This window comes from Gammaproteobacteria bacterium, from assembly GCA_022450155.1.
Lineage (GTDB): Bacteria > Pseudomonadota > Gammaproteobacteria > Arenicellales > UBA868 > REDSEA-S09-B13.
Genome location: JAKUQR010000020.1, coordinates 1 through 53645, shown reverse-complemented (window position 1 = coordinate 53645; position 53645 = coordinate 1). Strand labels below are relative to the sequence as shown.

Annotated in this window: 46 protein-coding genes; 26 read left to right on the top strand and 20 right to left on the bottom strand. The window is 53.7% G+C overall.

Annotated elements, in window-relative coordinates; all coding sequences use genetic code 11:
• Positions 1-128: 128 nt before the first annotated feature.
• Positions 129-1376 carry a hypothetical protein gene (locus tag MK323_11320; GenBank protein MCH2482743.1) on the bottom strand — a complete coding sequence of 416 codons (1248 nt, stop codon included), beginning with the start codon at positions 1374-1376 and terminating at the stop codon, positions 129-131.
• Between the two features lie 417 nt (positions 1377-1793).
• Between MK323_11320 and MK323_11315 the strand changes: the two genes are divergently transcribed.
• The 5 genes from MK323_11315 to MK323_11295 all read left to right on the top strand — a co-directional run bounded on the left by MK323_11315 (position 1794) and on the right by MK323_11295 (position 7625).
• Positions 1794-3854 carry a hydantoinase/oxoprolinase family protein gene (locus MK323_11315; protein ID MCH2482742.1) on the top strand — a complete coding sequence of 687 codons (2061 nt, stop codon included), beginning with the start codon at positions 1794-1796 and terminating at the stop codon, positions 3852-3854.
• Between the two features lie 10 nt (positions 3855-3864).
• Complete coding sequence (locus tag MK323_11310) at positions 3865-5547, top strand: hydantoinase B/oxoprolinase family protein (protein ID MCH2482741.1); 1683 nt, start codon at positions 3865-3867, stop codon at positions 5545-5547.
• Between the two features lie 83 nt (positions 5548-5630).
• A complete protein-coding gene (locus tag MK323_11305) occupies positions 5631-6551 on the top strand; it encodes an LLM class F420-dependent oxidoreductase (GenBank protein ID MCH2482740.1) in 921 nt (306 codons plus the stop codon).
• Positions 6552-6588: 37 nt separating this feature from the next.
• On the top strand, positions 6589-6855 hold the full coding sequence (locus MK323_11300) for a CoA transferase (protein ID MCH2482739.1): 267 nt from the start codon (positions 6589-6591) through the stop codon (positions 6853-6855).
• A complete protein-coding gene (locus MK323_11295; GenBank protein MCH2482738.1) occupies positions 6822-7625 on the top strand; it encodes a M55 family metallopeptidase in 804 nt (267 codons plus the stop codon). The genes MK323_11300 and MK323_11295 overlap by 34 nt, the downstream gene beginning before the upstream one ends.
• Positions 7626-7630: 5 nt before the next feature.
• Here the strand turns inward: MK323_11295 and MK323_11290 are convergent, their stop codons facing one another.
• From MK323_11290 to MK323_11275, 4 genes are read right to left on the bottom strand one after another with little or no spacing between them, the layout of a single operon-like run.
• Positions 7631-8431, bottom strand: a complete 801-nt coding sequence (locus tag MK323_11290; protein ID MCH2482737.1) for an SDR family oxidoreductase — start codon at positions 8429-8431, stop codon at positions 7631-7633.
• A 43-nt stretch (positions 8432-8474) separates the two neighbouring features.
• Positions 8475-9620: an indoleamine 2,3-dioxygenase gene (locus MK323_11285; GenBank protein MCH2482736.1), complete on the bottom strand. Its 1146-nt coding sequence runs from the start codon at positions 9618-9620 to the stop codon at positions 8475-8477.
• Complete coding sequence (locus MK323_11280) at positions 9620-10732, bottom strand: Ldh family oxidoreductase (protein ID MCH2482735.1); 1113 nt, start codon at positions 10730-10732, stop codon at positions 9620-9622. Before MK323_11280 ends, MK323_11285 begins: the two co-directional genes overlap by 1 nt.
• 40 nt (positions 10733-10772) lie before the next feature.
• Positions 10773-11537 carry an arylmalonate decarboxylase gene (locus MK323_11275; protein MCH2482734.1) on the bottom strand — a complete coding sequence of 255 codons (765 nt, stop codon included), beginning with the start codon at positions 11535-11537 and terminating at the stop codon, positions 10773-10775.
• Between the two features lie 171 nt (positions 11538-11708).
• Here MK323_11275 and MK323_11270 point away from each other — a divergent pair, with 171 nt between their 5' ends.
• Positions 11709-12098 carry a RidA family protein gene (locus MK323_11270; GenBank protein ID MCH2482733.1) on the top strand — a complete coding sequence of 130 codons (390 nt, stop codon included), beginning with the start codon at positions 11709-11711 and terminating at the stop codon, positions 12096-12098.
• Between the two features lie 45 nt (positions 12099-12143).
• Here the strand turns inward: MK323_11270 and MK323_11265 are convergent, their stop codons facing one another.
• The 4 genes from MK323_11265 to MK323_11250 all read right to left on the bottom strand — a co-directional run bounded on the left by MK323_11265 (position 12144) and on the right by MK323_11250 (position 18601).
• Positions 12144-13010: a TauD/TfdA family dioxygenase gene (locus MK323_11265; GenBank protein MCH2482732.1), complete on the bottom strand. Its 867-nt coding sequence runs from the start codon at positions 13008-13010 to the stop codon at positions 12144-12146.
• Positions 13011-13117: 107 nt separating this feature from the next.
• Positions 13118-14770 (bottom strand): AMP-binding protein, encoded by a 1653-nt coding sequence (locus tag MK323_11260; protein MCH2482731.1) that lies wholly within the window; start codon positions 14768-14770, stop codon positions 13118-13120.
• Between the two features lie 70 nt (positions 14771-14840).
• The gene (locus tag MK323_11255; GenBank protein MCH2482730.1) at positions 14841-16502 is read right to left on the bottom strand and encodes a hydantoinase B/oxoprolinase family protein; all 1662 of its coding nucleotides are present in this window, start codon (positions 16500-16502) and stop codon (positions 14841-14843) included.
• Positions 16499-18601 carry a hydantoinase/oxoprolinase family protein gene (locus tag MK323_11250; GenBank protein MCH2482729.1) on the bottom strand — a complete coding sequence of 701 codons (2103 nt, stop codon included), beginning with the start codon at positions 18599-18601 and terminating at the stop codon, positions 16499-16501. The genes MK323_11255 and MK323_11250 overlap by 4 nt, the downstream gene beginning before the upstream one ends.
• A gap of 102 nt (positions 18602-18703) precedes the next feature.
• Here MK323_11250 and MK323_11245 point away from each other — a divergent pair, with 102 nt between their 5' ends.
• The 6 genes from MK323_11245 (at position 18704) to MK323_11220 (ending at position 23373) form a co-directional block, all read left to right on the top strand.
• Entirely contained in the window at positions 18704-19942 is a 1239-nt protein-coding gene (locus MK323_11245) for an aminotransferase class V-fold PLP-dependent enzyme (GenBank protein ID MCH2482728.1), read from the top strand.
• A gap of 9 nt (positions 19943-19951) precedes the next feature.
• The gene (locus MK323_11240; GenBank protein ID MCH2482727.1) at positions 19952-20551 is read left to right on the top strand and encodes an XRE family transcriptional regulator; all 600 of its coding nucleotides are present in this window, start codon (positions 19952-19954) and stop codon (positions 20549-20551) included.
• Complete coding sequence (locus MK323_11235) at positions 20548-21012, top strand: SRPBCC family protein (protein MCH2482726.1); 465 nt, start codon at positions 20548-20550, stop codon at positions 21010-21012. Before MK323_11240 ends, MK323_11235 begins: the two co-directional genes overlap by 4 nt.
• 140 nt (positions 21013-21152) lie before the next feature.
• Positions 21153-21704, top strand: a complete 552-nt coding sequence (locus MK323_11230; protein MCH2482725.1) for a carboxymuconolactone decarboxylase family protein — start codon at positions 21153-21155, stop codon at positions 21702-21704.
• A 29-nt stretch (positions 21705-21733) separates the two neighbouring features.
• Positions 21734-22534, top strand: a complete 801-nt coding sequence (locus MK323_11225; protein ID MCH2482724.1) for an SDR family oxidoreductase — start codon at positions 21734-21736, stop codon at positions 22532-22534.
• A gap of 2 nt (positions 22535-22536) precedes the next feature.
• Positions 22537-23373 (top strand): aldo/keto reductase, encoded by an 837-nt coding sequence (locus MK323_11220; GenBank protein MCH2482723.1) that lies wholly within the window; start codon positions 22537-22539, stop codon positions 23371-23373.
• Positions 23374-23384: 11 nt separating this feature from the next.
• On the opposite strand, the gene MK323_11215 is transcribed toward MK323_11220, so the two are convergent.
• Genes MK323_11215 through MK323_11205 form a run of 3 tightly spaced genes read right to left on the bottom strand, consistent with a single transcriptional unit; the run spans position 23385 to position 26037 of the window.
• The gene (locus MK323_11215; protein ID MCH2482722.1) at positions 23385-24209 is read right to left on the bottom strand and encodes a phytanoyl-CoA dioxygenase family protein; all 825 of its coding nucleotides are present in this window, start codon (positions 24207-24209) and stop codon (positions 23385-23387) included.
• Positions 24210-24228: 19 nt separating this feature from the next.
• Positions 24229-25767: a hypothetical protein gene (locus tag MK323_11210; GenBank protein ID MCH2482721.1), complete on the bottom strand. Its 1539-nt coding sequence runs from the start codon at positions 25765-25767 to the stop codon at positions 24229-24231.
• Between the two features lie 48 nt (positions 25768-25815).
• On the bottom strand, positions 25816-26037 hold the full coding sequence (locus MK323_11205; GenBank protein MCH2482720.1) for an acetyl-CoA carboxylase biotin carboxyl carrier protein subunit: 222 nt from the start codon (positions 26035-26037) through the stop codon (positions 25816-25818).
• A 250-nt stretch (positions 26038-26287) separates the two neighbouring features.
• Between MK323_11205 and def the strand changes: the two genes are divergently transcribed.
• The 5 genes from def (at position 26288) to MK323_11180 (ending at position 30569) form a co-directional block, all read left to right on the top strand.
• Entirely contained in the window at positions 26288-26866 is a 579-nt protein-coding gene (gene def, locus MK323_11200) for a peptide deformylase (protein MCH2482719.1), read from the top strand.
• Entirely contained in the window at positions 26832-27884 is a 1053-nt protein-coding gene (gene nudC / locus MK323_11195) for an NAD(+) diphosphatase (protein MCH2482718.1), read from the top strand. The genes def and nudC overlap by 35 nt, the downstream gene beginning before the upstream one ends.
• Before the next feature lie 117 nt (positions 27885-28001).
• Positions 28002-29048 carry a TIGR03617 family F420-dependent LLM class oxidoreductase gene (locus tag MK323_11190; GenBank protein MCH2482717.1) on the top strand — a complete coding sequence of 349 codons (1047 nt, stop codon included), beginning with the start codon at positions 28002-28004 and terminating at the stop codon, positions 29046-29048.
• Positions 29049-29453: 405 nt separating this feature from the next.
• The gene (locus MK323_11185) at positions 29454-30245 is read left to right on the top strand and encodes an SDR family oxidoreductase (GenBank protein ID MCH2482716.1); all 792 of its coding nucleotides are present in this window, start codon (positions 29454-29456) and stop codon (positions 30243-30245) included.
• Between the two features lie 15 nt (positions 30246-30260).
• Positions 30261-30569, top strand: a complete 309-nt coding sequence (locus MK323_11180) for an MBL fold metallo-hydrolase (protein MCH2482715.1) — start codon at positions 30261-30263, stop codon at positions 30567-30569.
• 80 nt (positions 30570-30649) lie between these two features.
• On the opposite strand, the gene MK323_11175 is transcribed toward MK323_11180, so the two are convergent.
• Positions 30650-34258 (bottom strand): hydantoinase B/oxoprolinase family protein, encoded by a 3609-nt coding sequence (locus MK323_11175; protein MCH2482714.1) that lies wholly within the window; start codon positions 34256-34258, stop codon positions 30650-30652.
• 108 nt (positions 34259-34366) lie between these two features.
• Entirely contained in the window at positions 34367-34543 is a 177-nt protein-coding gene (locus tag MK323_11170) for a DUF1289 domain-containing protein (GenBank protein MCH2482713.1), read from the bottom strand.
• Between the two features lie 149 nt (positions 34544-34692).
• Between MK323_11170 and MK323_11165 the strand changes: the two genes are divergently transcribed.
• From MK323_11165 to MK323_11130, 8 genes are all read left to right on the top strand, one after another.
• Complete coding sequence (locus MK323_11165; GenBank protein MCH2482712.1) at positions 34693-35787, top strand: FAD-binding oxidoreductase; 1095 nt, start codon at positions 34693-34695, stop codon at positions 35785-35787.
• A 193-nt stretch (positions 35788-35980) separates the two neighbouring features.
• Positions 35981-37219, top strand: a complete 1239-nt coding sequence (locus MK323_11160; protein ID MCH2482711.1) for a pyridoxal-dependent decarboxylase — start codon at positions 35981-35983, stop codon at positions 37217-37219.
• Between the two features lie 33 nt (positions 37220-37252).
• A complete protein-coding gene (locus MK323_11155; GenBank protein MCH2482710.1) occupies positions 37253-38656 on the top strand; it encodes an amidase in 1404 nt (467 codons plus the stop codon).
• A 129-nt stretch (positions 38657-38785) separates the two neighbouring features.
• Positions 38786-40264, top strand: coding sequence for a dihydropyrimidinase (hydA, locus tag MK323_11150; GenBank protein MCH2482709.1), 1479 nt, complete (start codon positions 38786-38788; stop codon positions 40262-40264).
• Between the two features lie 61 nt (positions 40265-40325).
• Positions 40326-41573, top strand: coding sequence for an allantoate amidohydrolase (locus MK323_11145; protein ID MCH2482708.1), 1248 nt, complete (start codon positions 40326-40328; stop codon positions 41571-41573).
• A 4-nt stretch (positions 41574-41577) separates the two neighbouring features.
• Positions 41578-42504, top strand: a complete 927-nt coding sequence (locus MK323_11140) for an N-carbamoyl-D-amino-acid hydrolase (protein ID MCH2482707.1) — start codon at positions 41578-41580, stop codon at positions 42502-42504.
• Positions 42505-42706: 202 nt separating this feature from the next.
• The gene (locus tag MK323_11135; protein ID MCH2482706.1) at positions 42707-44785 is read left to right on the top strand and encodes a hydantoinase/oxoprolinase family protein; all 2079 of its coding nucleotides are present in this window, start codon (positions 42707-42709) and stop codon (positions 44783-44785) included.
• Entirely contained in the window at positions 44782-46569 is a 1788-nt protein-coding gene (locus MK323_11130; GenBank protein MCH2482705.1) for a hydantoinase B/oxoprolinase family protein, read from the top strand. Before MK323_11135 ends, MK323_11130 begins: the two co-directional genes overlap by 4 nt.
• 53 nt (positions 46570-46622) lie before the next feature.
• Here the strand turns inward: MK323_11130 and MK323_11125 are convergent, their stop codons facing one another.
• From MK323_11125 to dinB, 3 genes are all read right to left on the bottom strand, one after another.
• Entirely contained in the window at positions 46623-47084 is a 462-nt protein-coding gene (locus MK323_11125) for a RidA family protein (GenBank protein MCH2482704.1), read from the bottom strand.
• Between the two features lie 88 nt (positions 47085-47172).
• Positions 47173-47931 carry a glucose 1-dehydrogenase gene (locus MK323_11120; protein MCH2482703.1) on the bottom strand — a complete coding sequence of 253 codons (759 nt, stop codon included), beginning with the start codon at positions 47929-47931 and terminating at the stop codon, positions 47173-47175.
• A gap of 144 nt (positions 47932-48075) precedes the next feature.
• A complete protein-coding gene (gene dinB, locus MK323_11115; protein ID MCH2482702.1) occupies positions 48076-49317 on the bottom strand; it encodes a DNA polymerase IV in 1242 nt (413 codons plus the stop codon).
• A 291-nt stretch (positions 49318-49608) separates the two neighbouring features.
• Here dinB and MK323_11110 point away from each other — a divergent pair, with 291 nt between their 5' ends.
• The gene (locus tag MK323_11110) at positions 49609-50292 is read left to right on the top strand and encodes a hypothetical protein (GenBank protein MCH2482701.1); all 684 of its coding nucleotides are present in this window, start codon (positions 49609-49611) and stop codon (positions 50290-50292) included.
• 187 nt (positions 50293-50479) lie between these two features.
• On the opposite strand, the gene MK323_11105 is transcribed toward MK323_11110, so the two are convergent.
• From MK323_11105 to MK323_11095, 3 genes are all read right to left on the bottom strand, one after another.
• A complete protein-coding gene (locus MK323_11105) occupies positions 50480-51769 on the bottom strand; it encodes an NAD(P)-binding domain-containing protein (GenBank protein MCH2482700.1) in 1290 nt (429 codons plus the stop codon).
• 76 nt (positions 51770-51845) lie between these two features.
• Positions 51846-52961, bottom strand: coding sequence for an alpha/beta hydrolase (locus MK323_11100; GenBank protein MCH2482699.1), 1116 nt, complete (start codon positions 52959-52961; stop codon positions 51846-51848).
• 33 nt (positions 52962-52994) lie between these two features.
• The coding region (locus MK323_11095) for an enoyl-CoA hydratase/isomerase family protein (protein ID MCH2482698.1) at positions 52995-53645 on the bottom strand (651 nt) is incomplete at its 5' end.

The following is a 53645-nucleotide window of genomic DNA, read 5'->3' as shown; positions in this document are numbered from 1 at the left end:
TGAGCCATTGGCAAGCCGGGGTAGATGATGGTGGGATATTAGTTGTTTATTATCAGACGCGTCAAAGAATAATGAATGCTGTTTACCACTCAACTAAGAGAAGCCACCAGAAATGGTGGTTTTTCTTTTTACATATCAAATATCGTTTTTTTACGGGGTGGCTCAGAAGTACCGCCAGTATCTGGAACTACTTTATTGGGTTTAGTTTTCGGTTTACCAAGTAGTGCATCGGCAAATACACTTTCACATTTATCCCAGTCGTATCCGTCATCACTAAACCCTTTGCTATTTTCTTGTAAGTTTGAGTAGATAGTGTCGGTTAGTTTCCTATCTTCTAGTCGTAAGTCATCAGTAATGTTGGTTTTAGACTTTCCATATTGAGACGTGAGTATTGTTGGGTTTTGAGAAGCTAAACTCGCCCATTTCTTATAAATGTCTATCAGCGACCACATATCTAAAACGATATGACGAAGATAAACAGAATGTCTGTCTTGTATTTCGTATAAAAACTGGCGACATAGAAGAGCTGCGTATGACTGCACCCAAGAAATGAAGTCGTATCTAACTAACTTCACAGAGTTGGAGTCAAATATAACTTCCTCATATATACCAGTTTTTACAAAAATGATGTCTTTCTTGCTGACTTCATATGTGCCGATACACGAGTATGCGTAAGTGAGCATTGTGTCTCCTTGCCAGGTTGGCAACATTCCAAAATATTTCTTCGCTAAAAACTGTTTAGTTTGTTTAGACCCAGCTATGTTTGCATACTTTTTGAGGAAATATGGGTTTTGAGTAGTATTGAGATGCCCTACTGCGAAAACTGGGTTTAGTGTGTGAGACGGACCTTTACCTTCTACTTGTATGTGAGCCTCAGGGTTATCTAATTTCTTTACATTTGTTCTAACTACCTCACCGTGTCTAACTCTAAAACCACGATAAACCCGAAATGGCTCATCGTTTGGTTTTTCAGCAAAATAGTCAGAAAACGTATCTCTATCATCTGTTGTTGGAAACGTTGCGACTTGCCCAACAAGATGACTGTCTATTGGTGTTGGGTTGCACCAACGAAGTCGTTTTGAGAATGAAGTATCAAGACGGTCATATCGTAAGAATGTAGTTTGCCATTTATCGTACCAAGAACCGTGCATGACCCATACAAAAGATGACACCCACCAGAAACAGTCAGTTTTTACTATTAGATGCTCGTGCTCAAAGAAATACGAAAGAGTTTCATCATCTATTAGATATTTTTCATTTAGTGAGAAGGCAGAAAGAAAGTCAGCTACGGTAAGTTGGTCAACAGACTTATCATTTACAAATATGCAATAAAGTCTTATCTTTTCTGAAAAGTTATAAGTTATATTTTTATACATTTATTACTCATCGCCACTAAAAAACAAACAGTCTGTGTAATGGTTTTATGAAAATGGGTACCAACGAGATGTTGTGAAATATAGAGGTTTTAGTTTATTGCTCATAGTAAAAACTTCTCAAATAAAACGCCCAAAAAAATACCGGGCGGATATATTTCATCGTATATCGTTTTTCAGCAAAGAATGAGTTTTAGAGACGGCTGAAGGGGTGTTTAGAGACAAGTTGATATGAGTGTGTGTATTTCGTCAAAAACGACGCTAAGCGACGATACAGAGTATTGTTTCTACTCACGTTTCTACTCAGATATCGCGATGGCGAGATGAAATAAAATAGAAATGAGTAATATAGGCGTAATAAAAACAACTAGTTATGAAACTAAAATATAAAATACAAAGGAATTAGAATCCCTAAAAGTAATGATATCAAAGAGTTATAATCAAGAATGGCAGGTCGGGGTAGACGTTGGCGGCACCAACACCGACCTCCTTTTTCTCAACCGACAGACCGGTGAGTACAAAGTCGCAAAATTGTCGACGACGTCCGACCAGTCTCTGGCCGTGATCCAGGGAATTGAATCAGGCCCTTCCCCTGTTGCCGAGCTGGCTGCAGTTGTGCACGGCACCACGATTGCCACCAACGCCGTACTGGAACGAAAAGGAGCACGTTGTGGACTAATTACAACACGAGGATTCCGCGATATCCTGGAACTGGGTCGCCGTACCCGACCCAACAACTACGGTATGACGGGCTCCTTTGAACCCCTGATCGATCGAGAACTCCGCCTGGAAGTCAGCGAACGACTGGATGCTCGTGGTCGCGTTTTGTTACCACTCGACGAAGACGAAGTCCGTACTGCGCTTAAAACACTGCACGAACTTGGGGCTGAAGCTGTTGTCATTCACTTTCTACACGCCTATGCCAATCCTGTGCATGAACAGCGCGCAGCGGATATCGCCCGGAACAATTGGCCTACCGGATTTATTTCCATCAGCAGCGACATACTGCGAGAAGTGCGTGAGTTTGAACGCGGCAGCACGGCAGCCGTAAACGCATATGTCCAACCTGTGCTTTCCAGCTACCTGAGTCGGATCTCAGACCGTTTGCAAGAGGCCGGATTTGGTCACGATCTCCTGGTCATGCAGGGCAACGGTGGCACCCTGACAGCGTCGGCAGCTGCGCGACAGCCAGTACAGACCGTGATGTCCGGTCCAGCGGCCGGTGCTGTCGCCGCAGCACACATCGGACAACAAAGCGGTTTCGATAATCTCATTGCCTGCGATATGGGAGGAACCAGCTTTGATGTCAGTGTGATCGTGGGGGCGACACCGTCGCTGTCTGCAGAAAAAGACCTCGCCTACGGAATACCGGTGCGTGTGCCAATGGTCGACATCCACACGATTGGTGCAGGTGGCGGTTCGATTGCACGAGTTGATTCTGCCGGCCTGCTTAGAGTAGGCCCTGAAAGCGCCGGCGCACAACCTGGCCCGGTCTGTTACGGGCGTGGGGGCACCAAACCGACTGTCACCGATGCCAACCTCGTGCTTGGTCGTATCGACGTCTCTGGGTTTTCTGGTGTGGTCCAGGCAGAAAATGCCCTTTCCAATGCACAGGCAGCGATCAAAAAAGAGGTCGGCAATCCACTTCAACTTGATACAGTCGATGCGGCGGCGGCAATACTCGCAGTATCATGCAACCAACTTGCATCTGCGATCCGTCTGGTGTCCATAGAAAAGGGGCATGATCCGCGCGACTTCGCATTATTCGCATTCGGCGGCGCAGGCCCCCTGCATGCTGTCACACTGGCGACAGAACTCGCTATCCCACAGGTCCTGGTTCCCCGTTTTCCCGGTATTACCTCGGCGCTGGGCTGCTTGATCTCTGACCTGCGTCATGACTACGTTGAAACATTGTGGCGACCCCTGGCAGACATCGATGAAGACAACGCAGACCGGATTCTCAAAGACCAGGGCGAGACCGGTCAACGCACTATTGTGGATGAAGCAGTACCGGTCGACAAGGTCGAGATCTTTTACGAGGCAGACCTGATGTACCAGGGCCAGAGTCATGTTTTTCGAGTGGCTGTGCAGAGCCCAGGCTTTTCATCTGATGCGGTAGCTGAGTCCTTTGCCGACCGATATCGTGAACGCTTCGACATCGTCCTGGAAGATATGACACCCGTACTGGCCAGCCTGAGAACCACAGTGATTGGCCGCCGCCAGGATCTGACCCATTCCTTGTTCAGTGCAACCCAGTCGCCAGCACCTGGCGAAGCCCCGGCAACCCGAATGGTTTATTTCAACGGCCAATGGCTCGCGTCAACTGTCTACGATCGGGCACTGATCAACAGTGGAACCCTCATAGAAGGGCCAGCCATCATCCAGCAGGTGGATTCGACCTGCGTTATCGATCCCGGCGCCACGGCAAAGATCGATAGTGCCGGTAATCTCGTCATCGATGTTCTGCTGCACAAACAATGAACCCAGAAATATGAGTATCGACCCTGTAACGCTGGCGGTGATTGATAACGGTCTGCGGCAGGTCTGTTCTGAGATGGATCTGGTCCATCAAAAGACCTCATTTTCACCTGTGATTTCGGAAGCATTTGATCGATCGAATGGAATTTACGATTCAACAAGCGGCGACATGATTGCTCAGGGAGAACTCGGGCTGCCGATATTTCTTGGTGTGATGCAGTTTGCTACTCAGGCCGTACTGGAGCGACGTCGGGACCTTGAACCCGGTGATGTGATCATCCAGAACGATCCGTATCTGGGCGGTACCCATCTGATGGATGTCAAGATGATGATGCCGTTCTACTACGACGGCGAACTCTGGTGCATCCTGTCGAATACAGGACACTGGCCGGACACGGGCGGCATGGTGCCGGGCGGATTCAATTCAACAGCAACGGAAATTCAACAAGAGGGATTACGTCTGCCGCCTGTCAAACTCATGCACCGCGGTGAAATTCAGCAGGATGTGGTCGACATCATTCTGAACAATATTCGTGTTCCGGACGAGCGCATCGGCGACATTCGAGCCCAGATTGGCGCACTCAAAACAGGTGAGAAAAGACTCACAGCGTTACTGGATCGGTATGGTGCAGAAACTGTCAGAGCTGCTATCGGGGAACTCAAGCTACGCGCCGAACAACACATGCGTGAAGTAATCACGGCAATCCCCGACGGGGATTACAGTTTCACGGCTTATGTAGACAGCGACGGTGTGATAAACGAACCGCTTGCCATCGTCCTGGATCTAACGATCGATCAGAGCGATGCACATTTTGATTTTTCCCGCTCCAGTCCACCCTGCCGCGGGCCAATGAACTCGGTATGGGCCACAACCCAGTCCGCTGTCTACGTGGCGATGAAGCATATTTTTCCGGAAGTGCCGATAAATGCAGGCTGCTTTGCACCGCTTCATATCAAACCACCCGAAGGTACATTCCTGTATGCAAAATACCCCAGGCCAGTCGCAGGCTGTGCAGCAGAAGTGGCTCAACGAATTATGGAAGCCGTTTTTGGGGCAATGGCACAGCCAGTTCCACAACGATTGTTTGGTGCGCCAGCCGGCACCAGCGGTAACCTGGCACTTGGGGGGCACGACCCAGAAACCGGGCGCGACTACATCATGTATTTCTTTTCAGGCGGGGGTTACGGTGGCTGGACTGACGGTGATGGCCTGACCAACGGCTGCTCAACGGTCGGCATCTCCAAGACGCAACCCATCGAGATCTTGGAGCAGCACTATCCCCTGCTGTTCGAGCGGTATGCACTCCGTGAAGGGTCTGGCGGGCTGGGCAAACAGCGTGGTGGCTTCGGTATCAGTTATCGTGTCCAAATGCTCCGGGGTGAAGGCAAAGCATCATTCCTCATGGATCACGGTCGTACTGGACCACCCGGCATTATGGGCGGTACAGAGGGTGCACCGAACCGAATCAGAATCGGCCAGGGAGACAAGATCACTACACCCGAACACTTATCCAAAGGCGAGGGGTATGTGCTGTCCGAAGGGGACTGGATCGAGGTTCATACCCCCGGGGGCGGTGGTTATGGCCCGGCTGCTGATCGCGATCCGACACTGACCGAGATCGATGTCCGTCGTGGCTACTATCGCCGAACCCACGCGGCATCGCCGACCAACCCTGATGCAATCGACGACAACTAAATCGCACAGTGTTCGTTTGTTGAAGCTAAATTATGAATTGCTAGCGTCGTATCAATAACTGCAATCACACGGAGATATGCTAAATGACCTACGGATTTTCACTGGTCGTCCGTGGTAGTGACGCAACACCTGAGAACTTCACACGAATAGCGGAAACTGCTGAGGCACTTCAGATCGATTCCCTGTGGTGCAGTGCTCACATCATACTGCCGCCACAGACCCGTTCCGGGTATTCCATGCGACCTGGAGTGATGTATCCCGAGCACTGGAAACAGGGCTACTGGGAACCTTTTACGGTGATCAGTTACCTGGCAGCGAAGACCAGTCGACTGAAATTCGGCACCAGTATCGTGGTACTGCCGATGCACAATCCCTTCGAAATCGCTAAACAGGTGGCTGAAGTCGATCAACTGACTCAGGGGCGTTTTATGTTTGGTCTCGGTGTCGGCTGGTTCGAAGAAGAATTCGAAGTTCTGAATCAGGACTTTCATAACCGCGGGGCCCGCACCAACGAAGCACTCGAACTCTTCCAGGCACTGTGGGGGCCTGATCCGGTTACGTTCGAAGGACAGTACTACAACGTGGAAAACGCTTATTTCGGACCCAAGCCCGTCCAGCGACCGGGCCCGCCCATATGGGTTGCCGGCAACAGCGAGCCCGCACTGAAACGTGCAGCACGCTATGCCGATACTTGGCATCCGGTACGTCCGAGTTTTTCTCAACTCGAACAGGCAACTCAGGAGCTGGCGGGCTACCTCGAGGCCGAGTCACGGCACGCACAGAGCATTGAAATTGCAATCAAGATGCCGCTGGTCGTGGAGGACACATCCAGTGATCCGGAATTTCCGACCCGGGGCAGACCAGCAGATATCACATCGGCTATCGAGCGCTATCGAGAACTGGGAGCCCAGCACTTTGTCTTCGACCTGATACCCGAGACCGTCGATTGTGCGTTGACGACTATGGAACGCTTTGCCCAGGACATTCGCCCACAACTGAGTTAGGCAGTCGTTAGAAAATTCAACTAGGCCTGTCACCAACATGAATGCACTACAGGATATCCACGTCGTTGATTTTTCCAAGGTTCTTGCCGGCCCGCTGTGTGCCCAGTGCCTAGGGGACCTCGGTGCAGATGTCATCAAAGTCGAGCCCGTAGAGCACGGCGATGACAGCCGCCGTATGCCACCGTTCAGAAACGGTGAAGACACGATCTACTTGAGTACAAATCGGAGATTGAAAACCCGTAACACACTGACACAGCGAAACACACACCCATGGCGATTAAAGTCTACATCAGCGCAGACATAGAAGGTGTAACGGGTATCGCTCACTGGGACGAAGCCTCACGCGATCATCCGGCTTACCGGGAATTTCAGGAGCGCATGACAGCCGAGACGGCGTCGGCCTGTCAAGCTGCAATTGCAGCAGGCGCCACTGAAATTGTGGTCAAAGATGCCCATGGCAGCGGTCGCAACATCCTTGCTGAACAGTTGCCTGTGCCGGTGCGTCTAATTCGTGGCTGGAGCGGACATCCCTACAGCATGGTGCAAGAACTTGATGCCACGTTCGATGCCCTGGTTCTGGTGGGTTATCACTCGGCTGCGGGGTCTAGCGGGCATCCACTGGCACACACGTTCAGGGGCACAATTCACCACATCGAACTGAACGGTGAGCAACTGAGTGAATTCCGGGTGAACAGCCTGACTGCCAGGCACGAAGGTGTGCCAACAGTGTTTCTCAGCGGCGACGAGAAACTGTGCGCAGGAGCCGCGTTGGTTGAACCGGATATCGTCACCGTTGCCACCCACCGTGGTGTCGGCCATTCGACAGTCGGCCTGCACCCGGCTGATACCCGTCAGCAGATCCGGGATGGCGTGCAGCGGGCATTGGCCGGCGTCGGCAACCAACCCCTGCAGCCCATGCCGGATGCTTTTAGGCTGGCAATCCGTTACCGGAATCAGCTGGATGCCTATTCGTCCTCGTTCTACCCCGGCGTTTCACTGGCTGACGATGTCACCATAGAGTTCGAGACCAAGGACTGGTTCGAGATACTGCGTCTACTCCAGTTCGTCAAATAGGTGGGTCAGTGGTGCGAACTGGCAACGGCGCCACCGTCGCAGGTAATAGTCTCACCGACGGTATAAGCCCCGGCACGTGAACTGAGAAAGATCGCGACACCGGCTATATCCTCTAGAGTGCCGACACGCCTCCGGGGGTTTCGCTGTGCTACTTGATCCCAGTCCACATCAGTCGCGCCGCCAAATCCTACCGCCGTGCTTAGCATCCAGGTTGGAAATGGTCCAGGTGCGATGGCATTGACGGTAATGTGATCCTTAACCAGGTTCGCAGCCAATACGCGGGTCAAGTGATGAACTGCAGCCTTAGAGGGGCCATAAGAAATGTTGTTGAAAGTCGGCGTGACAATACCATCGATAGACCCGATGTTTATAACACGCGCGGGGTCTTCTGGAGTACCCGACGCCTTTAACAATGGCAACAACTGCTGGATCAGGAAAAAGACACCCTTCACGTTGGTATCCATGACCTTGTCCCAGCCGATCTCCGGAAATTCCTCCAACGGCGCACCCCAACCCACACCGGCGTTGTTGACCAGAATATCGAGTTTGTCTTCTCGCTCCGACAGCGTTTCGACCAAGGTACTGATGCCATCGAGTTCGGCAACGTTGCCAGGCACAGAAATGCACTCTCCACCAAACGTCTTCATCAGCCGTTCGGCGGCGGCATCACAAGCCTCTACTTTGCGCGAACTGATATAGACCTTGGCAGCACTTGCCAGAAACCCTCCAGCAATCATCTCCCCGATCCCGCGCGACCCACCGGTCACGAGAGCCGTCTTGCCTTTGATTGAAAACAAATCCTGCATACGCTTCTCCTTAAATTGATCCAGGCGAATCCGGCCCACACAACTAGAGCATCTGCTCGGTTGTTTCCCGAGTCATGTGCTTCAGCCAGCGCATGAAGTCGGTACCCCCGGTGCCGCGGGGATTATCCATACGCGAGGCAATATAGTTTGCAGCCAGGCCAAGATGAAGACGCCGGAACTCAACCACTTTCTCAATACAGCTATTGTAGAGCGTCCGTACCGAGCTCTGACTCACAGTACTGCTGACACAATCTCGCACGACCTGGCCCTCCAGTCCGGCGACAAACTGCCGGTGGGGTTCCGGCATATAGGCCCGTACAGCCTCCAGATAGGTTGTCAGTTCGCTGCGCGCATGACGCAATCCCAGTGATGTACAGATAGCAGGAATCAGGGCACTTTGTGCTCCAGTTTGTCCCAGAAATGTCTGGGGTTTACCACCGAATGCTTCCACACCATCAAATACCACACCATCGGGATGTGCGAACAGAAATGGACGTAAGGTCTCGTAATACACCTCCGGTCGGCAACCCTCCTCCATACGCCCTGCAAGTTCTATGATCGTCTCAAGTCCGGAGCGGATGATCTCGAGTTGCATTTCGATCTGGTCTATATCATTAATTTTTGCTGCCTGCACCAGTCTTGTGCCTGCGATCACCGCTGGTGCGCCACGAGCCTCGATCACAATGTGCAACACCCAAAACCATTCCTCATCAGGAAGAGACTGAAACATCTGCACCGCTTTAATGTTTTCAACTGCAATATCGCCGCTAGGGTCTAGCCGCTGCCAATTGACCAGTTGTGTGTTGGTATAACTCAGCGTCGGTGGCCGTTTGACCCGTGCTGAAAGTTGGACGAAAGGAATAGCGAGGGTGCGCGGCAGCTGCCGAGTCGGTTCCGCACCAGGCTGCCACAAATACCCGTTGCTCAAAAAGGCATAAGCCTGGTGCAGGCGCTCCGCAGCGCGTTCATCGAGAATCACATCGCTGCCTGAAAAATCCGGCATGGGCAACTCCAGACACGCTTCACGACATCGACCGCCCGCGACCAGCTGTGAAAGACTATTGGCTACATCCATAATCTCGGTAACCGCACTGCGCACGGTATTCGACAGAAACGGTAACGGATCGGTTACTGGATTAGGAGCAATCAGAAACCCCTGCTTCTCGGTAACCTGCCAACACGAGGCCATCAGCGCACCTGTGCCCCGTGAAAATCAGAATTCGCTTCGATGTCAGACAGCACGATACCCATCCGATCGGCCCAGTCGATGATCTCCTGCCATATTTCATCGGCAACTGGAATCCCCGACTGTTCCCGCAATTTTCGACAACGCTGTTCGGGTTCGCCCGGAATCATCACTTCGTCAAATCCTTCCGCCGGCGCACGTCCTTTGACCCATTCCAGATAGTCGTCAATTCTACTGACGTAGTCATCATCGCCCAGCAGGTCGAGATCAACAGCCAGCACCAGCCAGTTCAGTGCCCTTGCCTGACCCAGGACCCCATGGGCGAGCAGTTCGCCAATGAGCCCCAGTCCGTAGCCTTTGGGTCCGGCTGCCGGCAGCAGTACGCCCCCCGCATAGTAGTCCCGGGCATCAATACTCGGCCGCCCGTCACGGTCTAGAATGGTTCCCGGCGGCAGAGGCTCTCCTGTTTTAGAGGCTGCCAGCAGCTTGCCTTGAGCGCTGGTGGATGTCGCAAAATCCACCACCACAACGCCTGTCGGACCACCCGGAAGGGCCAACGTGTAAGGATTGGTCCCCATGATTCCTTCTCGACCACCATAGGGTGCCACTTTGGGATTGCCGCGGGTATGTCCACCACCACCAATAATCACGGCAAAACAACCCTGACGCGCAATCGTTTCAGCGTAGGCGCCAATCCGACCCGTGTGACCACAGTTCACCAGAGCACCGGTCGCCATTCCGGCAGTACGCGCTTTCTGAGCTGTGCATTCCGCAAGTTGCACCATAGCGGGAACACCGTGTCCACCACGACCATCAATCCGGATCATTGTTGGTTCATCAATGACTACAAGCGGTGTACCGGCGGGATCGATTGCACCTGATTCGATAAGCGACATGTATTGAGCAAAACGCACCACGCCATGTGAGTCCACGCCCATCAGGCTGTTACCCACCACGTGCTCGGAAACCATGGCTGCGTCATCGTGTGACATGCCTGCTGCTGACAGCAAGCGAACACCCAGAAGCCTCAGTTTATCGGCAGCAATACGACGCCCGCTGAAATCTTTGTCCGCCGGGGTTCCAGCTACAGAGTTCTGGTCAGTGGTGGTTTTCAATGATGGTGAAGCTGTGTTGAACTGCAGTGTTAGGAATCGCCTACAAATCTTTCAGTAACCGGCCAAATCCTGGAATAGCCTCATTGATGCCGTTTTGCCTCAGTGCGTGCCAGTACAGGGCAACGTTGATGGCGATCACTGGTTTTCCCAGTTCTAACTCAAGCTCATCGGCCAGTGCAGCAAGCGCAAGGTTAGTCCCGACCTGGACGATCGTATCGATATCGTCGCCATCAAGACCGAGGATGGCATGGCGTAATGTGTCCCGACTCTGTTCGGCAATATTGAGGGGACTGGTTGCCTTAAGACCCGTCACTCTGACTGCAGTAAAACCGCATTGGTTAAAATACTGCCGCACACGCTCATCGGCGACTGGCCAGTAAGGTGTCAATACGCCTATGCGCTGTGCGGCCACAGCCTCCAGCGCCATCCGTGCAGCATCAGATCCCAGCGTGATCGAGACACCAGTCTTTTCCGCCAATCGGTTCTTAATTACCTCTGCACCATCTGCACCATCCCAGAAAGATTCAGCAGAAACCCCCACGATAATGTGATCAGGCGCGACTGACATCAGGTCGTCGACTGCCCGATCCAGGTTGGCATGAATATCGGCGACCAAACGCTCGAAATCGTCATCGCTGGAGATCTGGACATCCTTGAGCGGGAAACGCCCGGTATGGCAAGTCACGCCAGCAGGGGTCATGCTGTGAAACTCAGGCTCAACAATGGTATTGGTTGCAGGCACAATTACACCCAGCTTCAGACGCCAACCCAACGCGTCGTCATACCGAACCTTCGAATCGACCATTCTAAAATCCCAACCAGTCTCAACAGCAGATTGTCATTGATGCCCCAGACCTCCCATTCTACGCAGGGTTGAGTGATGTTGTTACCTTCAAAACGTGGTCCGCGTTTACACTTACAGATCACCTTACGCGGTAACTTCGGTAACTCAGAATAGACAACAGTGGAGGCAACAATGAATATTTCTTCAAATCCAGCGGCGGTTCACAAGCCCCTGGGTAAATACTGTCATACGACCCTGGTGCCAGCCAATGCACAATGGCTGGTTCTTTCCGGTCAGGTCGGTATAGACAAGAAAGGCAACCTCGCAAACGGCATTCGCAAACAGACGGAACAGACTCTACGCAATATCGTGAGTTGTCTGCGCGATCAGGGCATGCGTAAATCGGATCTGGTCAAAACCACGGTGTACTTAACCGATTCACGCTTTATTGAGGACTACCGTTTGGCAAGATCTAGAGTAATCGGCGATGAAACGATCTTTACATCGACACTGGTGATTGTCGACGGACTGGCATCACCTGGCATCTTTGTTGAAATCGAAGCTTGGGCTGCAAGAAGCTAACCTACTTGCTGGGTTCTACCATCAGACGTATTGCCGTCGAACCGCTTATTCGTCCATTGATGAACAACCACAAGTGACGCGTATCTGATGCATCCGACGTCGATAACGATCGGCGTCGAAAGGACGGCCATGGTGCAGAATGCATCGATTGTCCCAGATTAGAAGATCTTGGGTCTCCCAGCGGTGGCTGTAAATACACTCGGGCTGAATAGCGCGATCAAGCAGATCGTCGAGCAGTACACGGGCATCGTTATCCGACCAGCCTTCTATCGAACGCGCATGAGAACCGACATAGTAATTCTTCTTTCCGTTGACCGGATTGGTACGAACCAAACGCTGAGGAACTGGTGGCAACGACTCAGCATGTGACGGCGTAACTGCATCCGGACTGACCTTACTCCGAGAGAATACATAGTCGTGCGTCACAACCAGATCATTCATGGTGGACTGTATTGACTCGGGCAACCGAGCATAAGCAGCTCTAGCGCTGACGAATTCAAGCTCACCGCCTTGGGGCGTGACCTCGTAGGCATAGGAAATCGAAAACTTCGCGGGCGCGGGCCTGAATGATGAGTCGGTGTGCCACATCTGATTCCCGGTCGAAAACACAACGCGTTCGTGACTGGCGGGCATATGGTTGCCATCCCGATCAATATTCCCGATCCGATAGACGTAGCGGACACGACGGTCACGACCGTAAGTCACATGGTCAAACTCGAGTTCGCCGAACCGATTGCTGAATGCCAGTTGCCGGTCGTCATCCAGATTCTGGTGCTTCATGAGTACTACCGAGTAGTCCTCAACAGCCTGTTCGATTTCCGCGAATTCCGCATCATCCAGACCGGCACTGATATCAACGTTCAGAATCTCGACCCCAAAATCGCCGTGCAATGGCCGCAGTTCTATCGTCATAGCCAACCTCTCGACACCAAGATACGGTGAATTTAAATCGCCTCAGCTGTACTTTAACAAATCAGGTAAGCCCGTTCGGGAAACTTTGCCAGCGAGTCGGTTTTCGATCAAGGGTCCATTGAATCGGTGTCGGGGGACTGTTTATCCTGACTCAGCTGAGCGGATGCCATTTCACGCAGACGGCTTTTCTGAATCTTGATGCCGTTGGCACTGTCGGTCACTGGAAATTGATTCAGTAACTGGACACCGATGGGGACCTTAAAGCTCGCCATACCGCCGGCACAGTGAGCAAGCAGTGCATCTTTATGTAGGCGGGCATTTTCCGCAGGGATCACGAATGCGTAAGCTCTGGTACCAGCCTGGGTATCCACCGCCACCACCTGCACTCTTTCAACCGCGGGATGCTGTTCAATATGCTGCTCGATCTCAGCCGGATTGACCAGAAACCCGCCCAGGCGGATGGCATCACCGATCCGGCCCAGAAACACAAAACCACCATCGCTTTCCGTATAGCCCAGGTCCCCGCTACGTACAAATCCATCGCTGGTGAAGACTGATTCAGTGGCGGTCGCGTCCCCCAAATAACCGATCATACGACTGGGACCCCTCGCCTCGAGTTCACCCACACGCCCGTGCGGCAGTATCTCTTTGCTCTCAGGATCCCGTACCCGTACGTGGGAATCTGTCGACGCAGGATAACCGCCGCATCGCTCACGCTGGTCGACAGCTGCTAAAGGGTCCTGACGGGCATAAAGTGCCTGTATCTCACTCATGCCATAGAGACCAACCAGGTTCATTCCACGATCATGAGCCTTGGCAACAATATCCTGATACAAAGGATTAAAAGCAGCATAACCGCCGGACCGGAACAGTGGAAAGGGATGGGGATCGTCTACAACTGTCAGCATTCTCGCGAACATTTCATCCGAGCCGTTACAGTGCGTGATCCGATGTGACTGCATAAGCTGAACAGCCTCATGGTCAGAAAAAACAGGCATCAACACCATCGGGCAGCCAGCTGATAAAGCAGCCATCGCACCGGCATGTCCGAACGTACCACACAGCGGCAATACTTGAAGCAGCACAGCGTCCGGGTCGTTCCAATCGAAAAACGAAGCCACATCGTGCGCGTGGTGGCTGATACTGGCCTGACTGTGCAGAACCAACTTAGGCGCAGCCGTGGTTCCTGAGGTGGTAAATACGACCACACCACTTTGCGCATTGGCAGCGTCGCCGGCAAACATCTTCGACCGTGCAAGGTCGGTATAGGACACGGTACGCCGGCTTAATTGTCGCCCCGGTAACTGAGTTACCTGGTCGTCTTCGCTGTAAGTGATAAGAATTTCAAGCTGTTCCAGCTGTGCACTATCGACCTCTGCCAAGATATCGAGGAATGCAATGTCCTTGAATGAGGGCCACAGCACGAGCGCCCGGCAACCGGATCGCCCCACGATGTCACCCACCTCACTCGAGCGAAAACGGGTATTGATTGATATCGTGATCGCCCCGATCCGGGCGCAGGCGATATGAAGCGTAAGGTACTGGGCAATATTCGGTAGCCAGAAACCGACTCGATCACCCGATCCGATACCTAGCTTGAGTAAGCCACCTGCAAGACGCCGCGATTCTGCGGCAAGTTCGGCGTAAGTCCAGATCCTACCTCTATCGATAAGGGCAGTGCTCTTCGGCACTGCGTCAGCGCGTGCGTCAATCAGCTGGCTGACAGTGTTCGTACGATTAGAGGCTTGTGAAGATGTCATCGACATCACTCTTGAACAGCCGGTTCAGCTACTTTAAAAAAGTAGATTCAGGTGATCGAGGCAGCATACTCTAGTTTTTGCGGTAATCGACAATCGCTCTGGTCTTACTCACGTAACCGGCTTCGGTATCCGCTTCGATCTGCGCATCAGAGCGCCTTTCGGGATCACCAAAACCGCCGCCCCCGGGCGTTTCGATGACTAACGTTTCATCGGCGGGGATGCGGTGAGTTTTTTTCCCGATCAGTTGCTTACCTGAACCCAGATATGCAGCGCCAGATCCGCCATCACACCCGCCATGCCGTCCCCGGGCCGGGTAGTTCAGTCGATCCCACGTCGCCGCCGACACCAGAAAAGGCTCAGAATTGGCGTGGCCGACTTCAATGATCTGCGCCAGACCACCACGCGTCGCACCAGCACCGCCTGAATCCGGTAACAGCTCCTTACGGTGGAAGATCAACGGAGCCTCTGTTTCAGTCACTTCGATCGGGATCGTACCTACACCTGACGGAAAAGCTGTTGTGCTCATACCATCGTACTCGGGCCCTGCGCCAATGCCACCCAGTCCCACGTTCATCACGTTGAAGCGCGCGTCGCCGGTGGCATCTTCCATGCTGGTCATCGCCAGCACCCAGATCGAACCCGCACTCTCGGCCGGTACACGATCGGGCAGCGCCTGTGCCAAGCACCCAAAAACAATGTCCGGCAACATCTGCCCGATCACATGCCGTGCCGTCACGGGTGCCGGACGCTCAGGCGCCACACAGGAGCCCGGTTCGGCCTCTATTTCAAAGCACCCCAACGAACCGGCATTGTTGGGAACATCTGGGGCAATAACACACTTAAGGCCAAACACAGAATAAGCGTCTGTATAACACTTGGGTGAATTGATACCAAAGCGTGAAGCCGAGGATGACCCGCCGTAGTCTAGATAAATTCTTTCCTTATCTACTGTCAAACGAGCCTCGAGTACGATCGGCTTTTCATACCCGTCGATTGTCATCTGCGAAGCATAAATACCATCTGGCACAGAGCGGATCGCATGACGCATCGCAATGGCGGACGATTCAATGATGTGTCTAGATAGATCATCCAGCGAATCGAGTCCAAACTCGTCAAGCATATCTGCAAAACGCGCAACACCCGCATCGTTGCAGGACAACAGCGAACGAATATCACCCATGACCTCGACTGGATTGCGACTATTGGCCTGGATAATACCAAGCACGTCATCATTCAATGTGCCCGCTGATCGAATCCGAATATGGGGAATAAGCACCCCTTCCTCGAACATTGAAGTGGCATCGGCCGTAAACCCGCGCCCGCCGACATCGGTGACATGGCAGGTCGAGGCAAAAAAAGCAACTGGATCCTGGCCACGAAAAGCTGGCGTCAACATCACGTAGTCGAACAAATGTCCGGTCCCCATCCAGGGGTCGTTGGTCACAAAAACATCTCCCGGCTTCATTGTTTCACTTGGGAAACGCTCGAGAAAGTGGCCGACTGCCATCGCCATCGTGTTCACGTGCCCAGGCGTACCCGTCACAGCCTGAGCCAGCATCTGACCTTTGAGGTCGTACACACCAGCAGACAGATCACCTGCTTCCCGCACCACTGACCCGAATGCTGTACGCAGCAGTGCCTGTGCCTGTTCCTCAACCACCGAGATCAGACGGGTCCACATCACCTGTTTATCGATCGACTGACGAGACTGATGCCCTAAAACCGCGTTCATGACATTGCCCTTGGGGCATTGGTGTTTTCACGATCAACGACAAGCGCAAGCCCTTCGTCGACGGTGCATGTACATCCAGACGGTACGAACGTGGCTGTTTCATCTTCCTGAACCAGTGCGGGCCCAACCAACCAGTCCCCTGGATTCAGTTCGACCCGCCAGTAGAGTGCGGCATCTGCCATCATGCCGCCTTCCGGGTCGTAGGTTGGCCGGGTTTTGCACGGTTTGAGCAACTGCGTACGGGCAGGTTCTTTCACAGGCGTCACTGCAGCAGCAGGTGTCATGACCGTGACAGACCAGGAGACACACTCGACTGCAATATCGGGCATCGTCAGACCATAGACCTGTCGATATAGCGATTCAAAGTCCAACCGAAGAAGTTCAAGCGTTTGGCCAGTGACCGGACCATCGGGGAGATCGACAGATAGCTCGTGCCCCTGTCCCTGATAACGCATGGCGACCTGTCGGTTGTGTTTGAGAGTCTCACTACTACCGCTCGCAACAACGACCTGCGTAGCTTCCCCGAGCATCTGGTCCAGCAGATCAATCAGCGGTGAGAGATCTTCGGCTCCAATCAAAATTCTGAGACTTCGAACCACCTGGTAAGACACCGGCGCCTGCAAAAAACCGATGGCCGAACCCACTCCGGCACCCCACGGTATGATCACGCGATCAATACCCAGTTTTTCAGCGAGTCGAGCTGCGTGGAGGGGCCCGGCACCGCCAAAAGCAATCATCGTGTACTCGCCGGATTCTTTGCCCCGCTCAACAGCATGAACGCGGGCCGCATTCGCCATATTTTCTTCCACCATCTCGATCACGCCGGCCGCCGGCCAGTACTCATCAAGAGCAAGCGGTTCACCAATAGTCACTGCTAATGCGGTGCGGGCAGCCTGTTCATCAAGCTGCAGTCCTCCACCTGCAAACCGGCGGCTATCGAGTCGACCCAGGACCAGATCTGCGTCCGTCACCGTGGGTTCGTCACCACCCATCCCGTAAGCCACGGGTCCAGGCTTCGATCCGGCGCTGTCCGGACCCACACTGATGCGTCCCAGCGCATCAACTCGGGCGATGGACCCACCGCCGGCACCGACCTCGACCATATCGATCACGGGAATTCGGACTGGCAATCCACTGCCTTTCATATCGCGGTACTCACGGGCCACTTCAAACGTTGCACTACGGTCTGGCTGGCCGTTCTGGATCAGACTGATCTTTGCAGTGGTACCTCCCATATCGAACGACATTACGTTGTCGAGTCTTCGGGCTGAAGCAAGCCGCGCGGACATGAGCACCCCACCGGCGGGCCCGGATTCAATGAGACGCACCGGATAGCGGACTGCCTGATCCAGCGTTGTCAGTCCGCCACCCGACATCATCAGGTAAAGCGGACAACGCAGCCCCTGGTGAATCAGAAGATTGCTCAAGTGGTCAAGATAACCGGCCATCAGTGGCTGTACATAGGCATTTGCACAGACCGTAGAGAAACGTTCGTATTCACGCATCTCCGGACATACGTCACTGGAAAGGCACACGTTCACCCCGGGCAGTTCTGCTTGGAGTATTTCTGCTGCCATCTGCTCATGCTGTGCATACGCATAAGCATGAATAAACCCGACAGCGATCGCTTCCACGCCGGTTTTCTTCAGTGTCCTGGCTACCTCGCGAACCGCGCCCTGATCAAGCGGCACGTGTACACGACCATCTGCGGTCATCCGCTCAGGTACCGTATAGCGTAAAGGCCGGGGTACCAGCGGTGCCGCCCGAGCAGCATTCAGATCATAGTGAGCAAAACGCTTTTCATAACCCATCTCGAGAATGTCCCGAAATCCTTCGCTGGTGAGAAATGCGGTGATGGCGCCTTTACGCTCAATCAAAGCATTGGTGGCCAACGTGGTCCCATGAATCATCAGACTGACGTCCGAAAGCAACCGTTTGGTCTCATTCAGCACCTGGTGTACCGCGGTCAGCACACCCTGTTCAGGCGCTTGTACTGTGGTCAATACTTTGGCTGTGGTCTGGCCCTGGGCCGACCACAGCACCACGTCCGTAAATGTGCCGCCGATGTCTACTGCCAAGCGGCAAGACCCTTTATCCATCAGCCGGTCTCCTGTTGACTCCATCCCTACTGGACATTACTTACAATTTTGCAGTTTTTATTGCATAATTGCAAGATTAGCCCTCAACTGGACGGCTAGACCATGGCCATTGACCGCGCCCACTGCCAGCAACTGGACAAGCAGGACCCACTGTCGAGTTTCAAGAAAAGATTTCAGGCATCCCAAAAACACACCATTTTTCTGGATGCCAATTCAATGGGCGCCATGCCGGCAACAGTCCCGGACCAGCTGGCTTCGTTCTGCACTGACGAATGGGTGGAGCTGCGCCGCCAGGGATGGAACCACACCGAGTGGCTGGACAGACCGCGCCAGATCGGCGACGCCATCGCCCACCTGATGGGTGCCGGTCAAGGCAACGTGTTGATTTGTGATAACACGACGGTGAACCTGTATAAAATTCTGACCTATGCCTGGCAATCTCGTGAATCAGGCAGCACCATTTTGACGGAAGACGGCAATTTCCCGACCGATCTGTACGTGGCCCAGGGACTTAGCCACAATCATCCTGACCCACCTCGGCTCAAGGTGTGCACATCAAGAGACGAACTGATCGATTCTATCGACACTGATACCGCGATCGTCTACTTAAGTCATGCGGATTACCGTTCCGGTGAGTGCTGGAACATGGCGGACATCAATCATCGTGCCCATGCGGTTGATGCATTGACTGTTTGGGACCTCTCGCACTCAACCGGAGCAATCCCAGTTGATCTGACCCGCGATGATGCGGACTTTGCTGTTGGGTGCGGCTACAAGTACTTAAGTGGAGGGCCGGGTGGATCGGCCTATTTGTGGATCAACCCCCGCCATGCAGAGAACGGATGGCCTACGATCTGTGGCTGGATGGGGCATCTAGACGTTTTTGCATTCGCGACCGAGTATGAGCCCTTAACCGGGGCGGGCCGCCACGCCACCGGCACACCAGCGGTTATTGCCAATGAAATCTTCTTTTGTGCAGCCCAAATCTGGCAGGAGGTGGACGAAAAACAGCTCTGGGCAAAACACAAAGCTCTGGGCGACCTGACCATGGAACTGCTCGAACAGGAATGTGGTTCACTCGGCGTGACGATCAACACACCCCGCGAGTACAAACAGCGTGGCGGTCACATTGGATTCAGTCATCCGGGTGCAGGTCCAGTGTCTGAGGCCCTGCTGGCTGCAGGCGTGGTTGGATCATTCAGACGACCCAGCTCACTGCGTTTTGGCCTAGGTCCTTTGTATTTGAGTTATGAAGATATCTGGGAAGCTGTGTCGAGGCTGCGAAAGATTCTTGAGTCCGGTGACTGGCAAAATCCCAAATTCCAGACCGTTTCTGTATAGACCAGACTGATGACTGCAATCGGCAATGACATTCCCCAACGGTCACTGGGTCAGCGCATAGCCGAGTTACGGAAACTGCGGGGACTGACCCTGGCCAGGCTGGCAGAAGTCTGCGAACTTTCGGAGGCGACGTTGTCGCGGATCGAAAATGGACATTCTGCCGTGAGCGCACAACACCTCTTTATCCTTTCGCAGTACCTCAAAGTTGATATCACCGACTTCTTTCGAGATGACGCTGCACCACTGACGCCCGGTGTACGGTCCCTAACGCTGGCCGGTAACGGAACCCATCAAGAACTAGCCCGCTACGACGCTGAAGTCCTGTGTGCTGACCTGTCCAGGAAAGAAATGCATCCGGTGATCAACACAATACGAGCCCGAACACTGGATCAGGCCGGCGGTCTGTCCTCTCACCCCGGTGAAGAATTTCTATACGTTCTTGAGGGTGAAGTGATTGTTCACAGTGAACTGTACGCGCCAACGCAGTTAAAACCTGGTGACAGTCTTTACTTTGACGGCGCCCAAGGGCATGCCTATGCCTGCGGCAGTGACAACCCCGCACGCATTCTGGTACTGGTAGCACGCAGCCAACAGATCGACAGCCCATGAACACGGATACCGCATCTGTCACCATTGAAAGCAACGCCGAGACCGTGTTCAAGTTCATGTCAGATCCAAACAAAATGGATCTTTGGTCATTCGGCACCTGGCGGGTTAGCGTGGATGGCGACGGGCTTGTACATGGCCGTTCCATCTTTGACGGATCTACCATTTTTGTCCGCATTGAGCCTAATGCGCAGAATCAGCTGATCGATTACTGCGTAGGGATCAAGCCAGAGAACCTCGAGCCACGCATTTTTGTACGGGTCACACCGGGTGAAGTAACTGGATCATCTACACAGAACTGTGTTCTGTCGATGGTTGCATTCAGAACGGAAGGGATGAGTGACGACCGCTGGAACAGGCTGGTGACTGCTCACGCATTCGAGGTCCAATTGATCAAATCCTTGCTGGAAAACGATTTTGATCATCGGAATCTGCCATCCAGCGGCACGACGCAGGCATCCTGAACAGACGATGTAGAACCGACCCGAAGATACACCTGTCTGCACCATACTGGGTACTTTTGCGTCACCCATCTGCTTTGTGCATAGTTAACTGTCGCGCTTCGAATCTGCTCAGCGCTACAACCTGAACCAGAGGAACCACAATGCCCCGTATTCCTGAGTTGTCCGCTGAACAGATGGACCCTATCCAGAAAGGGGTCTACGATGACATCATGGCTGGACCCCGAAATAGCCTTCGAGGTCCATTCCATGCCTGGCTGCACAGCCCTGGACTTGCGGACCCGGCCCAGAAACTCGGTGCTTTCTGTCGCTTCTCGAGTTCGCTGCCCAAGCGTCTGTCGGAACTGGCCATTCTCGTGATAGCCAGGTACTGGTGTGCACAGTTTGAGTGGTATGCACACGCCCCGATGGCAATGGAGGCTGGTGTATCCTCCACTGCAGTAGAGGCCATACGCCTCAAGCAAAAACCCCCACTCTCTCGGGAGGATGAAATCCTAATCTACGAGTTCGTCAGTGAACTGCTTGACCACCGCACGGTCAGTCAGGTGACATACGACCGGGCGCAGACGATGCTTGGTGATCGCGGCGTCGTGGATCTCGTTGGTATTGTCGGTTACTACTGCCTGGTGTCAGTAACCCTGAATGTGTTCGATATGCCGTTGCCCGATGGAGAAGAAAACCCGCTGTCACCCTAGCTACAAAATAATCAAGAGACCAGAAACCAATGCGACTGAAAAACAAGATTGCGATGGTGGTGGGTGCTGGCCAGACCCCGGGGCCGACCATCGGCAATGGACGGGCGACCGCGTTGCTATTCGCACGCGAAGGGGCCCAGGTACTCGCCGTAGATCGAGATATCGAGTCTGCACAGGAAACTGTAGAACTTATACAGCATGAAGGTGGGCAGGGAGAGGCTGTTGTCGCCGATGTTGTAGACGAAACCAGCCTTGAAGCAGCGGTCAAACACTGTAAAGATCGTCTCGGACGACTCGATATTCTCCACAACAACGTCGGTATCAGCGTGACCGGCGGCGACGCGCCGGTCACTGAGATCTCGACCGAAGCCTTTGACCGTATCATCGCGGTCAACCTGCGCGGCGTTGTCCTTGCCTGCAAACACGCCCTGCCCGTCATGCGCGCCCAAGGCAGTGGCGTGATCATCACAATCTCTTCTATTGCCGCAATTGAGAACTACCCCTGGGTCACCTATAAGGCGAGTAAAGCCGCTTTGGTGGCCTTGACGCAGCAACTGGCGATCCAAAATGCCGAGTACGGCATTCGCGCCAACGTCATTCTCCCGGGGCTGATAGACACACCCATGGCTGTCGACAACCGTGCACAAGCGTGGGGCCAGACTCGCGAAGAAGTGGTGGCCGCACGAAATACACGGGTACCGCTGGGCAACAAGATGGGTGACGCCTGGGATGTGGCCCATGCTGCATTGTTTCTAGCCAGTGATGAAGCACGCTTCATCACTGGGGTGTCACTACCAGTCGATGGTGGCATGAGCTGCAGAATCGGTTAAACATGTCTGAGAAAGAACTTGCCATCGATAGCCGAGTATCGCTTGGCGACGGTAACAGCATGCCTCTGCTGGGGCTGGGCACGTGGGCGGCACAACCCGGTGGGGAAACCCGAGATGCCGTCGCGTTCGCCCTGGAAACTGGCTACAGACATATTGATACCGCCAAGATGTACAACAATGAGCAGGATGTGGGCCAGGCTGTGCGCGAAAGCAGCATACCCAGAGCGAACATCTTCGTCACCACAAAATTATGGGATTCCGACCAGGGTTATCAGCCAGCGCACGACGCATTCGACCGCAGTGTGGATCAGCTCGGACTTGAGTATGTCGACCTGTACCTCATTCACTGGCCGGTCGAAAATCTGCGCAACGATTCCTGGCGTGCCCTTGAAGAAATCAAGGGATCTGGACGCGCCCGCTCAATCGGCGTCAGTAATTTTTCCCATGAACATCTTCAGGAACTGTTTTCACGTTCAGATACACGACCCGTGGTCAATCAGATCGAACTCAGCCCGTTCCTACAACAACCATCCATCGCCTCTTTCTGTCGATCGGAAGGTATACAACTTACCGGTTACTGCCCCCTGGCCAAAGGACGGCGTTTAGATGATACCGTTCTCACTGACATAGCTGAACAACACGGTAGGTCACCCGCGCAGGTGATGATCCGGTGGGCTCTGCAGAAAAGGCAGGCTGTAATCCCTAAATCAAGCAATCCCGCTCGGATCGTACAAAACGCGGATATTTTCGATTTCCAGATCAGCGCGGATGAGATGGTTCGACTGGACGGTTTGGACGATGATTCTCGATTCTGTCCAGATCCACTGTCCATGCCTTGAAAAACAACCAATCAACTCGGCGTAAGCCCTTCGCGAACCACAGGAAACAGTTCACAATCCAGCCGCTGGCCGGCTTCTATATTTGGGTCGCGCAACATCCGCTGGAGATTAGGTCGCGGATTATACGTGACATCCTCGCCTGCCCAGCGAGTAATGTAGGCACGGCGACGGACACGAGTGCTGCTGTTACCCGGCGAACCGTGAACTGTCAGACCGTGATGAATCGTGCAGTCACCCGGTGCCATTTCGAAACAAGCGAAATCAAAAACGTCGCGTTGGCTGTCGATGTCCGGTATCGGTTCCAGTGATTCATGATAGGTTTCCCCTGGACTGAAGCTGACAGCGGCAAAGCGCTTGCCCCATCGGTGTGATCCCTTGACGTATTCGACTGCACCGGTGTCATAGGTTACAGGATCCAGCGCTACCCATACTGTGGCGATCATGTCGCCGGCAACTGGCCAGTACGGGGCATCGTGGTGCCAGGCCGTGCGGGTGCTGGTCCCGGGTTCTTTGGCGAGAATCTGATCAAATATAAGATTTACCCGACTCGACCCCATACAGGCAGAAACGACATCGGCCGCAGGTGAGTCAAAAATAAACGACCTGAATCCCGTAATATGATGACAGACAAAAGTGTCTCCGAAAAAATTTCCAGTACTACCGGATTCGTTGATATCACGAACCATGGTCGATGGCTGAACGATGTTCTGATCTACAAGTTCCTGTAACTCTCCAACCCAATTGGGGTCTACAAGCTCTCTTACCAGGACTACGCCATCACGTCGATAGGTTTGAATCTCTTCTACAGTGAGAGCACGTTTAACAGCCTTATGCATCGCGTTACGCCTCCCGTATTCACCAGTTGTCGATTGTCCGCTTACGCCCAGTGCGGGGAGCAAGTGGCGGCAGACTCACTAGAAACCGAATAACTGTCTCGCGGGTATCTGCCGGATCAATCACATCATCCAGCTCGTATCGCCCAGCAAGGCCGAGCGCTGTATTGTGTGCCCGTAATTCATCAGCCAGTTCCCGTTCGCGCGCCAGCCGGGTTTTCTTGTCGGCAATGGCTTCAAGCTCTTTTTTGTGGGTGATCTTAACTGCACCTTCAAACCCCATCGCCCCGAACTCTGCCGTAGGCCATCCGACCAGCAGCGCCGGTCTCAGCGGCAGCGCACCCATCATGTACTGGCCAAGGCCATAAGCCTTGCGCAAAATGACCGTCATAAAGGGTGTCGTTGCATTGATTGCAGCGTTGAGAATTCTCGAGCTGTGCCGAACAAGCGCCGTCGCTTCTGCCTCGGGACCGACCATAAGTCCGGGTGTATCACACAAGTAAAGCATCGGAATGTCGTGTGCATCACAGAGCTGAATAAATCGTGCCAGTTTGTCCGAGGCCGGGCTGTCGATCGCGCCGGCCAGAAACATCGGCTGATTCGCCAGCACACCCACCGGTGTGCCCTGGACTTTGGCCAGCGCCGTCACCACCGAACGCGCAAACTTAGGTCGCAGTTCAAGGACCGAGCCCTGATCGGCGATACCCTCAATCACCTTTCGCACATCATAGGCACGTCGTGGATTTTCGGGTACTACGTTGCGCAGTACCGAGGTGTCGGGATCTGGGCCTGGCTGACCGCCTGCATCGCGAAAATATTCCAGGTAACGCTTAACACAATCAATCGCTTCTTGTTCATCAGTCACCAGTACGTCGATAGCCCCGCAAGCCTCGTGCATCTCCGCTGGACCGAGTTCTTCCGGCGTGAGAGTGAGTCCCAGTGCCGCCTCGACCAGGGGAGGTCCGCCCATCCCCATTGCAGCCTTGGCCGTGGCTATCAAGGTGTCACACAGCCCGGCAAGGTTGGCGTTACCGGCGAAACACCGCCCCGAGACCACACCAACTGTTGGAACAAGGCCCGACAGCCGGGCCATCATTGCGAAAGTCTCTTCGTAATCTCGTGAGTTGATATTGTTTTCGTAAGGACGCCAGCCACCGCCATCGGCCCACAGCACCAGCGGTAGACGCAGTGTTTCGACGACTTGCAGAAAGCGGTCCGCTTTCGCGTGATTGATGATTGACTGTGTACCGGCATGCACAGTGTAGTCGTAACCCATGAACCCGACCCTGAAACCAGACACGGTTCCCGTACCCATGACGAGACCGTCGGCCGGTCCCTGCAGGTTCTTGAATGCCGGTTCCGCCAGCTGACCATATTCCTGAAAACTGCCCGGGTCTATGAGTTGACCGATGTTCTGTCGAATCGTCTGGTGGCCGGTCACTGCCCGTTTGGCAACTGCCTCCGGCCGATTCTCATCCAGTGTTTGTGCTTTTGCCGCAAGCACTTCGGCAAGATCTACCCGAGGAGCGTCTGGATCCTGGACACCCTTATTTGAACTCATCGCGCTTCTTCCTTTCAGTTCGGCGACAGAAACGTAAATCCAATTCAATCAATCCGAGTCAATAATCAGTAGTACCTGTTCTTCAATCACTGAATCACCCTCATTGCAGCGCACCTCGATCACTGTACCACCTGCCTCGGCAACAACCGGTATTTCCATCTTCATCGACTCGACTATGACCAGGTCATCGCCCAATTTGACCTGATCGCCGGCGGTTACTTCGATCTGGTAGACGGTGCCAGTGACCACTGATCTAATTTCCCTGAACATGTTGCACTCTGCTTTATCTTGGTTGTTATGGGCCGGAAAAGACTACCGGCATCTAGCCTTGTACCAACTGTAACCCCGGTATTGTACCGTCGCTCCGACCAGCATCACCCAACAACCATCAGTACAATACTAATAGATACTCTAACCGGACTCTTTAACCAAACCCTCGAGGCTACACAGACCGGTTCCAAAACGAGACCATTAGCGATTTCACATTTATGCTCAAAACCTTTCAACCCTGGAGTTAATCATGCGCCGTCCCTTGCGAATTGCCCAGATCGGACACCCCGTGTTACGTCAACCGACCCGAACGCTGACCCGGGAGGAACTGTTGTCAGACGATGTGCAGAGTTTCATAGATGACCTGATTGAAACCATGCGCGAGGCTAACGGTGCGGGGCTCGCTGCCAACCAGGTTTATCAGTCGCTGAGGATCTGTACTGTAGAAGTACGTAATAACCCCCGTTATCCCTATAGACCCAATATTCCCCTGACCATTCTGGTCAACCCGATACTGACACCGGCCGGCGACGAGACATTCGTTAATTATGAAGGTTGTCTGAGTGTGCCTGATCTCCGAGGTCAGGTGCGGCGCCACTGTGAGGTTAAGGTTGACGCCTGGGATCGCGAGGGCAATCCGATCTCCACCGTGGTCAAAGGTATGACCGCCGCAACCTACCAGCACGAAGTCGACCACCTGGACGGCAAACTTTTTCTTGACCGTGTCGAAGACGCAACCAGCCTGGTGACCCAGGACAATTTTCAGCGCTACTGTATGGATAAGGTGGCGGCCGATGTCGAAGCGCTGGTCAAGCGCTACGGCAGTTGATCTGATCCTTTTTCACCGGCATCGTAGAACAGCACTCCAGACTATGGAGAAGATCGTAATAGACAGTTCAAAGTTCCCGGTTCACGGACTGGATCGTGAAGGCCCCAGGGTAGCCTACACCAGCAGCCTGCTGGACCGGGCTGATCGTAACCGTGAAGATGGCCGCTGGCTTGAATCACATCGGCACCATCCCGACACACGCTACCTGCCATTTTGGGACCTGCGGGTTGCCATGTGGCGCAACCCGGACCCCGAACTTTACTGGTGTACAGTCAGTGACTTCACTGACTGGCTGGCCATCGATGACACTGGTGTTTTCCTGGGTATAGACGACGATGGTGTCGCCTGCTTTGCGACCCCCATCGATGAAGCCGCGCAGCGCACACTGGAAGCACAGAACGTCGGCTTCGTCGATGCGCGCTCAGCTGCCGCACAACTTGAAGATGGACGAGCAGCCATCGTGGCCCAGGCCCGCTCACTTCTGAACTGGCATAGTCAAAATCCGTTCTGTACCCGGTGCGGCTCAAGTACACGCGCGCAAATGGCCGGCTCACAACGCGCGTGCACGGACAGTGACTGTGGCGTCGTAATTTTCCCCCGCATCGACCCGGTGGTTATTATGCTCGTTGTCTCCGCTGATGGTGAACACTGCCTGCTGGGTCGAAATCCCGGTTATCCCGGCCAGCTTGTGTCAGCGCTTGCGGGATATATGGAACCCGGGGAGAGCATTGAAGAAGCAGTCAGACGTGAACTCCTCGAGGAAGCTGGCGTGAGCGTGGGAGCTGTACGTTATTTCACCAGCCAGCCCTGGCCTTTCCCGGCAACCTTGATGATCGGCTGTTTTGCAATGGCAGAAAACCTCGAGCTGGATGTCAACCTGCAAGAACTGGAATGGGCACAGTGGTTCAGCAAAAAAGAGGTGGTGGAACTGTTTACGGGCCAGGATCAGGAATTCTCAGCACCGCGTTCGATTGCGATCGCACATCACCTGATTAAGCACTGGCTGAACCACAGTTAGTGCCGCCTGCTCAGGACACGACTGCTGATCCCTGAAGTGAAACCATTTCTATTTCCTTATTGGCCTACACTAGACTTCCAGCCTGATAGGATCGCATTGTGTAGCCGGGAGTGACCGATGAAAGTAGAAACAGGCATACCCATGGACAACTGGCACGAAACCGGGCCAGCTGCCGCGGCGGCTGAAGCCTGGGGCTTCGATGGTGTATTGAGTTTTGAGATTGCGAACGACCCGTTTATTCCACTCGCATTCGCCGCGGTCGCAACGGAAAGAATTCAGCTTGGCACGTCTATCGCTGTGTGCTTTCCAAGAAGTCCGATGATCATAGCGACCAGTGCGTGGGATCTTCACTTGCAGTCCAAGGGACGTTTTACCTTGGGTCTTGGCACGCAGGTCAAGGGCCATAACGTGAGGCGATTCAGCGTGCCATGGTCGCCTCCACAGCCCCGACTACGCGAATATGTGCAATCCCTCCGAGCCATATGGCGCTGCTGGGAGACTGGCGAAAAACTTGATTTCCAGGGAGAGCACTATACGTTCACCCTGATGACTCCGGATTTTTCTCCACCAAAATCGGGTCTGGGGCCAATCCCGATCAGCATCGCGGCGGTAGGCCCGGCACTGCTGCGGCTTGCCGGAGAAGTCTGTGACGGTGTGCGGCTGCACGTTTTCGCGACACGGAAATACGTCGAAGAAATGGCGCTTCCAGAGATCCGGTCTGGACTTAAAAAGGCCAGGCGTAATCGTTCCAATTTCGAAATCTGGGGTGGCGGCTTCATTGTTACTGGCAAAGATGAAGCTGCATTGGTCCAAGAGCGGGAAGCCGTTCGCTACCGGATCGCGTTTTACGGTTCTACCCGCAGCTACCATCCAATACTGGCACTACACGGTTGGGAAGACCTCGGCCTTAAACTCCACGAGATGTCAAAGAAAGGGCAATGGAAACAGATGGCGGCCCAGGTTCCCGACGAGGTGCTCGAGGAATTTGCAGTCATTGCCACTTACGACAACCTGGTGTCAAAACTTACTGAACGCTTTGGTGGACAGACCGACAGTATGACCTTGCCGATGCCAGAGGGAATCCCGGAAACCGAGGCCCGGGAACTGATCCAGGATATCAGGAACATCGACAGCCCGTTCAGATCGTTCGCAAAGACGTGGTAAGCAGCAACCTGGCAGCTTTAGACTAAAGTCCGCTGACCAGGCTTTTCTGAATTGTCGACTGTTTCAACTAGCCAACCCGTTTTAGGATGGACTGGACGATGTTTCCATCCAGTCGCTACCCAGACCACAGCCGTCTAACGACAGTGGCGTGTGCATGTATCATTTAAGTTCATGACTCCTACTAAGTCAAACCCAATCAACAACGTTCAAATCAAACTGTCTCCAGATTCAATCGTGTAATAATTAGGTTGCCATCCCAGTTAGAGTCAAGTGGTTATCTCTTTGGGACCTATGGGTAGAAAGGTTGACTACCCTAGAATATTTGGTGCGTGCGCAGTTCAAATCAACCCTTCGAGAGAAAATGAGCACTCGACACAATATAAAGTCACTTAAGGAGCGCTACCCATGAACCTTGGACTTGAAGGAAAGGTGGCCGTCATTACCGGCGGCAGTGATGGCATCGGCAAGGCAGCAGCACTGTCAATGTCACGAGAGGGCGCTCGTGTGGCGATTGCCGCTCGGGATCAATCCAGACTGGACGCGGCTGTCGCTGACATTTCAGACCAGACCCAGAACCCTGTACTGGGTATTTCTACTGATGTCCGGGATGAAGACTCAGTTCGGTCATTGATTTCTCAGGTGGTTGACCAATGGGGAGGCATCGATATTCTGGTGAACAATGCGGGTACTTCTTCGACATCACGGTTTGAAGATATGTCAAACGAACAGATGACCGCTGACATTGAGCTCAAGGTTTATGGCGCGGTATACGGCACGAGACATGCTCTACCTTATCTAAAAAAGTCTGATTCGGGTGTGATCATCAATACCACTACACCCGGTGGCAAAGCCCCCGCTGCGGGCACCCAGCCCACTGCCCTATCACGGGCTGCGGGAATTTCCCTGACTAAAACCTGGTCCAAGGAACTTGCCGAGTTCAGTATTCGAGTTAATACCATCTGCATCGGCCTGATTAAGAGCGGCCAGCACCGTGCATCCTGGGCCCGAATGCACGAAGACAATCCTGACTACAGCCTGGATGACCATTGGCAAAAGATGAGCCAAGTTGTACCGCTTGGCCGGGTTGGGGAAGCAGATGAAGCAGGCGATGTGATCTGTTTCCTGGCCTCGGCTAAAGCAAGCTATATCACAGGTACATCAGTCAATATTGACGGTGGCCTGTCGCCGGTCGTCTGATCTGGAAAACCGATCATGAACAACATCGATAACGGTCTTAACGTTTGGCAGATGACAAGTAATCATAACCGGATGATCGATCTGCAGGCCGACACATCACCCCCGCGAGATGGACCGGTCGAGATCGCTTTTTTCGGCAGCTCGGCATTTCGTATCACCTCACCCAGGGGCGTCAACGTGCTCATCGATCCCTGGCGCAATCACCCGTCGAGGAACTGGGATTGGTACTTTCGAGATTTTCCAATCACCAGCGTCGACATAGGGGCCTCGACTCATGCTCACTTCGATCATGATGCGTTACACAGGCTGGAACAAGGTCAGTAACTGCTGTTCCGATTGAAGTTCATATTTACTCGGGCTGGTCGACAAGCACCGGTACAGGTTACTTGAGCGATTTCAACTGATCATTCAGGCTTGCCATATCCACCACCGGTCGGTGTCTGTAATACAAACACGTCTCCAGGTTTAACGGTTCGCTTGTCTCGACCGGTCATCTCGTCTTTCTCTCCATCAGCACACTCGACCCAGTTGCGGCCGACCTCGCCGGGATGGCCACCGGCCATGCCGTACGGAGGAACGATTCTGTGATTTGAGAGCATGGCAACCTCCATCGACTCCAGGAATCGGATTCGACGCAACGTGCCATCCCCTCCCTTGAATTGACCGCGCCCACCGCTATTCCGGCGAATCTGAAAATTCTCCAGAACCACCGGGTAACGCCATTCAAGAATCTCAGGATCGGTAAGACGAGTGTTCGTCATGTGGGTGTGGATCGCCGAAGTCCCGTCGAATCCAGGACCGGCACCGGCACCGCCACAGACGGTCTCGTAATACTGGTACTGCTCGTTGCCGAAAGTCAGGTTGTTCATCGTACCTTGGCTTGCAGCGAACACTCTGAGTGCGCCAAACAGCGTGTCAGTAACTGCCTGAGAGGTTTCCACATTACCAGCGACGACCGCAGCTGGATACTGCGGTGCCAACATACAGCCTTTGGGAATAATAATATTGATAGGCTTCAAACAACCCTCGTTCAGAGGAATCGCATCGTCCACCAAACAGCGGAACACATAAAGCACTGCTGAGCGGACAACTGCTGATGGTGCGTTGAAGTTTGACGGTCGCTGATCGCTGGTACCAGTGAAATCAACCGTAGCGCAACGCTTTTCCTTATCGAAGGTTATCGTGACCTTGATAACACTGCCTTCATCAAGCGGATAACTGAATTCACCGTCGTCCATCACATCAATCACCCGCCTGACCTGCTCTTCGGCATTGTCCTGTACATGCTTCATATAGGCATGCACCACGTCCACGCCAAACTGCTCAATCATGCGGTGAACTTCTTTCACCCCTTTCTCACCGGCAGCGATCTGTGCCTTAAGATCCGCAATGTTCTGTTCCGGATTGCGGGCCGGATATGGGCCAGACGCAAGATGATCACGCAATTTCTGTTCCAGAAACGTACCGTGATCGACCAGCTTGAAGTTATCAAACAGAATACCCTCTTCCTCCACGATACGGCTGTCAGGCGGCATCGATCCCGGTGTGATGCCACCGATATCAGCGTGATGACCACGGCTCGCCACATAAAACAGAATCCGGCTGTGCACCTGATCAAACACCGGCGTAATAACCGTTAAATCGGGAAGATGGGTGCCACCGTTATATGGCGCATTGACGACGTAAACATCTCCCAGACTGATTGAAGCCGCATTGACTTCAATAACCGTACGCACGGCTTCGCCCATGGAGCCCAGGTGAATCGGGATATGAGGTGCATTAGCGACCAGATCGCCATCGGGATCAAAAATGGCGCAGGAGAAATCCAATCGCTCCTTGATATTTACTGAATAGGCAGTTTTCTCCAAGGTCAGACCCATCTGTTCCGCGATCGACATGAACAAGTTGTTAAACACTTCCAGCATGACCGGGTCACACTCAGTGCCGATCGCGAATTGACGTTCAAGTGCAACCATGCGGGTCATGATCAGGTTGCTGTGGGTGTCAATTTCAGCCTGCCAACCGGGCTCAACAACGGTCGTTGCGGTCTGCTCACGAATAATGGCCGGCCCTGACACAAGATCTCCCGGTTGCAGGAGTTCCCGATCATAGACGTTCGTTTGCTGATCCTGACCAGCCATGTAAGCCGACACTTGGGCCAGCACCTGCGGTTTATCGGTAGTCCTCTGTGGTTGAATCACTGAAATCTCCGCTGTGTCCATTTTGCCGATGGCTTCAACAGCAGCGGCTTCGATGACGAGATGTTTATCTGCCATCACAAAACCGTAGCGCTGACGGTAAGCCGCCTCAAAGCGCTCACCCATCTGAGCCAGAGAACCAAATTCAATCTCAAGAGACGTATCAGTACCGTCGTAACGAAGATGGGCCCGCCGAACCACGCTGATCGAGGTGATGGGGATACCCTGATCCACCAAAATGTCGGTCGTTGATGCTGTCAGTTCATCCAAGGCCCGGGACAGCTCACCCATACTTATCTCCTTCAACGGCAACTCCAGCGCTCTCTCTCGAAGAGACCGTACATCGGCAAGGCCCATGCCGTAGGCAGACAGTACACCGGCCAGTGGATGCATGAATACCCGGGTCATACCCAGCGCATCTGCAACGAGACACGCATGCTGACCCGCAGCACCGCCAAAACAGTTAAGCGTGTATCCGGTTACATCGTATCCCCTCTGCACGGACACTTTCTTGATTGCGTTAGCCATATTCTCAACAGCAATACGGAGGTATCCATCAGCGACTTCAACAGGCGTTCTCGCATCACCGGTAGCAGCTTCGATCTGCTTAGACAGTTTCAAGAAGGCTTGTTTTACAGCCTCGACATCCAGTGACTGATCCTGCCCAAGGCCGAACACGGACGGGAAAAATTTCGCCTGCAGTTTTCCCAGCATCACATTACAATCGGTCACAGTCAATGGACCCGCGCGCCGATAACAAACCGGGCCTGGGTTAGCGCCTGCAGACTCCGGACCCACTCGGTATCTGGAACCATCAAAAAAACAGATCGAACCACCTCCTGCAGCCACCGTATGGATCATCATCATCGGTGCACGTATTCGCACACCAGCAACAAGCGTTTCAAAGGTGCGTTCGTATTCCCCATTGTAGTGTGCAACATCGGTAGAGGTGCCGCCCATATCAAACGATATGATTCGATCGTACCCGGCCGCTGCAGCGGTTTTCACTGCACCGACAATACCGCCAGCTGGACCGGAAAGAATTGCATCCTTGCCACGGAAAAGCCCGGCATCTGTCAACCCGCCATGGGACTGCATAAACATCAACCGAACGTCACCGAGTTCACTTGCGACCTGGGACACATAGTTGCCTAGCATCGGTGACAGATAGGCATCGACCACAGTTGTATCACCCCGACTGACCAGCTTCATCAATGGGTTGGTCTCGTAACTGCTAGATATTTGGGTAAATCCAATCTCGCGCGCAATATCTGCCACAGCCAGTTCGTGCTCTGGATAGCGATAACCATGCATAAAGACAATGGCGATTGATCGAATCCCATCGTTGTACGACTGCTGGAGTGAGGCTCGGGCCGCGCCAGTATCAAGTGACCGGTCGATCGTACCATCGGCCAGAACCCGTTCACTGATCTCTACCACCTGTTCGTAAAGCATGTCAGGCAGAACGATCTGCAGCGCAAAAAGGTCAGGTCGGGTCTGGTAGCCGATGCGCAGGGCGTCGGCAAATCCCTGGGTTGTGGCTAGAAGTGTCCTGTCGCCTTTGCGTTCTAGCAATGCATTGGTAGCCACCGTCGTACCCATCTTGACGGCTTCGATTACGCTGGCTGGAATCGAATCACCACGGCCGATCTCCAGAATATCGCGAATGCCCTGAACCGCAGCATCCTTGTAGTGCTCAGGATTTTCTGACAGCAGTTTGCGGCTGATCACGCCACCAGATGGAGTTCGGGCCACAAGGTCGGTGAACGTTCCCCCTCTGTCTATCCAGAATTGCCAGCCTTCACCCAGCTTCATGACCCATGCTTTATCGTGAATATCGTGTTGTTCGAGTACCAGTCAACGCTGGCGATCAGCATTGTAGTGTAGCCCCAGTTGAACGGGTACTGAAGTATTGGCCAGGTATCAATCAGATTCAGGCGCGAGCGGATCCCTTTGTTCCAGTTGCAGCAACAATGCGCGGGCTTCCTCATCGCTGTAGTGCGGCCACTCGGAAATTTCTTCGAGAGTCCGATTACAACCCCGGCAGTAACCGGTCACCGGGTCAATAATACAGATGCCTACACACGGACTGACAATCATTACTCATACAATGGTTGGTTTACTGAGATGAAGTATTTTACGCATCAGCTCAATTATATTTGGTATTCTGTTAACTTGAATGACGACACTGGAATCAGTCAGTGCTGTCATAACTTTTGGTTCATGTGGCCTGACCTTCCACGCAACAGATGGATGTCATTATAATTGGTGCAGGTGTAATCGGCAGCGCCATCGCCTATTACCTCTCACGCAAAGGCATTGGCGCGACTGTGATCGAACGCTGCGATACGGCCTGTGCAGCATCCGGCAAATCTGGCGGCTTTCTGGCCCGTGACTGGTGCGTCGGACAACCCCAGGACCAACTGGCCCAATTAAGCTTCGATCTGCACACCGACCTCACCGATGCACTTGCAACAGACTATGGCTATCGCCGTGTAGATACCTATGCCATGGCGTTATCGGATCGTCGCTCGTTTGCACGCGGTACCGGACTCAGCACGGCTGTAAACTGGTTAAACAATGAAGGCGTGGTCCATCAACTGCTCGGCGACACCACGACCACGGCCCAACTCCATCCAGAACGATTCACACGGGCCCTGCTAACAGCCGCCTGCACAGCGGGTGCACAGCTCAGGCTCGGGACCGTGGAGTCTATAGAACGGGACCCGGTGAAAAATCAGGTGTCCGGTATCACAGTCGATGGTAGGTTTCTAAGCGCTGACGCTGTTGTCATCGCTATGGGTCCGTGGAGCCTACTTGCCACACAGTGGCTGCCCCTACCGGCCATTTACGGGCTAAAGGGTTACAGTATCACGCTGTCCCCCAACACACCCGTCACAGCCGATGCGCTCTTCCTGGACTACGAGGACCAGCTCGGAGAGCGTCATGGGCCGGAGCTGATCCCACGCGCCGACGGCGAGGTTTATCTGTGCGGATTTTCAGGCGATGACCCGCTGCCTGTGTCACCGGAAGATGTTTCAATCGACGATACAGCCTGCAATCGCCTGCGGGTGCTTGCTGGCCGTGTCTCTACGGTGCTGGCGGAAGCGACCGTCGTTCAACATCAGGCCTGCTATCGACCCATCTGCGAGGATGCAATGCCTGTCGTGGGCGCGATTCAAGGCACTCGGGGTGCTTACGTTGCCACAGGCCATAACTGTTGGGGAATGTTGAACGCACCAGGCACCGGCCTGGCAATGGCTGAGCTGATCAGCGACGGCCAAGCCAGCAGCATTGACCTTGCACCCTTTGCACCTGACAGACTGCCGCCATTGCGCCAGTAGCGTTAACCATTGCGGCCCACTTCTCGAGTCCACATCGATGTTGTCTGTTTCCCCGGATAGAGGTGTTATCCTCTGCCTGGGATGATCAAATCGGTGTGCTGACCAGTACTTTCAGTATCGGCCCACGAAGTCCGGTCTGCAGCGATGGCCGTCAGACCCAGAGCACTAACCCCTAGCAATCGCTTCCAGAAATATGACCACACAGCCACCCCCACACCCCGACCACATTTTTGACCGTGAACTGATTACTGAGTCACTGGACAGGTTGGCAAACAGCTATCACCCACGTACTCAACCGGTACCGGAATCACCAGCCCTAATGCTTCCTGAGAGTTTGCCTGAGGCAGGTATTGGCGATGGCGCCGCTCTGGATACCTTGGCGCCAGTTGTACTGGACGCCAGCGCACAGCTCCATCACCCGGGCTACTTTGCCCATATGGACCCGCCGACTCCTGCCATCACCTGGGCCGCGTCGCTGTGGCAGGTCGCCACCAACCAGAATCTGCTGCATCCGGACGCTGCACCCGCCGCGCGCTCACTCACTGAACGGGTCGTTAACTGGCTGGCACCGTCATTTGGAATGTCCGGCGGCCATTTTGTGCCCGGTTCCACCATTGCCAATCTGACGGCACTATGGGCCGCCCGCCAACTCAAACAGGTCACCCGTATTGCGGCTTCAGATAAGTCTCATCTTTCAATTCGTAAGTCAGCTGAGATTCTAGGTCTGGAATACATTGCCCTGCCCACCAATTCACGCCACGAGGTGGACATCTCCACGCTGACTCAACTGGACCGGACCGCGCTGGTTCTCACTGCCGGTACCGTTGCGACCGGCACCATCGATCCTCTGATTTGGCCCGACGAGACAGCGTGGGTTCACGTCGATGCAGCCTGGACTGGGCCTTTGCGGCTGACAGACCGATTCGCCAGCTGCCTTGCCGGAATTGAGGCAGCGGACTCGGTTGGCTTTTCCGCGCACAAATGGTTGTATCAACCTAAAGGCTCGGCATTGGTGTTGTTTCGCAATGCCAAAACAGCACATGACGCTCTCAGCTACGGCGGGGGTTATCTCGCCACACCCAATATCGGGCTGCTCGGTTCTACACCTGCTGCAGCAGTTCCCCTAGCCGCAATGCTGCTGTCATGGGGACGAACGGGCCTTGTCGAACGTATTGAATCCGACATGGGCAAAGCGGATCAACTGGCAGACCTGATCAAATCGGATCCGCGATTTCTACTGTGGGGACCCAACCAGACCGGTGTTGTAGTTTGGCGACCGCTGAATGCCGAACCCAGTGTTGTCCGCAGCCGTCTGCAGAACGGTTGGGTGTCACTGACCGAAGTTGACGGGCAGACCTGGTTTCGATCCGTTGCGGCAAACCCCAGTGCTGACCCAAGTTATCTTTTTGATCAGGTGAGTGCTGCACTCTAAGCATGCAATGAAGTTCTCAAGGAGGGAAACGCTATGACAGCATCTGGAACAAGCACCTACAACCCTGAGAACTATCGTCTTCGGACCTTTTATGACGCCAGTGCACAGTTCAGGGACGGCAGTGGCACCCCCAGGGCCTATCTGGAGCGCTGTCTGGAGACAATCGAAGAAAAAGAACCCGTGGTCCGCGCGTGGGTGGTTTTGAATACCGAAAATGCACGCATCGCCGCAGACGAATCCTCCGCACGCTACAAAGCTGGCCGACCGTTATCGGCGATCGACGGCATGCCGATCGGCATCAAGGATGTTATCCAGACCAAAGATATGCCCACAGCACTTGGCAGCGCGATATACGAGGGCAGGCAGACCCACATGGATTCTGCCTCAGTCAACGCACTTCGACTGGCCGGCGCGATCATACTGGGAAAGACAGTAACCACTGAATTCGCTTTTATGGTGCCCGGCCCCACGACCAATCCCTTTGACGCCCGGTGCACGCCTGGTGGATCATCCAGCGGTTCGTCCGCTGCAGTTGGCGCCGGTATGGTCCCGGCTGCATTGGGCAACCAGGTGGTGGGCTCCATCATTCGCCCGGCAGCTTACTGCGGCAATATCGCGATTAAACCCACTTTAGGCGCACTGCACGGCGGTGAAGGGTTGAGCCTGAGTCAACTGCACCTGGGCATTCATGCCGGCTCCCTGGTCGACATGTGGTCGGTCGCCTACGAAATCGCGCACCGTGCCGGTGCTGATCCAGGCTATCCCGGGCTCTACGGCCCGCCCGAGCTGGCGCCTCCCGCTCAGCCCGACACTCTGATTGTGCTTGAGACCGAGGGCTGGTCGCAGTGCGATGAAACCACCCGCAACGCTTTCGAGGCGATCCTCGACCAACTGAGATCGCTGGACGTCAAGTTAGTCAGACGTAATGAACTTCCTGCAATTGAAGCATTTGAACAGGACATCGACGACAGCATGGTGCTCTGCCGAATTCTTTGCAGTTATGAAATGCGCTGGGCGCTACGCCATTACCAGAGCACCGGACTGCTGAGCGATGACCTTAGCTTGTGGCTGGAAATGGCCGAGGAAATCACCCTGGGCGACTATCGCAAGGCACTCGAAAAACGAGAGCGGATGAGAGCCAGTTTCGCCACCCTCAAGGACCTGGCATCGGCGATGATCACACTGTCCGCTCCCGGCCCTGCTCCAGAGCTGGGCGCACTGACACCTTCAGGCGAATCGGGTTATGCGTTCAAGACCGGCAGCCCCGCATTCAATGCGGCAACTTCTGCTCTTGGATCGCCTGCCCTCACCCTGCCACTGGCGGCGGTCCGCGGCCTGCCACTGGGTATACAACTTATCGGCCAGCCGCACACCGACTGGGATTTAACAGGTTACGGCGCTTGGCTGCAGCAATCCATCCAGGCGGTATCGATGTAGTCAGAAACCTCAAGACTGCAACCTCATTTCACTGGACTGCTACTTCTTAATACATCGATCAATCGGTGGTAACCGGGTTATCATCGAACCCAACAGTTTTTCGTGTTATGGAAACCAAGGAATAACAGCATGGATTTATTTGAAACAGTCATCCGCGGCGGCACTGTCGTCACGGCAGTCGACAGCACTTTGTGTGACGTGGGCATTTGTGATGGCCGCATCACAGCACTCGGTCTGGATCTACCCAGAGCCCAACATGAGATCGATGCGTCCGGAATGCTGGTACTGCCCGGAGGGGTAGAGGGCCACTGCCATATTGAGCAAGCGTCGTCTGTCGGCAATGTCATGAGTGCCGATGACTTTTACACCGGTACTCGATCCGCCGTGTTTGGCGGTACTACTACAACGCTATCCTTTGCTGCGCAGATGAAGGGCCAGTCGCTGCGCAAAGCAGTCGATGATTACCATGAATGTGCGTCGACGAAGGCCGTCATTGATTATGGCTTTCATTTGATCGTATCTGATCCCACTGAGCAGGCGATGCGCGAAGACCTGCCTGCCCTGATTCGTGAAGGCATGACGTCGTTCAAGGTTTACATGACCTATGACTCATTGAAGCTGGACGACCATCAGATGCTCGATGTGCTGGCAACTGCCAGACAACATGGCGCAATGGTGATGATCCATGCCGAAAACCACGACATGATCCGCTGGCTCAAGGAACGACTGCTTCAGGGCGGTTACGTTGCACCAAAATATCACGCCATCAGTCATGTAGAGCTTGCCGAAGACGAGGCGACGCACCGCGCGATTCGTCTTTCCGAACTGATCGACGTTCCGATCCTGATTGTTCACGTGTCGGCCAGCGAAGCAATGGCCGAGATCCGCCGCGCACAGACCGCTGGCCTGAAAGTCTACGGTGAGACCTGCCCTCAGTACCTGTTTCTGACCGCTTCAGATCTCGATCGCGATGGCGCCGAAGGTGCAAAATTCTGCTGCAGTCCACCACCACGTGATGCAGCCCACCACGATGTCATCTGGCGAGGACTCGCAAACGGTACCTTTCAGGTATTTTCCTCTGATCACGCTCCGTATCGTTTTGATGAAACCGGCAAGCTGGCTGCCGGCCCTAACCCGACTTTTCCGCAGATCGCAAACGGTGTACCGGGTATAGAACTTCGACTTCCGTTGCTTTTTTCTGAGGGTGTCGGCAAAGGCCGTATTAGTATCCACCAGTTTGTCGCACTGACCGCGACCAATGCAGCACGGATTTATGGACTATTACCGCGCAAGGGCACTATCGCGATTGGATCAGATGCAGATATTGCAATCTGGGATCCTGAAAAAGAAATCACCGTCGCCTGGGATCTGCTCCATGACAATGTCGGCTACACCCCGTACGAAGGTCGAAAACTCACAGGCTGGCCGGTGACTGTATTAAGCCGTGGACGGGTAGCCGTAGAAAACGGTGAGTTGAAGGTCGAACGCGGTAGCGGCAAGTTTCTGCCTCGGTATCTGTCCGATGCCGCACGTCCGCTTGGTCGACTGGTCAAGGAGATGGATGTCGATAGAAATTTCGGCGCAGACATCGGACCTCTGAGCCAATGAGATACAACCGACAGTTACGTTTATCCGATTGGGCTCATTCACACACCTAGACTGTCTGTAAATGAACAACCTTACATTTCGATCAACAGACCTTTCTGCTGATGTCGGGCGGCTGCAAAACAGAATCAAGGAACTCGGCCGGATCGGTGCTATAACCGGCGGTGGTGTCTGTCGTCTTTCTCTGAGCGATGAGGACCGCGACGGCCGCGATCTCGTAGTACGCTGGATGCATGATCTTGGCCTGGTAATCCAAATTGACGGTATCGGGAACGTTATTGGAACACGCACCGGCATCTTGGACAGTCCACCCGTTATCATCGGGTCTCATATTGACTCTGTTGCAACCGGGGGTCTTTATGACGGTGCGCTCGGTGTTCTGGCTGGGCTAGAGGCGATCCAAACACTGAATGATGCTGACCTAAAGACACAATACCCTATCGCTGTGGGATTTTTCACAAACGAGGAAGGTGTGCGGTTTACACCGGATATGATGGGCAGCGCTGTACACCAAGGTTCATTGTCCCTGGAAACCGCGCTGGAGACTGTCGGCACCGATGGCCAGACTGTCGGCGCGGAACTCTCCCGTATCGGTTACGCGGGTGACATCCCCGTCAACAACATGATCCCCCGAGCCTTTCTTGAGCTTCACATTGAACAGGGCCCCGTATTGGAGAATACGAACACCACGATTGGTGCCGTAACGGGTGTACAAGGAATATCCTGGACGGAATTCGAACTACGGGGCGTCTCTAATCATGCAGGTACAACGCCGATGCACCTGCGTCATGACGCAGGGTATGTCGCCGCAGCCATCGCCGTTGAAGCCCGGGCTATCGCTACGGATCTTGGTGCTAACCAGGTTGCTACTGTCGGCGTATCAGAGCTAACTCCAAATCTGATCAACGTCATCGCCAACCGTGCCCGGGTTATAGTCGATCTGCGCAATTCATCTGATACTAAACTGACCCTGGCAGAAACCAGATTGATCGACTTTGCCACGGATACAGTTGCTGCTGAAGGAGTAACACTGGAAAAACGGTCCCTGGCTCGATTTAGCCCTGTCGAATTTGATACCATGATCATAGACATGGTAGAAAAAGCAGCCGCTGCCTCAGACTACACCTACTGTAGACTTCCGTCTGGCGCTGGACATGATGCTCAGATGTTCGCGCCAAACTGTCCGACCGGTATGATCTTTATTCCATCAAAACACGGTATCAGTCACAACATAAATGAATTTTCTTCTGAACAGGATATTGCTGCCGGTATGGATGTTCTGATGAAAGTTTTATTGGAACTATCAGGCTAAATCCATGACTCGCTCGTTACCTCTCGCTGTTGCTCAACTGGGCCCGATCGCCCGTGACGAACCCCGCGCATCAGCCGTTGAGCGCATGATTACCCTGTTGCGCAAGGCGGATGATGCCGGATCGAAATTGATTGTATTCCCAGAACTGGCACTGACAACATTCTTTCCACGCTGGTATTTCGACGATCAGGCCGATATCGATGCGTTTTTTGAAACAGACATGCCCAACGCAGACACCGAACCATTGTTCGACGCTGCCGCGCGCGCCGGAATTGCTTTTTATCTCGGTTATGCCGAACTAATTAGCCACAACGATACGACCAGGCGGTTTAACACCTCGATACTCGTCGACCAAGCTGGCGAGATCGTGGGGAAGTATCGCAAGATCCATCTCCCGGGTCACCGTGAGCATGAACCCGATTTTCCCTTCCAACATCTGGAAAAACGCTATTTCGAAACCGGTGATCTGGGGTTTCCGGTGTTCAACACGCTGAACGCGACACTGGGGATGTGTATCTGCAACGATCGCCGCTGGCCAGAGACGTACAGAATGCTGGGTTTGCAGGGTGTCGAAATAGTCCTGCTGGGTTACAACACACCGGTCCACTATCCTCGCGCACCCGAACTCGATCATCTGCAGGACTTTCACAATCACCTCTCACTTCAGGCCGGGGCTTACCAGAACGGCACCTGGGTCGCGGCCGCGGCCAAGGCAGGCTGCGAAGAGAACTGCGACATGATCGGTGGCAGCTGTATCGTCGCGCCCTCCGGGGAAATTGTTGTCCGCTGTGAAACACTGGCCGACGAACTCATAACCTGGGATTGTGATCTCGACCTGTGCCAGATTATCCAGAACAACATCTTTAATTTTGCACTACATCGAGAGCCTGAAAACTACGGTCTAATCGTGCAGCCCCGGCGTCACACCTGAAGGACGGGCCACCCCCGCGACTGGACCATCTTGACGCAGCGCGATTCGTCACAGTAAGGTGGCAACGTTATCGTGGGTACACGTGTGGAGTTGCGATAGGTCCAACACGCAACCTCACCCACCAAACCCACAGAATACAGACTTTCCAGGCTCGGCTGACCTCGTTTAACGGGGTCAGGCAATACAACCAGGGAGACAATGCATGAAGCTCGTCGGGGTCGATGTCGGAGGTACGTTTACGGATGTCATTTTTGCCGACACCGAGTCTGGCCGCACTGAAATACACAAAGTGCCAACCACACCGGACGACCCCTCGGACGGTGTCAGCACCGCGATACGCGAACTGTGTGAGAGACACACCATAACCCCGGCAGATATCGATCATTTGCTGCACGGCACCACTATCGCGACCAACGCCATTCTGCAGCACGATGGCGCTAAGACCGGGATGATCACCACAAAAAACTACCGTGACATCCTTCACATCGGTCGCCACCAACGGCCTGAACACTACTCGATTATGCAGGAAGTACCCTGGCAGAATCGGGCTCTGGTCCGTCGCCAATACAGATTGACTGCCACTGAACGGATTGCGCCACCAACCGGTGAGGTCCTGACTGAACTGAATGAGGATGAAGTTCGTACCGCGATAGAGGAACTGAAAAACGCCGGTGTTGAATCGATTGCAGTGTGCTTTCTTTTCTCCTATCTCAACCCGGCACATGAGAACCGTGCACGCCAGCTTATCGAGGAAGAATATCCTGAATGTTTTGTGACAACCTCCTCGTCAGTTTCTCCCCAGTTCCGGGAATTCGAGCGTTTCACCACGGCCGCCATGAATGCCTTTATTGGGCCCAAAGTCAGAGACTATGTGAATCACCTCGCCACACGAATTGCGGATGATGGCATAGACGCAGACCTCCACGTAATGAGCTCCAACGGCGGTGTCGCGACAGCCAAGATGGTGTCTGAACGGCCTGTCATGACGCTGCTTTCCGGACCTGCGGCAGGCGTACTCGGTGGCGCCTGGACCGGTGAGCTTTCGGACCGGACCAAGCTGATCACTTTTGATATGGGCGGTACCTCTGCCGACATCGGGATCGTCAGCGACGGAACCTTCGCCCAGGCTTCAGCCCGTGACACATGGATCGCAGGCTACCCGCTGCTGGTCTCTATGATTGATATCCAGACGATCGGTGCAGGTGGTGGTTCTATCGCCTACGCTGATCCGGGGGGTGGTTTTCGAGTCGGTCCCCGAAGTGCGGGGGCAGTACCCGGTCCAGCAGCCTACGGCCAGGGAGGACAGCAACCCACTGTGACAGACGCTAACGTTGTACTTGGAAGGCTGGATAAAGATTATTTTCTCGGTGGGGAAATGTCGCTAGATGAACAGGCGGCTGAACAGGCGATTGCCTGTCTGGCATCAGACATGGGCCTGGACGTGCCCACTACTGCAGACGGTATCCTAACGCTGGTCACCGCGAACATGGCAAACGCAATTCGTTCCCGTACAGTACAGAAAGGAATCGATCCGAGAGATTTCTCTCTGGTTGCGTTTGGCGGTGCCGGCCCACTGCATGCTGTAGATGTCGCCCGTGAACTGGGTATGTCAGAAGTGCTCATTCCGCAATACCCTGGAATTACTTCGGCAGTGGGGCTGCTCACGACAGACCTTAAATACGACACAATCCGTACAGAATTTCAGGTCAGCGGTGACATCGATCTCCCACGACTCAACAGTGATCTTGCAACGATGGAAGAGGAACTGACCGACCAGTTTTTGGCCGATGGCCTGGATCGATCGGGACTCAGCTTCCTGCGTTCAGGTGACCTGCGTTATGTCGGCCAGGGATATGAACTCCGGATCACTTTCCCCGACGGGTTACTGGATGATGACAGTCTCACGGGGATTTTCGAACAGTTCCACAACCAGCACAGAGCCGAATACGGCCACGGCTTTCTGAATAGTGCGATTGAGATTGTGAACGCGCGGGTAACCGGTGTTGGGCAGATGCCGAAAATTCGCCAGCCTGACAGTATCGATGCAGGTACCCGGGAATCAGCACTGATGAAGTCCGGCGCCTGTATGTTCCGGGTCGACAATCATCTTGAGGAATTTGACACAGCGTTCTACCAGAGAGAACAGTTGCCTCTTGAACAACCAATTGCAGGCCCTGCAATCATCATCCAGCGGGATTCCACCACTGTTGTGCCCCCTGAAAATGAATTTATTTCGGACATGGCAGGCAATATGATCATCAGTATCGGAGAAAAGACATGAACGACACAGCGACGGCAGAACTGCAACTGGATATCGATCCGGTGACCGCAAGCGTCATCCAGGGTGCGCTGGAAAATATTGCGGTCGAAATGGGTTACAAACTGATGCGCATGTCGTATTCATCGATCATCCGTGAATCTGAGGATTTCGGTGCAGGGCTGGTAGATACTCGTGGTCGTGGGCTTGCCGAATCGACACAGTCAACGCCTTTGCAGTCTGGCCCGATTCCGGGTTATGTGCGAGGCATGCTGAAGGCGCTAGAAGACCGGGGCGACACGATTCGACCCGGGGACGTCATCATGCACAACGACGCCTATGGTGGCGCCAGCCATGGACCGGATGTCGGGTTTATCGTGCCGGTATTCGACGATGGCAATCTTATTGGTTATTCGGTCACCACAGCACATCATCTGGATATCGGAGCCCTGTCCCCGGGCAGCTGCGGTATCGTGGACGCTATCGATGCCTATGCTGAGGGACTGCAGTTCAAAGCCATAAAGGTCTACGACGAGGGTCGAAAAGTGGACGGGGTTTGGCACATGCTGCGTGACAACATCCGCGCATCAGATCTGGTGGTTGGTGACATGGAAGCGCAGGTCGCAGCCTCCCAAATTGGCGCCCAGCGCTTCCTGGCGTTGGTTCAGCGTTATGGCAAAGATACCCTCGAACGCGCCTGCGACCAGGTCATGGACCATGCGGAGCGCCTCATGCGCTCAGCAATCGCCAAGGTGCCTGATGGCACTTACCGGGCAAAAACCCACATTGATGGGTTCCTGGACAGCGACGAACCCAATAAAAAAGACCTCCCTATTGTCGTCACGATTACCATAGAGGATGAGGCAATGACCGTCGACCTCACGGGAACCGCGGACCAAGTGCCCGATAGACCGATCAACATGCCTTTTGTGGGTACCGTAGATATTGCCGTCTGGCTGACGATCCGTTCCGTACTGTTGGATACTGCAGTACATGGACATATTCCGGTCAACGATGGACTGTGCCGGCCTATCAAGATCATCGCACCGAAGGGTTGTCTTGCAAACCCAATATTCCCGGCCCCCACGATTGCCCGCTTTTGCCCCGGCAACCAACTTGCTGACACGGTCATGAAGGCGCTGGGTCAGGCCGTCCCCGCACAGGTTTCCGCCGGCATTGGAAACCTCAGAGTCATTGCATTTTCGGGACTGGACGGGGATGACTATTGGGTCCACATGGAAATCTGTGAAGGCAGTTATGGCGGGCGGGAAGGTATGGACGGGATGGATGCTGTCGACACGCTGTATGCCAATACCCGCAACAACCCCATCGAAGATATTGAATCTCACCTACCACTGCGGGTTTCCCGTTATGAACTTCGCGAAGATGTTTGCGGCGCAGGCAAATGGCGAGGTGGACTGGGCTCTATCCGGGAGTTTACGTATCTCAAAGACGGTGGTGGATCAATCGAAGGTGAAGGCCACAAATACCGTCCATGGGGTTTTCGGGGTGGGGGAGATGGCCACACCGCCGGCTTGACGCTGAGGCACGCGTCAGGTGAATCTGAATCTTTGCCTTCAAAAGTGCCGCATACCTCGGCCAAGGCCGGGGACAGTTTTATCTGTGTTGGGCCTGCCGGTGGCGGTTATGGCAATCCCCTGGAACGGGACATGAGGCAGGTACTTGAAGATGTACGCGATGAGCTGATCTCTATTGATACAGCCCGAATCGATTACGGTGTGGTCATCACTGACTCGCTGCAACTTGATGAAGCAGCGACTGCCGAGTGCCGGTCCAGCACTGGCTGATCCCCTCGGTGGCGCAAATATCCGACCGAATAGCGAGGTAATCAGGCTTTAGCTCAACGAATCTCGACGATCATCTCGACTTCAACCGGGATATTCATCGGTAAAGAGTTCATACCGACAGCCGAACGGGCTGCCCGTCCTGCATCGCCAAACACCTCCACCATAAGGTCGGAGAAACCATTGATGATACTGGGATGATTCCCGAAATCCGGCTCAGCGTTGACCATACCCAATACCTTGATCACCCGCTGTACGCGATCGAGATCCCCAATATGGTTTTTCAAGGTAGCCAGCAGGTTCAGGCCCACCAGGCGCGCCGCCTGATAGGCCGCTTCCTCGGAACATACCGTCGGTACCTTGCCGATTATGAAAGAACCATCGGGCCTGTTGGTGCCATGGCCCGATAAATACACCAGATTGCCAACGGTATGGGCACCGACATAATTGCCCAGTGGCGCCGGGGGATCAGGCAGTTCAATTGAGAGTTCTGCCAGACGGTCATCTATTACAGACATGCGCCCTCCTTATCTAAGTCGACAGTGATTGCTGTTAAAGGCATACGCAGACCACAGGTATAAGTCCATCCGAAAGTCATGAACGCGGTCATACACAACGCCCACCGTCAACCTCGAGCGCTACGCCGGTCAGGAACTCTGCGTCATCCGATGAAAGAAAAAGCATGGTCTGTGCGATATCATTGGGTGTAGAGAAACGACCTAGTGGGATCGTCGCCTCAAATTTCTTACGATTTTCAGGCGTATCCGGCACACCCATGAAAGTCTCGAGCATGCCGGTTTCACCGATCACCGGACAGATCGCATTGACCCTAACCTTATCCGGCGCCAACTCGACAGCGAGGGCCTTTGTCAGATTGTTGACTGCACCTTTTGAACTGCAGTAGACGGCAAGTCCAGGACGCGGCCTCAGTGCGGCTGTAGAAGAAGTATTGATAATACAGCCACCCCCATTCCGGCGGAAAACCGGTAGTGCTTCCTGAATTGCAATGAAGACAGCTTTGACATTGACATCATAGACACGGTCAAACTCTTCATCCGTAACCGTTGCGAATTCCTTATTCGAGTGCGAATAACCGGCGTTGTTGATCAGGATATCGAGCCGACCGCCCAGTTTCTCGGCGGCGTCTATCATGTTCCGGGTATCGTCCCTAGAGGTGACATCAGCATGGACATAGACGGCCTTACCACCCGTTGTATTGATCGAGTCAACCACTGATTCACCTGCCTCGTCACTGATATCCGCAACCACAACCGCCGCACCTTCTGTCGCAAATAGACGCGCAGTCCCTGCACCAAATCCAGACGCTGCTCCTGTAATAACTGCTACCTTGTTCTGCAAACGCATCAGTCTACTCCTCGCTTTATTTTAACATTGTGCCTGTCCATGGCGTGTATATGACCTAATCATAGGCTAACACCAGGACTGATTCCAATTCTGGGAATTAAGCCACCGCATACGTCAGCCTTACGAATCAGCGGATGCGGTCAGTCAATCTTGATCTTTTTCGCCACGTTTCACCTGCATGGAAAGCCCAGCCCGCCTGACGATCTTTTGTCCAGCCCTGGTCAGTGTACCGTGCCCATAGCGGTCTTCAATACGGTCAATCACCTGATTCAGGTTCTTCTTGCGTTGTGTGGATCCTTCGGAAAACAACTGTACTTGGCTGACGGTAGCGACTTCAAGGTTGGTGCAGCCAACACCGATTAAACGGATGGGCACTGCCGGACCCGAACGCTGCAATAGACCGCAGGCGGCCATTGCGATGGCCTGCCCATCATCAACGGGGTCGGGCAGGGTCATACGTCGACTGCGAAGCGGGTATCCGCGTGGACCAGGTGCTGTCCGCCGACCTTCTTTCCACTTGAGGACCACCGTTCGTGCCTGAATGCCGTCGCGCCTTAAACGGCGGGCAACCGACTCAGCATGTGTGCGAATCATCGACTCGAGCAGGCTGTGATCCGCAATATCCTCGGCAAACGTGTGCTCTTCACCGTAGGAAACGGCATCTCGATAGGGCTCTACATCACGAATGTCTTCTCCCCGCGCAAGTCGTGCAACTTCTACACCCCAGTCACCCAACTGTTCCCGCAGAACTGTATCTGAGGTTCGGGCAAGATCACCCAGTGTGTGGAATCCTGCCGCCTCGAGCCGCCCTACAGAAACTGGACCGACACCCCAGATTCGACTGACCGGCAGAGGGTCGAGAAAGGATCTGACATCGCGCCCCTTAACCCACTTCAACCCGTCAGGCTTAGCAACCTGACTTGCAATCTTGGCCACCATCTTGATCGGCCCGATACCAACTGACACCGGTAGGCCCAACTCCGAATGGATGCGGCGCCGGAGATTCTCACCTGCCGTTGCGGGATCACCCAATAACCGCTCAGTCCCTGTCAGATCAATAAAAGCTTCATCCAGAGACAGCCGCTCGACCAAGGGTGAAAATTCCTTAAATATTTCGAATACCCGCCGGGATTCTCGGTTATACAGCGGCATATTCCCTTTCACAAAAACCAGGTCGGGGCACTTGCGACGTGCCTCAAAAGAGGGCATAGCTGAATGCACACCGAATTGTCTGGCCTCATAGCTGGCTGCTGCGACTACACCACGAGCGCTGCTGCCCCCTACCGCAAGGGGTTTACCGCGGAACTCCGGATGATCGCGCTGTTCGACGGAGGCATAGAACGCATCCATGTCGGCGTGCATGATGACAGTTGTCGAGGTTGGCACGGGATTCTCAATATTCAGTCAGCCCCAGAACACGGTGTCTGTCCACTTAGCTTTTGTCAACTATGGTAACACTGCGTTCGACCTGATCCATCTGAAATCCACTGTACATCTCGTTCTGAAGGTGTACCCCTATCCAGATAGGTATCCTTAGCGAGTAGGTAAGAATAGTGCTTGAAAAACAGCCACAGAACAGATGATTCTATAGGCACCCAAGGCTCCGCATCTACCGAAAGCAAATTCCTATACATTAGGAAAAGGAAGTTTACTTATAGACACATAAGGAGAGGCATAATGAAAGACATTAATAAATTTACAAATGAGCTATTTAATAGCTCCGGGTTATCTGTTAATCCCAGCCATGATATTCATGATTTATGTAAAGAAATAAAAATAAACGGTGATGCTATTGAGGATATTGACTCTGATAAAGTGGAGAGCTTGAGTGAATTGGGCTTATCTATTTCAAGTGATTTAGATATTCAGGATATTTGGAAATATGCTGCCATTTTCTATACATTGAATGAACTTGGATTTGATTGCCTTGAAAATGTTCAGAGCACGGCTAGCGAGTTGTCAGGTTCTTGGGAAGAAGCTGTCACTATTCTAAGCACGAAAATAAGTGAAACGAATGTTACTTCAGATGCTGATGAAAAAGATATTACAGATCTTGTAGATTATATTATTGGCTGTATGTTTCTTGGGGTTGAAGCGGCATTAAATGACTCAAATGATGAAGGAATAGATGTCTGGGTAATGGGGGTTGGAAGTATATGTGATGACGGTCATCCCGTTGGTGATACTATATTTAAGGCCTGTGAAGATTTTAGTATCAAATATTCTGTTAGAGATATCTTGGGTGATTCTTTTATTCAGGCGCTGTTATCACTGTATTCTGTAGATGTTGATGATTATAGAGATGATGATGAGGGTGTTGATTGGGACCAAGTTTCAGGTGCTGTAAAGCAATTAATGTAATGTCCGCAAGGAAGGTGAAGCGGCAATCCTCTGGTTCAAAGAGGTGTTGAACAAATGATCGATCGCCTATTGCAAATGGAGCTTGAGTTCCACTTCTGGGGTACTGTTTCGCTGCTGTAGCCTGTCGGAACATTATCTGGTCAATCAGTATTGATCCGCCAGATTTTGCCCTGCGCCATGATCAAAACTACTGTGGCGATCCCGATTGAGGATAGCGTGTGGGCGCACCGTGCACGTCGAGAAAGCGGTCACGGAAACAACCCGGCCAGCGTTGAACATGCCGCCGAGCTGCCTGTCCCAGTTCGCGGTACCAATCCGGTAGGGGAGAGTCCCCACATTCCTGGGCCAAACGGTCATAGTAGTCGTACTGTTCGTTATCAAGTGCGTGATAATTTCTCTGGAGAATGCCGGCTGACCGGAGTTGTTCGGCACGTGCGTCCTTCGCTTCGTGCATCCGAGAAACAGTGGGCAGGTCGAATTCGCCATTCAACATTCGGGCAAACCAACGTGCCTGGATCTGAAAAATCGGGAACGGTATGATCTTAAACGGCAGTCCGATCAGTGCCAGTGTAGGTTGTGTGATGCAAAGCAGATCCTGATACAGTGGTGTTACCCAGTTATCTCTGACCTGAATCAGATGCTCGGATAAAAACCGAAAGCGATAATGGTAACCCGTCGCAAATACAAGGCTATCAACAGGTCCAATAAGAGTCCGATCCTCAAGTTCTATTCGACCGTCATCGATCAGACTCCTGATTGGCCCACACGAAGTAACATTTTTCAGGTGTTCTGTCTTTTTTAAGCGGGCTGCTTTCTCGCTGCCACACCAATAGACCCGTTCGACAGCAACCGCGATCTCTTGACTCAGGTCTGCACCTGATGACGCAGTCCCCACTATTGCGACCTGCATTCCTGCAAATCCATCGGGTGACCGGTAGTTATGACTGTGCACACAGCTGGCGGGGAAATGATCTGATCCTGGAATGTCAGGGACCCTCGGTTCGGTGTAGTGCCCATTACATACCATCAATGCATCGAATGCCTCAGTGGCTGAACCGTTGTCACCATCTATTGTCAACAGCCACCGGTCGTCATACACCGCCTGCAGCACTTTAGCGTTGAATCGAATCCGTTGCCGTATTGAGAATGCATCTGCAAATTCTTCCAGGTAATACAGCACCTGTGCGTGACCCGGATAGCGGGGCCACTCGTCGATACCACCACCTGACGAATCAAACGGGAAATCAAAAAATGCCATCAAGTCACGCGGCAAATTAGTACGCAACGATGCATGCATGGATGCATGTAATCGTGGACCTGTCTGTCCCAGTGGATCGAGCTCTGATGCGGCCTCATATACCCAGATGCCTCCTACCCGGGACGACTGCTCAAATACGCTCACCTCGTGACCAGATTTTGAAAGTTCACTCGCCGCGACTAGGCCCGCAGCACCAGCTCCGATTACGGCGACCTTCAAAGTTGCAGTCTAGTGAGCAGCAAAACGGCGGGCCTCATTGTCACGGCCATTTAGCCGCTGTAATCCAACAGTGCGTTCATTGGTCCGAGTGCCTGTATGGTTGAAGAAACTCGATCAACAACTGGGCAACCCTTTCGGGTTGCTCCTGCTGGACCCAGTGACCCGCATCTCTAATTAAATGAGTTCTAGGCACCTGCGAACAGACACCAGTCTTGAACTTTTCGAAGTCGCCGGGCTTCTGGTAAACCCCCCAGTCACTTTTGCCTGCAATAAAGCAGGCTGGCACATCGATACGCTGATCGGCAAACAACATTAGCTCCCGTTGGTAGGTCTCGGAAGTAGCACATCGATACCAGTTCAGACCACCCTGAAAGCCGGTCTTAGCAAAGGCTTTGCTGTAAACCAACAGTTCATCTTCCGTCAACCAATCGCATCGTGCTATCTGTTTCTGGCCTGGCATGTACAGTGCGACGGTCTCGGCCATATTCTGATCAAGATCCATGATGTAGTAGGTCGGCATCTTCGCCAATTCCTCAGCTGACCAGGCTGCCAGCGGATACGGTCGGTTGTCAGGCCAGTCAGCACTCTTATAGTGAAAATAAGCCCGCAGAAAGTCGTGCACACCCTGAGCACAGACGTACATGTCAGCGTTAGCCTCAGGAGTCGAGTAGTACCACTGATAGTGCTTACGCGGCCTTTGAAGGGTTGCTAACTGGTCGTGGATCAGGGTGCCTGAGTTGCTGGAGACACCGGGTGGACCGGCAAACGGTGCGCTCATCATCGCGACCGAACAAAATACATCGGGGCGCAGCAAAGCACAGTACGCGGCAACGGGTGAACCAAAATCGTGACCGACGACCGCAGCAACTCTGTCGATATCCAGCGCCCATGCAAGCCCCAGTACATCGCGGACAAGATTGAGCATCCCGAAAGCACGCGTATCACCGTCGTAGTTGGCTTCCCAGCCCAGTGTATCGCCGTACCCGCGCTGGTCCGGAGCTACCACGTAATACCCGGCCTGTGCGAGCATGGGCATCACCTTCCGCCAGCTATAGGCCAGTTCAGGAAAACCGTGTAGCAACATTACACACGGCCGATCTTCTGTTTCAAAACCAGCCTCAAGCACATGCATATTCAGACCGTTGCCGTTGTCGACTTGACGGGAGCGAAGGCCTTCCGGTAGTGGGATCATTGCCAGTTGAATCTGAAGGATTAGGGAGAACCGCTATTTTTTGTCCGCGAACCGCCTCCTGGCTGCAGCCGCAGTCTGATTTGTACCACTTAACTGGCTCTGATCCGCATCAGCATAACTGCCAACCTTGTGCAGTGCGCCGGCAATTGCGTTGACCGCTTCTTTGACCATAGCAGATGCTATCGGCGGATTGGTAGCACACCGTTGTGCCAGCCCGAGTGCGACATCGACTGATTGACCAGGTTCCGCTAAGCGACTGACAAGCCCCCAATCAAGCGCCTGATCCGGCGACATTTTCTCACCCAGAAGACAAATCTCTTTCGCTCGGGCAGGACCGACCAACGTCATCAATCGCGGCAACGCACCCCACTGAAGGTTCAGACCAACCTGCACCTCCGGAACAAACAAGTAAGCATCCCTCGCCAGTACGCGCCAATCACAGGCCAGACCCAGTGCACAGCCCGCTCCAACCATCATGCCCTCGGCTGCGGCAATGGTAATTTGAGGCAGATCCTCCCAGGCCTGACACAGCCTCACACCGCGATAGAACCGTCTACGGATCTCAAGGTCATTCATTGCTTCGAGGTCCCAGTTCTGCGCATCCTTCAGATCAATGCCTGATGAGAATGCGGCGCTTGCCCCGGTGAGCACCACACTCCTGACGGTCAGATCTTCTGCAAGAAG

Coding starts and splice junctions, on each gene's coding strand:
- MK323_11310 (MCH2482741.1), top strand. CDS start 3,865: ATGAGTATCGACCCTGTAACGCTGGCGGTGATTGATAACGGTCTGCGG.
- MK323_11140 (MCH2482707.1), top strand. CDS start 41,578: ATGACTCGCTCGTTACCTCTCGCTGTTGCTCAACTGGGCCCGATCGCC.
- MK323_11235 (MCH2482726.1), top strand. CDS start 20,548: ATGAACACGGATACCGCATCTGTCACCATTGAAAGCAACGCCGAGACC.
- MK323_11255 (MCH2482730.1), bottom strand. CDS start 16,502: ATGAACGCGGTTTTAGGGCATCAGTCTCGTCAGTCGATCGATAAACAG.
- MK323_11250 (MCH2482729.1), bottom strand. CDS start 18,601: ATGGATAAAGGGTCTTGCCGCTTGGCAGTAGACATCGGCGGCACATTT.
- MK323_11100 (MCH2482699.1), bottom strand. CDS start 52,961: ATGATCCCACTACCGGAAGGCCTTCGCTCCCGTCAAGTCGACAACGGC.
- MK323_11315 (MCH2482742.1), top strand. CDS start 1,794: ATGATATCAAAGAGTTATAATCAAGAATGGCAGGTCGGGGTAGACGTT.
- MK323_11215 (MCH2482722.1), bottom strand. CDS start 24,209: ATGCATAAGGCTGTTAAACGTGCTCTCACTGTAGAAGAGATTCAAACC.
- MK323_11270 (MCH2482733.1), top strand. CDS start 11,709: ATGAATATTTCTTCAAATCCAGCGGCGGTTCACAAGCCCCTGGGTAAA.
- hydA (MCH2482709.1), top strand. CDS start 38,786: ATGGATTTATTTGAAACAGTCATCCGCGGCGGCACTGTCGTCACGGCA.
- MK323_11175 (MCH2482714.1), bottom strand. CDS start 34,258: ATGAAGCTGGGTGAAGGCTGGCAATTCTGGATAGACAGAGGGGGAACG.
- MK323_11135 (MCH2482706.1), top strand. CDS start 42,707: ATGAAGCTCGTCGGGGTCGATGTCGGAGGTACGTTTACGGATGTCATT.
- MK323_11220 (MCH2482723.1), top strand. CDS start 22,537: ATGTCTGAGAAAGAACTTGCCATCGATAGCCGAGTATCGCTTGGCGAC.
- MK323_11240 (MCH2482727.1), top strand. CDS start 19,952: ATGACTGCAATCGGCAATGACATTCCCCAACGGTCACTGGGTCAGCGC.
- MK323_11160 (MCH2482711.1), top strand. CDS start 35,981: ATGACCACACAGCCACCCCCACACCCCGACCACATTTTTGACCGTGAA.
- MK323_11170 (MCH2482713.1), bottom strand. CDS start 34,543: ATGATTGTCAGTCCGTGTGTAGGCATCTGTATTATTGACCCGGTGACC.
- MK323_11285 (MCH2482736.1), bottom strand. CDS start 9,620: ATGGCCTCGTGTTGGCAGGTTACCGAGAAGCAGGGGTTTCTGATTGCT.
- def (MCH2482719.1), top strand. CDS start 26,288: ATGCGCCGTCCCTTGCGAATTGCCCAGATCGGACACCCCGTGTTACGT.
- MK323_11210 (MCH2482721.1), bottom strand. CDS start 25,767: ATGAGTTCAAATAAGGGTGTCCAGGATCCAGACGCTCCTCGGGTAGAT.
- MK323_11260 (MCH2482731.1), bottom strand. CDS start 14,770: ATGACATCTTCACAAGCCTCTAATCGTACGAACACTGTCAGCCAGCTG.
- MK323_11145 (MCH2482708.1), top strand. CDS start 40,326: ATGAACAACCTTACATTTCGATCAACAGACCTTTCTGCTGATGTCGGG.
- MK323_11305 (MCH2482740.1), top strand. CDS start 5,631: ATGACCTACGGATTTTCACTGGTCGTCCGTGGTAGTGACGCAACACCT.
- nudC (MCH2482718.1), top strand. CDS start 26,832: ATGTCGAAGCGCTGGTCAAGCGCTACGGCAGTTGATCTGATCCTTTTT.
- MK323_11230 (MCH2482725.1), top strand. CDS start 21,153: ATGCCCCGTATTCCTGAGTTGTCCGCTGAACAGATGGACCCTATCCAG.
- MK323_11110 (MCH2482701.1), top strand. CDS start 49,609: ATGAAAGACATTAATAAATTTACAAATGAGCTATTTAATAGCTCCGGG.
- MK323_11205 (MCH2482720.1), bottom strand. CDS start 26,037: ATGTTCAGGGAAATTAGATCAGTGGTCACTGGCACCGTCTACCAGATC.
- MK323_11265 (MCH2482732.1), bottom strand. CDS start 13,010: ATGACGATAGAACTGCGGCCATTGCACGGCGATTTTGGGGTCGAGATT.
- MK323_11300 (MCH2482739.1), top strand. CDS start 6,589: ATGAATGCACTACAGGATATCCACGTCGTTGATTTTTCCAAGGTTCTT.
- MK323_11155 (MCH2482710.1), top strand. CDS start 37,253: ATGACAGCATCTGGAACAAGCACCTACAACCCTGAGAACTATCGTCTT.
- MK323_11130 (MCH2482705.1), top strand. CDS start 44,782: ATGAACGACACAGCGACGGCAGAACTGCAACTGGATATCGATCCGGTG.
- MK323_11120 (MCH2482703.1), bottom strand. CDS start 47,931: ATGCGTTTGCAGAACAAGGTAGCAGTTATTACAGGAGCAGCGTCTGGA.
- MK323_11125 (MCH2482704.1), bottom strand. CDS start 47,084: ATGTCTGTAATAGATGACCGTCTGGCAGAACTCTCAATTGAACTGCCT.
- MK323_11245 (MCH2482728.1), top strand. CDS start 18,704: ATGGCCATTGACCGCGCCCACTGCCAGCAACTGGACAAGCAGGACCCA.
- MK323_11290 (MCH2482737.1), bottom strand. CDS start 8,431: ATGCAGGATTTGTTTTCAATCAAAGGCAAGACGGCTCTCGTGACCGGT.
- MK323_11190 (MCH2482717.1), top strand. CDS start 28,002: ATGAAAGTAGAAACAGGCATACCCATGGACAACTGGCACGAAACCGGG.
- MK323_11180 (MCH2482715.1), top strand. CDS start 30,261: ATGAACAACATCGATAACGGTCTTAACGTTTGGCAGATGACAAGTAAT.
- MK323_11225 (MCH2482724.1), top strand. CDS start 21,734: ATGCGACTGAAAAACAAGATTGCGATGGTGGTGGGTGCTGGCCAGACC.
- MK323_11275 (MCH2482734.1), bottom strand. CDS start 11,537: ATGGTCGATTCGAAGGTTCGGTATGACGACGCGTTGGGTTGGCGTCTG.
- MK323_11165 (MCH2482712.1), top strand. CDS start 34,693: ATGGATGTCATTATAATTGGTGCAGGTGTAATCGGCAGCGCCATCGCC.
- MK323_11320 (MCH2482743.1), bottom strand. CDS start 1,376: ATGTATAAAAATATAACTTATAACTTTTCAGAAAAGATAAGACTTTAT.
- MK323_11295 (MCH2482738.1), top strand. CDS start 6,822: ATGGCGATTAAAGTCTACATCAGCGCAGACATAGAAGGTGTAACGGGT.
- MK323_11185 (MCH2482716.1), top strand. CDS start 29,454: ATGAACCTTGGACTTGAAGGAAAGGTGGCCGTCATTACCGGCGGCAGT.